Source organism: Acinetobacter sp. GXMZU3951 (genome assembly GCF_054457875.1).
Map to the genome: position 1 here is coordinate 344,332 of NZ_JBTLFO010000003.1, position 57,671 is coordinate 402,002.

Sequence of the window (57,671 nt, forward strand, 5' to 3'; positions counted from 1 at the left end):
GTTTTACCCGCAACACTAATACGGTCGATCCATGCTTTTAAGGTCGACGCCAAACCAAAGTTATACATGGCTGCACCGACAACCACCACATCGGCATCTAAGTACTGCTGAATGATCTGTTCACCTAATGCACTTTGTTCAGCATTCTGCCCCATCAAAATTTCCGCTGTTAAGTGCGGAATCGGCTGTGCTGCCAAATCCAGATATTGCACCTCAACATCGGCATGTTTTGTTTGTAACTGCTCAACGATGGCTTGACTCAACTGGCGTGAAACAGAGGCAGTACCTAAAATGCTGGAATCGATATGTAAAACTTTCATGTTGTAACCTGAATACTTGATCTTGTGGAATAGGCTCAGTTTAGGTCATCAATGAAAATAGAATAATTATCTATGCTAATACACTATGTTTCATTTTTAGAACAAATGAATTCAGAATAAAAAGGTAAATGTCCAGCAATCGAAAGATTGTTTAAATTTTATGCTATTGTGGGCAAAAAATTAGATCAGTCTTAAAACCAAGGGAATGGCTATGTCGAGGGGAATAAACAGCAATGACCATCCAATCATCTCGCCCCGCAGTTGCGTCATTTCAGCAGAAAATTAAAAAAATCTTACTCGAAGATGGCGTGATCATGAATTGGAATACGCTGAATAAATGCATTCTGATCTTAATTTTAGGCTGTATCACCCATCTCATTTGGATGGCATGGAAATTTTTTGTTTTATTGAATCCCAGCTTATGGGCCATGGTCAATTTAGAACTGATTAAACAGCAAATTCTGTGGAACCTGCTATTTATGGCGGGTCTTGGTGGCCTAATTTACCCCTGTGTTTACTGGCAACAGTACACTTGGGTTAAACGTTTTATCCCTTATATGACTGTATGGGGCTTTATTATTTCATTATGTCGGGATGCTTTTCTGATTGGTGTACTGAGCCCTGCGACCTTAAGCGCCTACGTCAGTTTATGCAGTGTCGGCTTAGTGTTATTACCACGCGCCATTGTCTACAGCGCCTTGATTCCTGCGACTGCCTATTTACTGCTTTGTGGCTATCTCAGCCTGCACGGCCTCATTCCTTATGCACCCGTGTTTAATTTACCCGGTAATACTTATGCCAATCCGTTTTGGGTTAATAGCATGCTGTACTTTATTGCACCCATTGTCATTATCTGTCTCATTTTATTTGAAATTTTACTAAGTCAGTGGCGCCATCGCGAACAATTAATTCAACAGCTGAGCAAAATTGACCCACTGACCAACACCTATAATCGGCGTAGTCTCAATCAGTTTTTAGAGCGAATGGACCGTAAGCACAATACGGATTATGCCTTGGTGCTGCTCGATTTAGATCACTTTAAAGTGATTAATGACCAGTATGGACACCACAAAGGCGATGAAGCCCTTATTCAGGTTGGACAACTGCTGAATCAATTGTTACGGGGGAGTGACATTGTGGGGCGTTTTGGCGGTGAAGAGTTTCTATTGGTGTTATCGCACAGCACACTTGAACAAGCCCAAGCAACGGCGGAACGCTGTCGGGTGGCGATTGAACATCTTGAATTACACGATGATGACGGTGCCCACATAGCCTTAACCGCAAGCTTTGGCATTTCCATCGCTCAATCGCCACTCAGCCCTTTCCAATTACTAACTCAGGCGGATAAAGCCCTATATGCCGCTAAAGCATCCGGACGTAATCAGGTACAGATCTTCCCAACGGTGAACGGTCTGATCACCCCTCAGCTGGAGTAGATGCAGGTTCTGTTTGGTAATCTTCCAGATAATTGACCCAACGCCCCTCCACCATTGCCGCTGCTACCCAAGCCTGTAAAGCAGGATGTTGCAACATCAATTGCATATAACGCTCACTCGAAGCACTGATAGGTAATCCATAACTTTTAAAACGCATCACAACTGGGGCATAAAAGGCATCGGCAATACTAAAATCACCACATAAAAAACCATCTAGCTCTGGACGTTCTGCCCAAATCTGTTCAATTCGAGCGACATCCTGACGCAAGGCTGCGTGCTCAGCCCAAAGTTGCTGCCCCACCTCTGCCAATTCTGCCCGAATATTCATCCCACAAAGGGTTCTTAAGGCAGTAAAACTACTATGCATTTCCGCACTAATACTTCTGGCTCGGGCGCGTTGGGCTTGACCCTTTGGCCATAATCCATGGGCAGGATATTGTTCGGCCAAGTATTCACAAATGGCCAAAGAGTCCCAAACTTTAAGCCCTTGATCCAATAAAAGCGGGACTTTGGCATTGGCTGACAGTGCTAAAAGCTGCTGTTTGAACTGACCGATTGAACGTTCACGGTCAAAATAAATCATATGTTCCTGAAAAGGCAGATCAAAGGCCTTGAGCACCAGCCATGGACGCATAGACCAACTGGAATAGTTTTTATTGGCAATATAAAGTTCTAGCATGTTTAGTGCCCTAAATTTTGTTGGAATTGTTGTAGTTGCTGCAATAGCTCCGCTTCACTAAATGCACCAGTCAAACGTAAGCCACGCATTTCTTGCTGTTGAGGGGTCAAAAATAAATAGGTCGGCGGACCTAAAATGTCCCATTGATTGAGCAACTGCTGATGGCTAGCATCGTAATGGCTTAAATCCAGTTTAATCAGCGTATACGGACTTAATGCTTGTTGTACCGCAGCTGACTTTAAAATGCGATGCTCAATCGGTTGGCAGGCCACGCACCAGTCGGCATAGACATCGATGACAATGCCGCGCTCTTGCGGGGCTTGCGCCAATAATTGCTGGAATTCTGCGGCAGTTCGCGCCACTTGCCATGTGGCTTGCTGCTGACTTTGCTGAATAAAGAAACGTTGACTCTGCTGATACTGGCTATAGATCAAGTAAGGCACCGTCACCAGTAAAATCAGCAAATAGACTGGACGTAATGCGGACTTCTGCCACAGCGCACGATACAGCACATAACTGATAAAACTTATCCCGAGCACGAGACTCAAGCCCTGCATCCAGCCTTCCGACAACAGCGGACGAATAAAATACAGCGCCAATGCCAACATAATGAAGGCAAACAGGACTTTAATTTGATTCATCCACAAACCAGCTTTCGGCAAGGCTTTTGCGCCCAGAATACTGGCTAACAATAGCGGCAAGCCCATACCAAAACCGAGCGTAAACAAGAGTAAAGCCCCCTGCCACTGGTTTTGAGTTTGTGAAATAAATAGCAAGGCTCCTGCCAAGGGTGCCGTCATACAGGGTCCAACCAACATGGCTGAAATCATCCCCATAATGGAGGCACCAATCAAACTTCCGCCTTTTTGCATCGACTGCCAATGATCTAAACGATGCACCAGCGCATGGGGGAGCCGTAATTCAAACAGCCCAAATAAATTTAAGGCAAACAGCACAAACAACAGGCTAAATGCAATCAAGGTTGAAGGTTGTTGCAGCCAGCGCTGAAAATTCAGACCTGCAGAGGACGCAACCAAACCCAATAGCGCATAGACCATTGCCATGCTGCACACGAAGACCAAAGCAATCATCCATGCCTTAACTCCACGGCGATCACGCACAATCAGTGAACTGAGAATCGGGATCATCGGCAGCGAGCAAGGGGTAAATGCCAACAGAATCCCCAAACCTAAAAACAATAACAGACCATAAATAGGCGAACGTTGTGCCAATTGTGCAGACCAGTGCTGATCTTGTGCGGTTTGCTGCACTGGTACGGAAGCAGCCTGATCCAGCTGTGGAGTGCTCGTGACTAAATTGGCAGGATTTGCGGTTAAATCCAACAGTCGTTTTGAGCTTGCATTGCTGTTCTGCAGGGCCACTAAACCATCAGCATCGGTTTTAAATTCAATGGTTTGCGGTGGATAACAAATACGGTCTTTGGCACAACCTTGCCAAGTCACTTGATAGATTTTTGAAGCTTGGGTTGATACCTTAAACTGCACTTGCTGATAATAAACTTGGGTTTGCCCATAGTTGTCATCATACAATTCCTGTGCTTTAGGTAAGGTCAAAGGCAACGACTGCTGCCCTTCGTGCACAGCAAACTTGTGTTGATAGAGATAATAATGTTCTGGAATGCGCCATTGTAACTGGACTTCTTGCGCAGAAACGGACTCTATCTGAACTGGAAAAGCCTCATCGGCAGATAACAAAGTGTCCTGAGCATGTGCCAAGCTTGCACAGAAGGCCAATAACGTTGCACACAGCCAGATGAAACCCGCACTCAAAGATACTGAAATCCGTACAGACTTTTCCATAAGCAAAAGAGAGCCCGCCTTAGAATAAATAAGAGAAACCTAAACCAGATTGATAGCTTTTATCTGCACCGCTTAAGACCACGCCTACACTGGCATCCAGTTGAGTACGATCATTCAGGGCATAAATCACCCCCGAACCTAGACTATATTCATAATCCTGACTTTCCGCTTTACGATAAACCAGTTCAGAAAAACCTGACCACTTATCTGATAGCTTATAGCCAATGGTTGGAATTGCGGTGACTGCCCAATCCCCATTCTGAACTTCATAACGCATGGTCAAAGAGGTATCGACCAGATCACTTTGCTGATAAGCAACCACAGAAGAAAGGGCATAAATATCGTCATGTGCGGTAAAGCCATCATTACCCGTGGCTAACACAGCTTCTAACAGAACGGCCATGCTTAGATCTTCATCATTCAGATCAATCGCACTTTTTAAACCAATACTGACATCGCCTAAACCATCTTCATCGACGCTTTGACCTGCACGCTTGACCTGTGTCCAAGCAGGACCTTGCCAGCCCAATTGCAACTCTAAATTATGGGCAAGCCCTGTGCGCAGCAACATATCCGCATTCAGGCTGGTGGTTTTTTGCTGTACCCCATCGACAGTACTTTCAACATAGCTAGCACTCGGTAGGCCTTGTTCCCAAGCCAGTTGCCCAATGGGAGTAATCCCTGTCCCAATTCCCGAACCCGGACGATCAAAAGAAAAATCAGCTGCAAAAACTGGACATGCAACGCCAAGGGTCAGCGCCAATAAACTGAACTGTTTTAATTTTTTCATCATTTGCCTCAGTGTTTATTTCTCTGGTTATGCCATTTCTTTTGACATTTTAGCGCCCTGACTGCGCAATAATTCTAAAGTTTGACGTTCTTCAGGTAAGGCTTCAGCCCAGTTAATCTCATCAAAATCACAATCAAAAAATAAATCACTGATTGAAGATAAAATCGTCAGCCCCTGTTCATCACGCGTATTGGGATCCACTTGGAGCTCAAGTAAACGCTGTACCGCAGGGGCACAGGCTGAACTCGCCGCATCCCACAGTGGACCATATAATTCTTCTGCATCCCATAAATGGAAATTGGCTTTGGCTTGAATTAGTGCTTCCAGAATTTCCAAATGAACGGCTAAATCTTGTTGCTTTTGTTCTTCACTCAGCCCCTGCCCAGCTTCATAAGCTTCGCAGACTTTTTCCCACCATTGGAACAAACCATCAGACCAGACCGAAACAGCAGGACCTTTTTCAGCAGCAATAAAGTTTGGATCTAAACCTTCCGCTAAAAGACGCTGAACTTGTGGCAGGTCTAATTCTTCAATCGCCTGCACAAAGACTTGTTGTTGTGCTGTTAACATGGGGCATACTCTTTCATCAGTTTGGGAATATTATGCCGAATTCTCGGTCTTTTGTTTTATGTAAATGTATATCTAAGGTTTTTTAATTCATAGAAAAAAAGCCCCGAAGGGCTTTTTGGCATTTTAAACTCAATTTAGTCGAGCTCAATCTTCATCATCAAGATCATCTTTGCCTGCATCAGCATCGGCAAATTCTAATTGTCCGCCTCGGGGATTTTCTCGTTTTTCAAACACATGCTCAAGACTACGTTTCAAACGATCCATCGCACCGTGAAAGGCTGTATCGACATTATGACCTTTATGACTCACCACTACAGGTTTTAATCCTGCAGGACGCGCTTCAATCATACATTTAATGTCATCGTCGCCGCCTTTGTCCCCATTTTCATCACTTAAATGTACGGAGAAATGGGTAATACGTTCACTATGACGTTGGAATTCTTGGTTCAGTTCTGCACGCACATAACTAATTAAACGATCATTATTTTGAATGTTTTTATCTGTACGGATTTCAATGTTCATAATCTCATCCTCTTTATCAATCTGAATCTTTTTTGTGCAAAACTTTTCTTATCTTGGCACGCTTGTAACTTGCTGTTTACACAGCATTCGAACATCTTTTATCAATTTTGGAACTAGCCTCCTCATTGAAATGATGAACACTTTTGAGTCTGCAGAATCGTGTCCTTGTCCTTTGAATATCGGGCTTAACTCAAAAATATGCAAGGGGTATTTTAAAAAAAATATCAAAAGGATAACCAAACGTGACAACTCCTGACTTGTATGGTTAAGAACTCACCAATACACCTTACAGCATGCACGATTGCGGTCATTTCATGGGGAATCAAAGTTACTTTTTCTCTTTTATTTGACCTATGCAGCATGCCATTGAAATGAAAGCCGTCTTCATTTTGACTGCGGAAAAACAGAGCCAACATCTGTTGGCTCTTTCGGAACAATGGTTCTGACTGGGATGCAACACCTCGTTATTCTAAGCCACTCTTTTAGCGTAACCTTTTGCTAGGTGATTCAGCATGACTGCATATCCTTTCATCAGCACACATATAAAGCTAGACCAGATCCAACTCTTTTATCGGTTGTTGAAATGCATCACCTCAAGCAGCATTCCGCCTCATTCATCCAGTCTTTGATGATCACCAAAGACTGCATAAAAATCTGCCATTCATAAGTTATATTACGCAATCACGATTAAGCACTCCCCACTGTCCCAGTGTATTTCCTTTCTGTTGACCGCAATATCCATCGGCTTTTTATTCAGACCATCAATGATGTTCACCCACTCCCTACTATTGACCATTTGATCAACAAAAAAATTCCACTTTGGTGCAAGCAACTGTCTCATATAGCTTTTATCTTGGACAATTTAACACCAAGACATTTCACAATATTATTTATTGAATTAAATCTCATTAGAATTTATACCAAATGGTAAAATATTCAATGATTTCAAATAGATTAATTAAACCAAAAATCTCAATTTTGCATTGGTCGCATTTTTAAATTATTGGTCAAAATTGGCTTTATTTTTGCTAAAGAATCTGTATCCTTTATACGCTTTCTCGGGGGAGATATTTTTTAATGAAACTGACTCAAATTGCGGCGACATGTGCATTGGCAACTGCAGCGACTTTTACGCAAGCAGCGCCTATCTGGCAAGATTTTAGTATCACGGGTTTATACGGTGAAGACTACCAACTGATTACACGTGAAGACGAGCAAACTACGGTAACTTTTGAATATACCGCAAAGTTAAAATATGGTGATTTTTTCGCTTTTGCTGACCGTACCAACAATGATGTTGATGGTAATCAAACTTATTTTGAAGCTTCACCGCGTTTGAGCCTTGGTGCAATCTCTGGTCAAAAACTAGAGTTGGGCCCAGTTAAAGATGTATTGGTTGCAACCACTTGGGAAGGTGGTGAAGGTTTTAACAACTACCTGTATGGTATTGGTGTTGATCTCGCGATCCCATATTTCCAATATGCACAAGTGAATTTGTACAAAGCTGACAATGAAGCTCAAGATGATGACTACCAAATGACGTTAGTCTACGGCGTACCATTTAAAGTGGGTACTGAAGACTTTCTGGTAGATGGCTTCTTGGACTGGTCTACAGCTGAAGATGATCATGCGAGCGAAATGAACTGGACCTCACAATGGAAATGGAATGCAGGTAAACACATTTCTCCAGACACGCGTTTATACCTCGGTGTGGAATGGTCGGTATGGAACAACAAATACGGTACAAATAGTGACGAAAATAACGTCAGTGCTTTAATTAAATACCATTTCTAAGGGTTTAATTGGACTAAGAAAAAGCAAGACGTCCGTCTTGCTTTTTTTATGTGGATGGATTTCATCCATCCCACTCAAATGAAGTGCTTCGGTCGAATATTTTCAGCAATTAAACTCACCACCGCATGATTGTTCTTCATCGCATTATGATAAAAACTTTTTAATTGGCTCAATAGCAAAGTCAGTTCTGCCTCATCCAATTGAGCACGCTGATCACCCAATAGGGCTTCCAGTTCCGAGGTCGCTAGATGTTTTTGACAATAATGATGCAAATCTTCCGAACTAATCTGTTCCAGTACTTGGCTCAGTTCAATCACATGTATAGCAGGGTTGTAACGTGCCACCGATTTCAATTTGGGATGTTCTGAGATGGGGTATTCAGCATATACCACATCATGCAAATTGAGCTGGGCAGGGCTATGTTGAGTCAGTGCCTGATCAAGCAAGCGCCAAAGCTCACCTAAATCGATATGTGGGTGTTGCTGTGTGGCCTGTTCGATATCCCTCAGACTATAAGCATCCAGCATTAAATTTTCTAATTCATTTGGCGCAATACTGAAAAGAAAAGCATCCATGATCTATTCCTTTTTATACTTATTGCCACTAGCTTAGCGCGATTCACAGCACGAAACACAATAACAAATGTGTCGATTCCATTGCAGTTTGTAACCTGCACATTTTAATGCTCACATCCTCTCCTCTGCGCAGTCGAGGCCGTGATAATGATTGATACTTTTTTATTGCAGATAAATTGCCTAGACTAGCTACATCATTTTTTTTAATACTTAATAACAATGCATAATTTTAAAATTTTTCCTATTTTGGCATTCACCAGCGTTGCCTGTGTTTTACCGCATAGTGCTTTAGCGGAATGGAACTATCAGCAAGAATTGCAACAAGGCTGCGCCAAACTGAAACAATATGCCAAACTCGGCAAGCAGTATTACGACCAAAAGCAATATACTCAAGCCTTAACCCAGTTTAAGGATCAAGCCGCTTGGTCGCATTTTTGTCAAATCAATGCGGATGAGAGTGGCGTGAAGGTGTCCGATCGCGAGATTGAAATTGCCAACAATAATGTCGGACTGACTTATGCCAAACTGGGCAAGCCGCTTTGGGCACGTGCATGGTTCCTAAGGAATCCCGATTCAAAAATGAGTCAGTTTAATTTAAGCCAACTCCCGCCAATCAAAACCAGTTCGGCACTCACAGGCACTTATGTCAGCCCAAATGGGTTTGGACAATGGGACACCATCACGGTAAAGCAACAGAAAAATACTTATCAAATTGAATTTGAAGGTTATTATTTTGGGTTGCGCGGACTAATTTATGGACCAAATTTGGGCAGCTTTGAGACGCAAATGCCGCTCCAACAGAAAAAAGCAGTTTATCGTTATGAAGACTGCCAAATTGATTTAGCCTTTAAAACAGATTCGAAACTGGGGCAGCAAATTGTGGTGGATGAACAACAGAATACTTCAGGCTGTGGTTTTGGACACAATGTTTCTGCCAATGGCAGCTATATGAAAGTCGAAACTGAATAATAAAAAAGCCTCTTTCGAGGCTTTTTTTAAATCGCAACTAAATCCTTAATCCCCTTTTCAGGCATTTCTTCGCCTCGTCCCTGCGCAACCACCTGCCCACGCGCCATCACGGTATAGCCATCTGCCAGCTCTTCGGCAAAGTCATAAAACTGCTCCACCAAAATGATGGCCATGTCACCGCCATCTGCCAATTTACGAATGACGCGCCCAATATCTTTAATAATCGAGGGTTGAATGCCTTCTGTTGGCTCATCCAAAATCAGTACTTTCGGTTCAGAAGCCAGCGCCCGCGCAATTGCCAATTGCTGCTGCTGCCCTCCCGATAAATCCCCTCCACGGCGATGTTTCATTTCATCCAATACCGGGAAAATCTCATAGAGATGTTCAGGGACTTTTTTGGTTTTGGCCCTTGAAAATTTCGCCATACCAATCAAAATATTTTCTTCTACCGTTAAGGTCGAAAAAATATCACGCCCCTGCGGGACATAAGCCAAACCTGCACGCACCCGCTGCTCAGGACTCAGTTTAGAAATGTCTTTGCCATCTAATAAAATCTGTCCAGACTTGATCGGCAAAATACCCATCAGACATTTGAGCAGCGTAGTTTTACCCACACCATTACGCCCCAAAACCACCGAACATTCGCCAATTGGTGCCTGAAACGACACATCACGTAAGATGTGGCTGCCCCCATAATATTGGTTTACCGCCTTAACTTCTAACATGTGCTGCTCCTTAACGCCCCAAGTATTTTTCAATTACGTCTTCATTGGCTTGAACTTCTGCCAGCGTGCCCTCAGCCAGAATCGCACCTTGTGCCAAGACCGTAACTTTTTCACTGATGGTGTCGATAAAGCTCATGTCATGTTCAACCACCAGCAAGGTGTGCTCTTTTTTTAATTCCAGACACAGTTCCGCAGTCCGCTCGGTTTCCGCATCGGTCATGCCGGCCACAGGTTCATCCAGTAAAATTAGCTTAGGGCGCTGCATCAGTAACATACCGATTTCTAACCATTGTTTCTGACCATGCGACAACAAGCCCGCCGGTTTCTGCACCAGTTCTTTTAAACGAATTTGCTCTAAGGTCTGATCCAAGGCGACCTGAACCTCAGGGTCTAATTTACTAAAAAAACTTTTTTTTACTCGTTTGTCTTTGGGTGCCGCCAACAGTAAATTTTCCAGCACCGTAAAATTTTCAAATACGGTTGGCTTCTGGAATTTACGCCCGATCCCGGCTTCAGCAATTTGTTCGGTGCTCATTTTGGCCAAATCATAGGTTTGCCCAAAAAAGGCGGAACCTTCTGTCGGACGGGTTTTACCCGTAATCACATCCATCAGTGTGGTTTTACCCGCACCATTCGGTCCAATAATGCAGCGCAATTCCCCTTCTTCAATATAGAGGGATAAATCATTCAGGGCACGGAATGAATCAAACCATACGCTGACTTTTTCCAAATACAGGGCAATGCCATGACTAAAATCAGCACCGTGTTCTTTGGGGCGTCCATAACCTTCAGAAGCATGCCCCCCATGTGGCTGGATAATTTCGCTCATGCATCATGCTCCTTTTTAAAACGATCAAATAAACCAATCACCCCTTTCGGTAAGAACAAGGTCACCACAATAAACAAGCCCCCCAAGATCAACAGCCACGCTTCGGGATATGCCACGGTAAAATAGGTTTTCACCGCATTAATTAAACCTGCTCCTAAGATAGGACCAATTAAAGTGCCTCGTCCCCCTGCTGCCACCCACACCGCCATTTCAATCGAGTTGACCGGGTTCATTTCACTCGGGTTAATAATCCCTGCCTGCGGCACATAGAGCGCCCCTGCAATACCTGCAATGACCGCAGACAAAACCCATGCCGACAGCTTGTACCATAGGGTACGATAGCCCAAATATTGCAGACGGTTTTCACTGTCACGAATCGCCCCGAGCACACGACCATAAGGTTGATTCATCAGGTGACGTAAGCCCAAATAACACAGCAACAACACCAGTGCGGTTAAAAAGCACAGCGTTGCCCGCATGGAAGCCGAAGTAATGTCCATCCCCAAAATGGTTTTAAACCCGGTAAAACCGTTATTGCCACCAAAGCCTGTTTCATTGCGGAAAAACAGTAATGCAGCTGCAAAAGTCATGGCTTGGGTAATGATGGAAAAATACACGCCTTTAATTTTGGAACGAAATGCAAAGAAGCCAAAAATGAAGGCAATGAGTCCTGGGACGAACACCACCAACACCAAAGCCCACAAGAAATGTTCTGTGCCAACCCAGTACCACGGCAATTCCGTCCAGCTTAAAAAGCGCATGAAATCCGGCAATTCTGATCCTGCCGATTCCCGCATCAAATACATGCCAAAGGCATAACCGCCCAAGGCAAAATATAAGCCATGCCCTAGACTTAAAATGCCGGCATAACCCCAGACCAAATCCAAGGCCAGTGCCACAAGCGCCAAACACATGATTTTGCCAATCAAGGTGACCCAATAAGCAGAAAGATGTAAAGCCGATTCGGCAGGTAACAAATGTAACCACGGTAGCAACAGCATCACCGTAAAACAGGCGGCAATGGCCAGTGCGCTATAGGGTTTATCGGCAAATAAAGTTGTTATTTTCATCATGTTTACTCCACAAAACGCCCTTTAATCGCGAACAAACCTTGTGGACGTTTCTGAATAAACAGAATCACAAGCACCAACAGGATAATTTTGGCCAGTACAGCACCTAAACCAATTTCCAGTACCGTACCGCTGATGCCGAGACCTAAGGCGGCCAGTACTGCCCCCCAGACTTGTCCAACACCACCTACCACAACCACCAAGAAGGCATCAATAATGTAGTTTTGACCTAAATCTGGACCGACATTACCCACTTGCGCCAAAGCACAACCTGCCAGCCCTGCCAGCCCCGAACCCAAGCCAAACGCCAACATATCGATACGTGCCGAGCGAATGCCGACCGCACGAGCCATCTGACGGTTTTGCGTTACGGCACGCACAAACAGACCAAAGCGGGTTTTATTGAGGAGATAGACCAGCAGCAGTAACACAGCAACGGTAAAGACAATAATTGCGATACGGTTATACGGCAGCATTAAACTCGGGGTTAAAGAAATACCGCCCGAAAGCCATGAAATATTCGACACTTCAACATTCTGTGCGCCAAAAATCATCCGCACCAGTTGCATCAGAATCAGGCTGACCCCGAAGGTTGCCAACAAGGTTTCCAGTTGTCGGCCATATAAGGGACGAATTACGGTGCGTTCAATCAGCATGCCAATCAAGGCACTGACCAGAAATGCCGCGGGTATCGCCACCAACAAATACCAATCTACATACGCCCCTAAATGACTTTTAAACAGGCTTTGCACCACATAGGTGGTATAGGCACCAATCATGATCAGCTCACCATGCGCCATATTAATGACACCAAGCAAGCCATAGGTAATCGCGAGACCCAAAGCCGCCAACAGCAAAATACTGGCGGTACTGAAGCCTGAAAACACATGCCCCGCCCATTCACTGGCTTGCAGGCGCGTTTTAATACTGCTTTTGGCACTTTGCAAAGCCGCTGCCAGCTCAGGATTCACATTGGCTTGGCTCAGTTCTTGTTCAATCACCGCCAAAACATCTGGACGATCCGATGCAGACAAGGTATTCACCGCCTGTAACTTGACCAGCGCATCGGCACTACTTAAATCCAGACGCGCTTTTAACTGTGCCAAACGTGCTTTGACTTTATTGTTTTGTTCTTGCAGATATAACTGGCGAATCCAGACTGGATCAAGTTCATCTAAATTATTTTCTAAAATATCAATTGCAGCTAAACGCTGCGACGCTTCATTCGACTTTAATTTGACTTTGGCTTGCCCAAAACTTAAGGCTTTACGCAAGGTATTCACCAGCGTGACCTGAGATAAATCGGCTGGCCAAGTGCTCAGTTCTTGCAAAGACGGATAGCGATACAACTGCTCTTCATTTTTTAAGATATAGGTTTGACCCGCACCATCTCGATACAGTTCATTTTGATCAATATAGGCCACCAGTTGATCTAAACTTTCAATACTGGCAGGCCATTGGTTTAACATGGTGCGACGTTCAGCAAAATCTGCTTGGACAAAGCGCTGAATCGGATCGGCCTGTGCTGAGACTTGCTGCTGTGCCTCGGATACAGATGTTTCGGCCCATGCAGGATTGAGAAATAATTGCAGGCACAGGCAGAGCAAGGCCACACAATAGCTTTTTATCGACATGAAAGACTCCCCCATAACAAGTCAAATGGTCTGTCTTCGGGATGAATGAAAGGAAATGACCTACTGCCGCAGCAGTAGGTGAGGGGGAATTATTTTGGAATGTACGGGCTCCAAGGCTCCGCTTTAATGGTATTGGCAGTTTTATACACCACATCAAATTGACCATCAGCACGAATCTCGCCAATCATGACGGGCTTATGTAAGTGGTGATTGCTCTCATCCATTTTTAGGGTATAGCCCGATGGCGCGGCGAAAGTCTGACCCGCCATGGCCTCACGGACTTTATCTACGTCTGTGCTCCCTGCTTTTTCAACTGCTTGCTTCCACATGTTGATGCCGACATAAGTCGCTTCCATTGGGTCATTGGTCACCAACTTATCCGCATTTGGCAGTTTGTATTGCACTGCGTACTGCTTCATCTTGTTCACAAATTCAGTGTTTTTCGGGTTTTTCACCGACATGAAGTAGTTCCATGCCGCCAAATGCCCCAGCAACGGTTTGGTGTCAATGCCACGTAATTCTTCTTCACCCACCGAGAACGCCATGACTGGAATATCAGATGCTTTAATGCCCTGATTGCCCAATTCACGGTAGAACGGTACATTCGAATCACCATTAATGGTAGAAATTACCGCGGTTTTTTTACCTGCAGAAAATTTCTTAATATTGCCCACGATGGTTTGATAGTTGCTATGACCAAATGGGGTGTACTCTTCCATAATGTCGGCATCGGCAATGCCTTTCGATTTTAAGAAAGCACGGAGAATTTTATTGGTGGTCCGTGGATAAACATAATCCGTCCCCAGCAGCACAAAGCGCTCGGCTTTGCCGCCTTCTTCACTCATTAAATATTCAACCGCTGGAATCGCTTGCTGATTTGGTGCAGCACCAGTATAGAAAATATTCTTGGACTGTTCCTGTCCTTCATATTGCACAGGATAGAACAACAGCCCATTTAACTCTTCCACTACAGGCAGTACCGATTTACGCGACACCGATGTCCAGCAACCAAAAATCACTGCCACTTTGTCCTGAGTTATCAGTTGACGGGCTTTCTCGGCAAATAATGGCCAGTCTGATGCAGGATCAACCACCACAGGTTCCAATTTTTTGCCCAACACGCCACCATTGGCATTAATTTCATTAATGGTCATTAATGCCGTGTCTTTTAATGACGTTTCTGAAATCGCCATGGTTCCGGATAATGAATGTAAAATGCCAACTTTGATGGTGTCGCCACTGGCTGCTGGCGCTGCGGTTTCTGATGCCGCTGTTTCTGTTTTTTCTACAGGTTTTGAACAGCCTGTTAATGCCATGCTCCCCGCCATGGCTGCCACAAGTAGAGTTTTGCTGAATAATTTTTGTTGGAACATTCTGAAGTTCTCCAAGCATTTTCTGTTTTTGGTTATCTCTGCTCAGAGTATTCAATTTTCATGCCAATAATTTAAGTTATTGTTTTTTTAAATATTTTCATTATTTCATCATAAAATCTTGTATACATCATTGCATACGCAGCCAGAATTCTGGGGTTCAGAATGGTGCATTATTCAGCAGTGTAGAGCCCTCAGCACATACCTGTTTGCACAATAAGGTGCAGCGCATAAAAAATTTCTGCACTAAAAAAGTCACCTGCTGCACATGCAATAGGTGACTTCAAAATAGTGTTGGACTGGGATTAAACCGGAATATCCGCCAGATTGCCTTTTTGCTCTAACCAGTGCTTACGGTCACCCGAGCGCTTCTTGGCCAATAACTTATCTAGCAATGCCGCGGTCAAATGACTATCATCCAGATCTAACTGCACCAGACGACGGGTATTCGGATCCATCGTGGTTTCACGCAACTGGCTGGCGTTCATTTCACCCAAACCTTTAAAGCGGGTAATTTGCGGATTCTTGGTTTTGGCTTTCTTTAAAATCGACTCAAGTTCATCTTCATCCAGCGCATAATGCACGTCTTTACCATCATCAATCCGGAACAGTGGTGGCATTGCCACATAAAGATGCCCCTCTTCCACCAAGGTCGGGAAATGTTTGACAAATAGCGCGCACAATAAAGTCGCAATATGTAAACCATCCGAGTCGGCATCCGCCAAAATACAAATTTTACCGTAGCGCAGTTCTGACAAATCATCACTGCCCGGGTCGACGCCAATGGCAATCGCAATATCGTGGACTTCCTGCGAAGCCAGTACTTCATCCGAAGAGACTTCCCACGTATTTAAAATCTTGCCGCGAATCGGCATGATGGCTTGGAAATTTTTATCACGCGCCTGTTTGGCTGAACCGCCCGCAGAATCCCCTTCGACAATAAACAATTCCGAGTCTTCACGGGTTTGTCCAACACAGTCCGCCAGTTTTCCCGGTAAGGCAGGTCCAGAAACAATCTTTTTACGTTCAACTTTTTTGGAAGCTTTTAAACGACGACCTGCTTTAGAAATCGCCATTTCTGCCAGTTGCATAGCAATTTCAGAATGATGATTTAGCCACAGTGCAAACGCATCTTTGGCAATATTCTGCACAATACCTGCGGCTTCACGACTGGAAAGACGTTCTTTGGTTTGCCCAGAAAATTGCGGCTCTTGGAATTTCAGCGACAGAATATAGTTCACCCCATCCCAGACATCTTCCGCAGAGAGTTTCAAATTACGTGGTAATAAATTACGCAGTTCACAGAACTCGCGTAAGGCATCCGTAACCCCGGAACGTAAACCATTGACATGGGTCCCGCCCTGCGCTGTTGGAATCAGGTTGACATAGCTTTCCTGAATTTGCTCCCCGCCTTCGGCATTCCAGCAAATGGCAAATTCTGCACTGGCGCGTTCAGCATCGCCTGTCGCAACAAAAGCTGTTGCGGGCACAATTTCACGGTCTTCTAGCTCATCCATCAAATAGTCGACTAGCCCATTTTCAAATTGCCACTCGATTTTTTCATCATTGATTTCATCAATGTAGATAATTTGCAGACCCGCTGCCAAAACCGCTTTGGCTTTTAAATTATGTTTTAACGCTTTTAAGGCAAATTTCGGTGAATCAAAATATTTGGCTTCAGGCCAGAAGCGCACTACAGTACCGGTCGCACGTTTGGCAACTTTTCCTTCCAACACGGCTAGGGGGGCTACAGGTTCTCCCTGCTCAAAGGCCATTTGATACAGATTGCCCTGACGCTGCACTTCAACTTCAACTCGCGTTGACAAGGCATTCACAACGGAAATCCCGACGCCATGCAAGCCCCCAGAAAACTGGTAATTATCGGTACTGAATTTTCCGCCCGCATGCAGTTTGGTCAGAATAATTTCAATCCCGCTTTGCCCGTATTCAGGATGAATATCGACTGGCATGCCTCGCCCATTATCCGCCACAGCCAATGAGCCATCTTTATACACCGTCACCGTGATTTTGTTGGCATGACCTGCCAATGCTTCATCGACCGCATTATCAATAACTTCCTGCGCCAAATGGTTTGGACGCGAGGTATCGGTATACATGCCAGGACGTCGACGGACTGGATCTAAACCAGATAAAACTTCAAGTGATTGAGCCGTATATTGAGACACGTTGTACGATTTCCTTATAATCTGGCATACGAAAAAAATTCTAGAATCATGGGGATTTTGGCAGCAAAATCATCCATGGCGTGGTTCCCCTTGGCTTCGCTCATGACCAGCGCACGGGGTTGCTGCAACGCATAAAACTGTTCTGCTTCACGATAATCTAAAACATCATCGCCTTGTTGCAATAACACCAACACTTTGTCTGCTTGCTGAACATTTGACACGGCAATTTGCTCTAAATAATCCAATTGCGACTCATCCAAGGTCCAAGTCGCACTCACCTGATAAGGAAGCTGTTGCTGTCCAAACAAGTCGCGGAACAATTGCCATGGTCGCATAGCAGGATTAATCAAAACAGCCGGCATGCCGTGTGTTGCGACTAATTGTGTCGCATAAAAGCCCCCCAGACTACTGCCAATCAACACTGCGTCAGGATACTGTGCCACCAAATCATGCAGTCGAGCTAAAGCCTGCTCAGGAGGCAGATTTAAATCTGGCACATGAAGGCAAAGAGATGCATCATTCGCACAATACTGTTGTAACTGCTGTGCCTTAATCGAGAGTGGGCTACTCTGAAAGCCGTGGATATAAATAATATTCATACAATTTGCTGAATGCACAACTTCAATTTATTCATTTTTCATCATTCTGACTCAGGATTATTTTAAATTCGTCGAAACGCTCTAATTGTTAGACAAAATAAGGCATTTTTCGTGATATTCATCGGTATTTTTAAATGATTCGAGCCATACTCGATATGATGAAAACTGAAAAAAGTTATACCTCTATCTTAATCAAAATGAAAGCGTTGAGATGAGCCAAACAAAGCATCAAGGATAACAATAAATGCCGAGTTTAACACCGCTGCATGAAACTTACTGTAAATGGGATCGAACTCCACCCAGTCAAGCAGACTTACTGGAAGGTTTGGCTCAATTACTCAGCACACCACTTAATAATGTGGTGCAGGATTTTATGCGTACCATTCAGCGGGAAATCTTTTCCAGTATTTTTGGGGTGGACGAACAAGAATTCAAATATCTACAAAATCTACCGCAAATCGTCAAATTTAACCGCATCACCATGAACATGCTGGAAAATTATGGGCATTATCTTTTGGCGCCTGGTTTACGGCAAATTATTGAAAAATATCCGAAACTACATGAAAAACCGCTCACTCCCAGCCTGCATTTTTTAGTCGGTGCCATAAATGGGGTGATTGGTGATTACTTACTGAAATACCATAATCCGATGGCCCTGCCGATGGTGCTATATGATCACTATGGTGAAATTCAACGAGGTGATTTATCGGGACGCGTGGTGATTTTTGTGCATGGCCTGTGTATGAATCATTTGGATTGGACCAATCGCAACAACGGCGGCTTTGGGGAAAAGTTACTGGCACAACGCGACCACAACACCATGTTGTACTTGAACTACAATACTGGACGTCGAATATCCGCCAATGGACGCAGCCTTGCCAATACCCTTGAAGACCTGATTCAGCGTAACCCGCGCATTACCAGCCTGGATATTATTGGGCACAGCATGGGCGGACTGGTGGCACGCAGTGCCTTGTTTTATGGCAAACAAAATATGCATCAGTGGCTGCATATGGTGGAAAATCTGGTCTGTTTAGGCTCCCCGCATCATGGTGCAGTACTGGAACGTTTTGGTTTTGCCGTACAAGAAAAACTGGGGCGTTTTCCCATTGTGAAATTGGTCGGGCATCTGGTCAATATTCGCAGCAATGGCATTCTAGATTTACGCTACGGCAGCGTCCGGGATGATGATTGGGAGCATAATGAGGCACGCATCGGCTTCTTTGATGACAATCGTAAACCTGCACCGCTGCCTTCGCATATCAATACGTATTTGGTGGCCGGCACGCTTGAGTTTGAACACCGGAAAAACAAAACCTTGAAGGTGATCGGGGATTATTTGGTCAGCGTGAAAAGTGCCTTGGGCGAACATCCTAATCCACGGTTTCAGTTAAAGCTGCCTGAATCGCATAAGGCCATTTTCTATGGATTGAACCATTTAGAAATTCAATATCATGCCAGTGTCGCAGAACAAATCGTGCATTGGTTTTACCCTGAAAAAGCACAGCATCATCAATTGCATGCCCATGAGCATATTATTGATTTACATGACTTTGAAGGCATTGCTATGACCTAAACAAAAAAAGCCAACATCTGTTGGCTTTTTTAAAATTGCTTTTGAGCTGTCAGTACATTACTTCGCTTGACCCTGAGTTGGATAACGGCGCACTAACTGCCAAAGACTGACCACCGCAAGCACCACAAAAAATAGCAGCGACCACACCGGTAAAGACTGTCCCAAGAAAGTCCAGTCAATCACCGCACACTCCCCTGAACCGGTCAGCACTTGCTGCAACACACTTTTCAGCGGTAAAGCATCAATCAAATAATTCAGACCAGGACCACAGCTCGGCACTTGATCAGGTGGTAAGTTTTGCAACCAGACATGACGGGCGGCAACACCAGCCGACCATAAAATCGAGAGGCTACCCAACAAGGCATACAGTCGTTTGCCCCAAGTCGCCTTCGGATTGTGAATCCATGCCACCAGAGAAATGAAGCCGAGCCCCATTAATCCAATGCGCTGGAACACACATAGCGGACATGGCGATAAACCTTGGACGTGTTCCAGATATAACGCAAACGCCATACCCACGATACTGGCGATGACTAAAAACCCGCTCACGAAGCGAAAACTCCATTGCATGGTCAAACCTCTTAATTTTTATCGATAATGTGCAAGATACTCGTCAAAACTGATGGCGTTATCTTGTTCAAGTTGTTGTTGCTGTTGTAGCGATGTCTGTACCAAGTCATCAAAATATGCCTGTGTTGCAGGGTCTAATTGATGCTGTTCATACACTGCCGCATGTTGTTGAGCCATCACGCTACCAAAATTCCATGTCCCGCCATAGGTCAGGGTATCCGCAATTACCTGTGCTGACAGGGTATGATCGACCTCATCAATACGTTGCTGCATCACCTGTAAAGCTTGCGTATACAACTGGGTTGCGTTGGCCTGATCCAGCAGTTCCGCTAATGGATGCATGGCATCCAAATGTTTCTGGCACCAAGCCTCAATCTCGTAATGCTGTCCCGCCTCAACAATCTGTGCATTCGGTGCGCGCCCGCGATTCACCACTTCGGCTTGATTTTTTTCAATCTGCTCTTGCTCGGCATCTAATAACGCAGGGCTGTCGAGTAATAAACAATACAGTGCCAGCACTTCAAGAAAACCTGCGCTGTTTTCATCAATCCCGATCGGACTATACGGGTTGACATCCACGGCACGCAGTTCGACATAACCCACACCGCGATTGGCTAAAGCTTCTGAAGGTGTTTCGCCTGCTTGCGGCACTTGCTTTGGTCGCACCAGACTGTAGTACTCATTTTCAATTTGCAGCACATGGTCATTAATTTGGATCGGCTCACCTTGCGCATCATTTAACCCTAAACGGCTAAAATCTGCATACGGAGTTTTGACCGCTTTTTGTAACTCAGCTAAATAACCCTGCATATCGTTATAGTGAATGCCCAACTGCTTCTGCGCGGAGTTTTGATAACCAAACCGCCCCATGCGTAAAGCGGTCGCATACGGTAAATATAAGGTGCCTTTTAACAACGGCAGCAAATGATGTTCACGCCCGGTCATAAAACACTTACATACCGAAGGACTGGCCCCAAGTAAAAACATCACCAGTGGTGTTAAACGAATAAAATTACGAATCAGCGCAAAATAACGATGGCTGCGATAATCTTGCGCCGAGAGTTGACGTAAATCTGCATCACTTTCTTGTTGTTGTAGTGCTGCAAATAAGTGGTCTGGGAAGGATAAATTATAATGTACCCCAGAAATGGTCTGCATACGGCGACCATAGCGTACGCCTAAACCATGACGATACAAGGTCTTGAAGCGGCCAATATTGGAACTGCCATATTGAGCCAAACGAATATTGTCTTCTTCATTGTCCAACATACACGGCATGGACAAGGGCCAAAGTTTTTCTTCATGCTCTAAATGCTGATGAACCACGGCATGAATATCTTTTAAATAAGACAAAGCTTTGGCAATCGTGTCTTGCGGCGGAGTAATAAACTCCATCAAAGCTTCAGAATAATCGGTGGTAATATGCGGATGGGTCAATGCCGATCCCAAGGCTTTGGGATGATCTGCTTGCGATAAAAAACCATTGCTTTGCATACGCAAACTTTCACGTTCTATACCACGTAACATCCCTTGTAATAGCGAAGAATCCACCCAAGTCGGAAACACAGCTTGAGAGGTCGATTCGGGTTGACTCATTATCATCTCGCTTATTGGAAGAACTACTAAAATAAAATCATCAGTTTATATCAGTATACTGTGATTTGATGCCACCACATGACATGCTGTCTATTTTTCCAGCAGATTGACCACATTTATGGCGTCTATTGAAAAGATTCAGTAAATCAGATAACTAGCATTAATAAGGGTTAGATTGCTCTGCTTCAACAGGTGAATGTAAAAAAATCTGAAAAAGACACCCTATAGCGGCAATTTTTTATCACAAAGTTACTCTATAAGACACCGAAAAAATATGATTTTATGAAAGAATAAGTGCTAAGGATCTGTAATAAAAATGAATTATCAGGATATTTTGGACTTTTGGTATGCGCCCGAAACCCAACCCCACTGGTTTGCCCAAAGCAGCGAATTTGATCAAACTTTAACAGAAAAGTTTGCTCAGATACATCAACAAGCAGCCTTGGGGGAACTTTGGACATGGCGACAACAGCCTGAAGGTCGTCTTGCAGAAGTCATTATTCTGGATCAATTCTCCCGCAATATATTCCGTGATCAAGCCACTGCTTTTGCTCAAGATGCGCTGGCTCTTGGACTGGCGCAAGAGGCAATCTTGGGGCAACATCATTTGCAACTGAATCCAGAACAGCGCTATTTTTTATACATGCCGTTTATGCATAGTGAGTCTAAACGGGTGCATGAATTTGGGTTAAGATTATTTGAACAATTAGCTCATCCGATTGCCTTAGAATTTGAACGAAAACACAAAGCGATTATTGACCAATTTGGTCGTTATCCACATCGCAATCAAGTTTTAGGGCGGACTTCCACGGTTGAAGAATTAGCATTCTTGGCTCAACCGAATAGCCATTTTTAATGAAGGATTGCTCTTTACTCTCCCATCCATGAGCAATCAGCGGAGAATAACCATGAAAACCAAGTTTCTGGCCGCCACCCTGTTAAGCCTTGCGCTGGTGGGTTGTGCTTCTACCCCTTCTAAACCGCGCACGTTTGATCAGCTGGGACGGTTTAACACCTACCCGATGAATGCTCAAACCTACCGTATTAGTTTTGAAGCGGATCCGAATATGAACTACGGCATGGCCGAGGAAATTACACTGGTCAAAGCTGCACAAACCACCCTTAAAAATGGCTTCCGTTATTTTAAAGTGCTGGATGACCCCAGTAATGTGACTCAGAAACCACCGCGTCAGGCTGTGGTCTATCATTCCCCTTCATTTTACCCTTATGGGTATTACCCTCGTGGTTATTATCGCCGCTACCCAGGTTATTGGCCTGACCCGTTCTACGATACCCCGCAAGTGGTGAATCTTGACCCGGTGCAAGTGTCCTATACCATTGAATGTTATAAAGACAATCAGAAAGCCCCGAGTGATGCCTTTGATGCCAGCCTGATTTTACAATCACTCGGACAAAAATATGGCGTTAGTCCGAACGGAGACGTGATTCAACCGCAACCGACCCCACCTGCCTCTTCATCATCTTAGGAATCAACTATGCATGTTGCCACCAGTTCAGAGAGCCTAAAACGCAGTAAACGCTTCGCCAATATTGCGTTGTTGCTGGCAGTATTCACTTGGCTCATGCTGATGGTCTGCGCCAAACTCTGGCCTGAATATGTCTGGTTAATTCACATCTTTATGCTTTCTGCCGAAGCGGGTGTGGTTGGCGGTTTGGCAGATTGGTATGCGATTACCGTGCTGTTTCGTAATCCTTTTGGCAAAATTCCGATTCCGAGTTTTTTGCGGGATCACACCGAAATTATTCCACGCAATAAAGCCCGGATTGCCGAATCCATGGGGCGCTTCGTACAGGAAAATTTCCTGTCGCCACAGGTGGTGGAACGCAGTCTAAAAAATATCGACCTGAGTTTGGCCGTGGGGCAATGGTTAGCCAATCCACACAACAACACCCAAGTCACGCAAGTGATTCAGCAAACCGTACCGAAGATTTTTGACTTTGTCGGGCAAGAACAGATTGGCCGATTTATACAAAACAACAGTGTGCAATGGGTGCGCAATACCGACATCAATATGCTGGCCAGTGAAATGCTGCGTGCCGTGATTGAAAATGATTTCCATCAGGATGTGCTGCAACGTGGACTGGATCTTATTCATGACTGGATGATGAACCACCCCGATGAAACCCGTGAACTGACACAAAAATTATTTAAAGAACTCGGGGTATCTAAACTGGCCAAAGGCGCCAGTTGGATTGGGATTGATGTGCAACAGCGCACCATAGATTCACTCATTGAACGGGTGGAATCGATGCTGGCCAATCCCGAGCACCCTTGGCGGCAGCAAATCGAGACCACAGCACAAGAGCTGATGCAGCAGCTTACCGATCGCAACAGTCTTGCCAGTCAACGTCTCAATCAGGGAAAAAATGCCTTGTTGGACAGCCCGCAAGTACTGAATTTTATTCGCGGCGCGGTGGTGATTTTATGTGATGCGATTAAAGCCGATTTAATGCAATCCAATTCAGGAATTGCTGCCAACCTGCGCGTGGCAATTCAGCAGGTCGGTGAAAACATCATGACCAATCAAGCGGTACGCCAGTTATTGAATGATCGGATGAGTGGTCTGGCGGTAAATTTAAGCGATCAATACAGTGAAAAAGTGATCCGCTTTATCAGCGAACGCATCCATGAATGGGACTCGCGTGAAATGATTGGCAAAATTGAAAATGAGGTCGGTGGCGATCTGCACATGATTCGTGTCAATGGCGTTGTGGTCGGGGCATTTATTGGACTGGCTCTGGGAATTATTCGCGCTGCGGTGGACTATCTACTCTAGTCGGTGATACTGGCTAGAAATGCTACTTGTACTGCGGTTGCAACATGTTAAATTAAAACTGTTTATTCTGCGACAGGTCTACGGTCATGCTCAAAATTCACTCTAAACTTCCGGCACAAGGGGTCACGATTTTTAGCCAAATGACCGCTATGGCACAGCGTTTAAATGCCCTGAATCTTTCACAAGGCTTTCCCGACTTTGCCCCGCCACAAGCGTTAGTCGAAGCTTTAAGCCATGCCACTCTATACGGTTCCAACCAGTATGCACCTGGCGATGGCTTACTGGCCTTACGTGAGCAAGTGGCACAGCAATTTCTACAGCGCGATCAACTACAACTCGATCCCATCACTGAAATTACCATTACCCCTGGCGCCACCATCGCAATATTTAGTGCAATTCAAGCTCTGGTTCATGCGGGCGATGAAGTGATCGTGTTTGATCCGAGCTATGACAGTTATGCGCCTAGCATTGCTTTAGTCGGTGCGAAAGCCGTGCATATTCCTCTGGTTGCTCCGCACTTCCACGTCGACTGGAATCGGGTTGCAGCAGCAATCAACGACAAGACCCGTATGGTGATTGTGAATACCCCACACAATCCGACTGGCGCGATCTGGTCACAACAAGATTGGCAGCAACTGATTCAACTGATTCAGACTCGTAATATCGTGGTGCTTTCCGATGAGGTCTATGAACACTTGGTATATGACGGGCAGCCGCATTACTCGGCATTATCTTTCCCTGAACTTCGCGAACGTAGTCTAGTGGTGGGTTCCTTTGGAAAAACCTTTCATGTCACAGGCTGGAAAACTGGGTATTGTGTGGCGGCACCTGAATTGATGCGGGTTTTTCGTCAGGTCTATCAATTTGCCTGTTTCTGTGGTGTGACTCCAGTACAAACTGCCTTGGCCAACTATATGCGGCAACACCCTGAGCACATTCAGCAGCTCGCTGATTTTTATCAGCAAAAGCGCGATTTATTTATCTCAGGATTGGCAGGCTCGCGTTTTCAACTGACCCCTTCTCAGGGAACCTATTTCCAAAATCTAGATTACCGTGCTATTCGTCCCGATCTGAATGATATTGAAATGTGCCATTTTCTGGCAGAACAGCATGGCATTGTTGCCATTCCCATCTCGGTATTTTATCAGCAGGCACCGACGGATTTACGTTTAATTCGCTTCTGCTTTGCCAAAACCGAGTCAACTTTAGAACAGGCGCTCGACATTCTGAAGGGTTGCTAGTGATTTTTCAGGCTTTCCCCACAGTGAAAATTCAACAGATCTGCTGCTTTTTTTCCTTGTGGCTTATGTTATGTTGCAAAGGACACAATAAAAAAATGATGGATGATCAATCACCAATATGGCTGCCGACCCTCATGCTCCATTAATCCATGCCAATACCTTTTGGAAAGCTTTTCTTTGGTTTCTGCTGCCCTTAATCGCGACCAATATTCTGCAAAATCTTTCAGGAACCATTAATACGGTATTTGTCGGACAAATGCTTGGGGTCGAAGCGATTGCTGCGGTTTCGGTCTATTTCCCCATTCTGTTTTGCTTACTGGCTTTTATCATTGGTTTATCGGCTGGTTCAACCGTACTGATTGGACAGGCTTGGGGAGCGCAAAATCTAGAAAAAGTCCGCAGTGTGGTCGGATCCACCCTGTTTATGACCTTGATTGGTGGCAGTGTCATTGCCTTGTTGGGTGTGATCTTTGCCAAGCAGATTTTATTATTATTGGGAATCGACCCTCAAATCATGCATCTCTCTTTGCCTTATGTGCAATGGATGATGGCGGGCAGCCCACTCCTGTTTGTCTATATTATTTATACCTCCATTTTACGTGGGGTCGGCGACAGTATTACCCCGCTGATCGCACTGGGCATGACCAGTCTGATTGGTCTGGTGATTACCCCTGTTTTAATTGCGGGTTATTGGGGTTTCCCCAAACTTGGCATCATCGGACCTGCAATTGCCACCATTATTGGCTATGCCGCAGTGCTGCTGTTTTTAGTGGTTTATCTCAATAAAAAACACCACCCACTTCGTCCTGACCGAGAATTACTGCGTCATATCAAATATCAACCTGAATTGACCCGCATTATTCTGCGCTTAGGCATTCCAACAGGCATTCAAATGGTCACGACCTCTGTCGCAGGCTTAGTGATTGTCGGAATGGTGAATCGCTATGGCTCTGAGGCGACTGCGGCCTATGGTGCGGTCAATCAGGTACTGAACTACATTCAGTTTCCAGCCCTTTCCATTTCCATTGCTGCCTCGATTTTTGCGGCACAAGCGATTGGTGCGGGCAAAGCCGATTTACTCACCAAAGTTACCCGTACCGCCCTGCGTATGAATATCATCATTACCGGCATTTTGGTGATCTTGGCCTATCTATTCTCAAAATATCTAATGGCCTTGTTTATTATCGACCCTGAAGTCGTGGCATTGGGGCAACAACTGCTGTTTATTGTACTGTGGTCCATTTTATTTTTTGGTGCCAGTGCGATTTTTGCTTCGATTATGCGTGCCAGTGGCACCGTCAATGTTCCAATGCTGATTAACATTGCCGCTATCGTACTGATTGAAGTGCCGTGCGCCTATTTGTTTAGTCAATGGTTTGGCTTAAAAGGCATCTGGTATGGCTATGCTTTGGCATTTGTCAGCCTCTGCATCATGCAAGGCCTGTATTATCAGTTAATCTGGAAAAAGAAAACGGTTGAAACTTTAATTTAATCGTTCATCCGCAGAAAAACGTGCTGAATCCAGACTCAGCACGTATCATGTTTATTTAAACCGTTTGCTGAGCGAAGTCGCCATGGCGGTCACCTTTTGATAGCCCGTAGGCAAAAGGCGTTGAATCAGATCTAGGGACTTGGCATCGTTCCCAATCAACACGCGGCGTTTGTCTTTCTGCACCGCGTTTAGAATTTGACGTGCAGCTTCTTCTGGCGGAATCCGCAACAGCTTATTAAAAGCTCGTGCCGATTTCTCAGGGTTCATGCCCAGACTGCGCAAGCTGTCGTTCATGCGCGCATCATTGGCAATATTGGTTCGAATGCCACCGGGATGGACACAAAGCGCACTTACGCCACAGTTTTCAATATCCAGTTCTTGGCGTAAAGATTCGGTAAAACCACGTACCGCAAACTTAGTGGCATTGTAAGCCGATTGGGTCGGTTGTGCTGTTAAACCAAACAAACTGGAAATATTAATAATATGCCCCTCACCTGTTTGCTTAATCAAAGGCAAGAACTCTTTGGTGCCGTACACCACCCCCCAAAAATTAATCCCGACAATCCATTCCAACTCATCATAACTTGCGCCTTCAACCGTCGAACCCAATGCCACCCCAGCATTGTTGAAAATCATATTGACGGAACCATGATCTTGCACAGTTTCTGCAGCCCAAGCCCGCACAGCATCACGATCGGCCACATCCAGTTTTTTAGTGGTCACTCGCACCTGACTGTCTTTCAATAGTTCTACGGTTTTTGCCAAACCTTGCTCATTAATATCACTAAGCGAAAGATGACACCCCTGTTGCGCTAACAGCAGTGCCAGTTGTTGACCAATTCCTGAACCCGCACCCGTGACGGCTGCCACTTTATTGTTAAAATTTTTCATTTTGTTTCCTTATGGGTTGCATAGACGCTAACAATGCCATCACTGTTTTTTGATGGTCTATGCGTTTGACTGAATCAATATAAATTTGACAATAACCATTGTCAATAATGATCAGATAAATGTGGTTTGCAATTTTCAGCCTGCTTAAATTTAGGTATTTGTGGCAATTGTTGTTAAACTATACACCGTCTTTGCTACGTTTTGCCTCTATGACTCACTCCAATACCAACGATGCAGAAAAAAACGAGAATCCACTGAAAAATAAAGAACGTCAGTTTAAAGGGCTGTCTCTGAGTGAGCGCAAACTTGCACGTCGTGAAAAATTAATCGAAGCTGGTATTGAGGTGTATGGCACCCACGGTTTTTTTGCCGTAACCGTGAAAGATATCTGTAATGAAGCCAAACTGACTGAACGTTATTTTTACGAATCGTTTAAGAAAAGTGATCAGTTATTCCAAACCATTTTTGTAAAACTGATTGATGAACTTCAGCACAACGTGATGCAGGCGATTATGCAAGCCTCTGGCAATCACGAAAAAATGGTAGATGCGGGACTCACGGCCTTGTTGAGTACACTCAGAGATAATCCCCGCATGGCACGCATTATTTATATTGATGCCATGCTGGTACAAGAGCTACATAATCAAGCCACCCTGCACGAAACCATGTTGCGCTTTGACCGCATGATTCATGCTTTTGTCATGTTAATGATGCCGAACCTGCCACACTCAGAACGTGAAATTTCATGGGTTTCAACCGGCTTAAATGGCTATGTCACGCAAATTGCGATTCGCTGGGTCATCAGTGGCTTTAAACAGTCTCTGGAAGATGTACTGGCCTCTTGCCGCGTGGTGTTTATTGCACTGTTATCTTCATTTTCGCCTAAAAAAAATTAAATTACAGCAATTTAATTTTTACGATAATTTAAATTTGATTTGCATCCAGCAAAGGAGATTGTCTAAAATTGTTCATGTTTTCGACTAAAAATTGTCACAAAACTTTGCGAAAATCGGCATTCTCCCCTATTCTGCAATGATACTGTCATAATTAATCTTTGTAATAAGCCTGTCATAAATAAAAAACGGCCTACCGTTATCATCAATAGGATATTGCGTTGTGAAAGATGACTACATACTAATCGTCGATGACGAACTTCCCATTCGAGAGATGATTCATACCTCTTTGGATATGGCAGGCTTTCAATGCTTACAGGCAGAAGATGCAAAACAGGCGCATCAAATGATTGTCGATCAACGCCCAGCGTTAATTCTGCTCGACTGGATGATGCCGGGTGGTGTCAGCGGTGTCGATCTCTGTCGTCGCCTGAAACGCGATGAAAATTTATCTGAAATTCCTGTGATTATGCTCACTGCGCGCGGAGAAGAAGACCATAAAGTCCAAGGTCTCGATGCAGGTGCAGATGACTACATGACTAAACCGTTTTCGACACGTGAATTGGTATCGCGCATTAAAGCCGTATTGCGTCGTGCCAATGCTCTGAGTGGCGAAAAAACCATTGATGCCAATGGTTTATTGCTTGACCCAGTCAGCCAACGCGTGAGTTTTGGCAATAACATTCTAGAAATGGGCCCAACGGAATATCGTTTGTTGGCCTTCTTCATGACCCACCCTGAACGTGCCTATACTCGTGCGCAGTTGCTTGATCAAGTCTGGGGGGGCAATGTTTATATTGAAGACCGTACCATTGATGTGCATATTCGTCGCTTACGCAAAGTCTTAGAGCCCTATGGCGCAGACCGTTTTGTTCAAACCGTACGTGGTACGGGATACCGTTTCTCTACCCGTGCAGATGTAGCCCTAGGTTAATTTTAAATTTATGTATGAACCCTATCCTGTCCCCGAGCTGGCTCGTGAACATCAAAAATTCCGTTATAGCAGTTTATGGATTTTTGCCAAGCAAGACTTACGCTTACTGGCATTCCTGCTGCTAATTGCGGGCTTTATCGGACTCGGTATAGGGTATTTCTGGATCTGCATTTTTGCTGCCTTCACCATTTTCTTTGCCTTCCAACTGCGTTCCTTGTATCTGGTCAATGAATGGATTTCCAATCGTCCCTATGATGTTCCCCCCAATCTAAATGGAATTTGGGGCGCTTTGCTGTTTAATGTTTATCGTGCCCAACGCCAAGAGCGGATTGTACAAGCCGAAATGGTCGGTTTGATTGATCGCGCTCAGTCTTCGCTGGTGGCTCTGGCTGAAGCCGTGGTGCTGATTGATGAACTGCATCAGATTGAATGGTGGAACCCTGCGGCTGAAAAGCTGCTCGGGATTCAGGCGATGGATCGGGGGCGTAATATCATGACCATTTTACGCCAGCCAAGTTTTATCGAATACTTCAAGCAAAGTGATCAAAACCCGGATGGCATAAAAATGAAGTCCTCGGTATTTGAAGATCACTATGTGCAGATCAAAATGACCCGTTTCGGGGGTGAAAGTCGCTTACTGGTCGCCTATGACGTGACGCGTATGCATAATCTGGAACAAATGCGTAAAGACTTTGTCGATAATATTTCACACGAATTACGCACGCCATTAACGGTACTCAGTGGCTATATTGAAACCTTTACCGATCAGGAAGATTTAAATCCGCGCTGGAAACGTGCTTTCGAGCAAATGCAGGCGCAAACCAAACGCATGAATGCTCTGGTCAATGATTTACTGCTGCTGTCGCGCTTAGAAAACAATAAACAAATTGCCAAGAATCAAATCATTGAAATGCCAAGTTTAATGAATCAATTATTTGATGATGCGCAGGCCTACAATGTTGATTATGGACATACCTTAAATCTCGACATTGACAGCCATTGTGACTTGATTGGTTCAGATACCGAATTGGCCAGTGCCTTTAGCAATCTGATTACCAATGCCATCAAATACACCCCCAAAGGCGGCACCATTACCATGGGCTGGCATGATGATGGCGAACATGGTTATTTCACCGTGCAAGATACTGGTATTGGCATTGACCCGAAACATCTCCCGCGCTTAACCGAACGTTTCTATCGAGTCGATAGTGCACGTAGCCGTCAAACAGGCGGAACAGGGCTGGGACTGGCGATTGTGAAACACGTGCTGATGCAACATAACGCGCATTTAGAAATTGAATCCAAAGAAAATCAAGGCTCAACTTTTAAAGTGGTGTTCCCGAAAGAACGCCTGTATCACATGAGCTAACTGATTATTTTTATAGTATTTTGAATCTGATGATTGAGATGGCTATACAGCATAGCCATCTCAAGCCGTCTATTACACAGTATGACCGAGCGCCTGCCCCATCACCACCGTTGAATTGGCTTTGAACTGGGCATCCCACTGCATTTTATTTTGTTCAAACAACACAATCGCAGTTGAACCCAAATAGAAACGGCCTAACTCCGCGCCTTTTTCAAGGAATAAATTGTGCTGGTTTAACTCTAAACGACCTGTCGGTTTTACCTTGCCAGTCGCAACCGTTTCAATCCCAGCCACAATCATCGCCCCGACTAACACCACAGCCATACGCCCCAATTCGGTGTCAAACAAGCACACCATACGTTCATTGCGCGCAAACAAACCGGGAATATTTTCAGCCGTGGTTTGATTTACAGAGAACAATTCACCAGGAACATACAGCGTTTCCGTGAGTGTGCCTGCAAATGGCATATGCACACGGTGATAGTCTCGTGGTGACAAATACACGGTGGCAAATTCACCTTCTTTAAACGGTTCAGCCAACTGCGGATCGGCAATCAGTTTTTCAACCGAAAAACTTTGCCCTTTGGCTTGGAACACTTCACCAGCTTCGATATGACCCAATTGGGAAATAGCACCATCAGCTGGAGAGACAATACTGCTGGCATCCATATCAATTTCACGGACACCTTCTTGTAAGGCACGCGTAAAAAATTCATTGAAGGACTTATATTTCAACGCATTTTTCTGCTCTGCAATTGACATATCAATGCCATATTGCGCTTTAAATGCAGAAATCACCGTATTTTTAATTAACGGATGTTCACTGGCAGCAAGCTTACCGACCACACGGGATAATTGATGTTGCGGCACAACACGTTGTGCTTGAATAAAGAATTGTTTTGTTAAACGTGAGGTGAGGCTCAAGACGGTAACTCTCCAGTAACAATTGGACTATCGAGGCGATTGCCCCATTCACTCCACGCACCATCATAAGCTCGAATCTTCCAACCCAATACACGACCCAGAATATAAGCCAAACCTGAACGATGATGTGACTGACAGTACACCACCACAGGTTCTTGTAAATTGAAACCTTGTTGTTCTAAGCGTTGTTGCGTGCGTTCTAAAGCATACAATTTTAAATGATTTTCACGGTCAAGGGCAGTACTCCATTCAAAATGGCGTGCATTTGGAATATGACCGCCACGTCGAGCTGCCAATCTTAAACCCGTATATTCATCTTCGGTACGACAATCCCAAAGCTGAATTGCCTGTTGCTGGACTAAGGTAAGCAATTCTGCATATTCAATTCGGACCTGATCTTGGGCAGCCAGATTCAGCTCAACCAAAGGCTGCACAGGGGCGAATTGCTCCTGCTCCGAAGTTGTTGGCAAGCCTGCCGCCAACCATGCATGAATGCCGCCATTTAATAATGAGGTTTGATAAAAACCCAAACAGTGTAAATTCCAGATCAGTCGCCCGGCCCAAGCACCACCTTCATCATCATAGACCACCACATGATGTTCAGGACTAATATTCAGATAAGCAATTAATTGTTTTAAGCCTTCTGCATCAGGCAATAAACCTGTGGCATTTTCCTCTTGGCATAGCAATTGCGCGGGCTTCAGTGGAATGGCGTGCGGAATATGCAGCTGGGCATAGACTGAGCTTCGACTTAAATCCACGATACGTAATTTTTCATTGTCTAAATGTGGAAGTAAATCTTCCACATCAATTAATAAACCCAAATTTAGTGTCGATTCCGTCATGATGTTTTACACGTTTTGTCCTAGCAACTGCTTGATGTTAGCATACGCTGATGTCTACTGAAGGCTGATTTTCTGATTCTTTTTTGCAGAAAATCAGCAATATAAATCAAAGCTTACACTGGCTCACTGATTTGAAAAACCTGTCTTAAATACGCCAAGAAAGTATCGTTATCGGTCATGGTCTTGCCTGGGCTATCGGAAATTTTTGCCACCGACTGACCATTACATTCCACCAGTTTCAGCACGATATTCAGCGGGGTTTGCCCCATATCGTTGGTCAAGTTGGTTCCAATCCCGAAACTGACCTTAAAACGGTCTTTAAAGTACTGATGCAATGCCCAAGCTTTATGTAAATTCAAGCCATCACTAAAGGTCAGCATTTTGGTACGGCTGTCAATTTTTAAGGTCTGGTAATGAGCATAGGCTTTATCGCCCCAAACAAACGGATCACCACTGTCATGGCGTAAACCATCAAACAATTTGGCAAAATACAGATCAAAGTCGCGCAGGAAAGCATCCATCCCCACCACATCGGTTAAGGCAATGCCCAAATCACCGCGATATTCTTGCACCCACGTTTCCAATGCGGCCTTTTGAAAATCACGTAAGCGCACATCCAGCGCCTGAAAGGCCTGCAGGAATTCATGTGCCATGGTGCCAATTGGTGAAATGCCCAATTCTTTGGCCAGCAGCACATTGCTGGTTCCCCGAAACACATTCGGTACAGCTTGGTGAAAGGCCTGAATCACATGACGCTGCCAAGCCAAGCTATAGCGACGGCGGGTACCAAAATCGGAAACTAAAAATGGAGGATCCTCTGGACGCTGCTGTTGCTCACATTGCTGAATAAACTCAATTTTGGCTTGTAAGCGACGTTCACCTTCTGCCAAAACTTCAGGAGAACGCAGGCGTTGGAAATACAGTTCATTGACAATGGCCAAGACAAAAATTTCGAACATCATGGCTTGCACCATCGGGCCTTCTACCCAAATGTCCAAACGGCCTTCACTGTCTATGCCGGTATGAATAAAACGGCGTTTAAGCTGGAACAGCTCCAGATAATCCACGAAGTCACTTTTAATGAAACGCAGACCCCGTAAATATTGCAGTTCATCTTCCTGAAAACGCAGTTGACACAAATAATCTAACTGCTCATTCAAGTCTTCTAAAATGTCGACCAAAGGATAAACCGTTTCATCCAAATTACGGCAACGGAAATGATAGACACTATGCGTTTGCGGAAACTGGTGCAGCACCACTTGTAGCATGGTGAATTTATATAAGTCGGTATCGAGTAAAGAATGAATGATTGCAGACATAAAGGTTCAGTTTTTATCAACTTCTAGCATTAAAGCACACTTTCAGGGCGAAAAAAGCCATTGTTTGCATAAAACGACTCAAATCCGAAGCGACCTAAATCAGTGATGAGCGGATGTTTGCTACAATGCCCAGTCCATCCATACTGAGGAATACACGTGCGGGCCTTATTACAACGCGTACTCGAAGCCAAAGTCGTCGTCGACGGTCAAGTGACAGGTGAAATTCAACACGGACTGCTGGTCTTTTTAGGGCTAGGGAAAGAGGATCAACTCGACACAGGCAAAAAGTTGATTGATAAAATCTTGAAGTACCGCATTTTTGATGATGAACAAGGCAAAATGGGCTGGAATTTAAGTCAGGCTCAGGGCGGTTTGTTGTTGGTCTCGCAATTCACCTTAATGGCACACACCCAAAAAGGCTTACGCCCAGATTTTGGTCCTGCCATGCCGCCAGAAGCCGCCAAAGCCCTCTACGATCAATTGGTAGATTACTCTAAATCACAATACCCACAGGTGCAAACAGGTATCTTTGCCGCGGATATGAAAGTGCATTTGATTAATGATGGTCCAGTGACCTTTCAGCTTGAAGTTGAATAGCACATCACGACATAAAAAAGCCTACAACATGCTGTAGGCTTTTTTTATGGATGTTGCCATCTAACAGTCTTATCGACCCGTTTTTTCTTTTAAGAACTGACGTGCCAATTGAATTTTTTCTTTTACAGGCTTCGGCAATTTTGGTGGAATCAATTTTGCTGCTTTGTTAAACCAAACCAATAGACTGAAATCGCCTTCCATTTTAATGCTGCCATTTTGCATGCCCGTCATGAACGCGCTTGGGTCACCTTTCAATAAAGTTTTTACCCCTTGCTCGCTATCTGCAAATTGTAAAATAAAATCGGCTTTCTCAGCGTCGCCTGAAACCGTATCAATTTGTCCATTATTGATAATTATTTGACGTGCAACGCCTTGGTCGGTCCCAATTTGAATACGGAATTGGCGATCATGAATCAACTCAATAAATTTAGGACTAGTGCGTGCCAGTTGTTTCATGCGTAAGACTAAGCTTGCCACCAACAGGTCAAGTGGGTCGGTACTCACATCAACCAAAGGAAGCTTTACAACTGGAATTGAAGACAGTTTCATGACGTTTGAAGCCTATTGTAATTGTAGAAAAATTGACTGCTCCATCCTACCATAACTGTATTCTGATGGAAGCTAGGCTTTGTATAACAATACAGATCATGACGCAAAAGTCATGCGAAAATTTTTATCTTCATCACCCAAACCGATGATTTTTGTCGAGTGAAGAAAATCATCGTCCTGCGTTCAGCATGCTCACGATCACCCTAGATGGTGTCGGTAAAAGAAAATGCCAGGGGCGATTCATCTTAAGCTGAAACTCGGCTCCTTCCAATCTTGCATCAGAAGGAGGAGGAACATTAACGGCTACTGCATTGCTGCTGATCATCTTCATACACGGGGGTATGTTCAATATAGCGGCGTTTTGAGATGGCACGTTCAGCACGGCGATCTTCACGAAATAACAATAAGCTGAACAGGGTCATCGCGATGCTGACTGCAGCGAGATAGCTATATGCCATAGGTAATTCAAATACGACTTGAATGCTCAGCCGCATCATTTCTAACAAGCCCCAGAACATCATGCCTGCAAACATAAAGCTCAGCCAGCGACGATAAGGCGAGAAGAAAACTGCAATTAATGCAACAGCCACACAACTCAAGCCAATTATGGTTGCCAAATTTGCTGTGACCATAAAAACCTCCGTCTTCAAGGGGACTGATGTCTGGACGCTCGTCCGATCAGCAATCCTCACGACCTATATTAATTTTGTGGAATTTGTCTATCTGTGTCTCTATGCAAGCATTATGAGCAGTTTTAAACAGAAAAAAAGGCATGCTTTTTTATTGAGCGACATACCTTGTCGCAATATTATTTTGTCATTACATTTTTTGTAATTTCTAGTTTAAGGGAAGCGAGAGAAGCCACGTCTTGGCGTGTCATTACAAAAAAACAACCGGTTTTTTTAGCGGAAAAAACTTTTTTTCTTGGCTCAGATCGATATGCATGAGCTGCAATGCTGCAAGATTTTTTTCATACAAATCTGCTAAAAAAGGACACAAAAAACGCAATCCGAAGATTGCGTTTTTTGTCATTAAACCGTAACGATTACGAACAGTTAAGATCTTTATCATGCACGCCTAGCAGATATAAAACCCCATCTAAACCGACGCTAGAAATCGCCTGATTGGCATTCTTACGTACCAATGGTTTGGCTCGGAAAGCGACACCTAAGCCAGCAATCGACAGCATTGGCAAGTCATTGGCTCCATCACCCACAGCAATGGTCTGTTCTGGAGAAATCCCCATATTGTCTGCCAGCTCACGCAATAAAAAGGCCTTACGCGCGCCATCGACAATGTGCCCTTTAACTTCACCAGTTACCAAGCCATTTTCTACATCCAGGACATTGGCATGGATTTCATCAATCCCGAGTTTGGCTTGTAAATATTCAGCAAAATACTGGAAACCACCAGATAAAATAGCAGTTCTATAACCCAGTGATTTTAAAGTGGTAATAAGACGCTCTGCCCCTTCGGTGATGGTCAGACGTTCAGCAATTTTAGGTAAAACTGAGGCATCTAGACCTTTTAACAAAGCCACACGCGCACGGAAACTTTGCTGGAAATCCAACTTACCTTGCATCGCGCGTTCGGTAATTTCGGCGACTTGCGCACCGACACCTGCTTCTAACGCCAACTCATCAATCACTTCTTGCTCAATCAGGGTCGAGTCCATATCAAAACAGACTAAACGGCTGTTACGGCGGTACGCATTGTCTTCTTGTACCGCAACATCAATGCTGAGTTCAGCAGAGAGGCTGAGGCAGGCCGCACGCATGGCAGTGGCATCCAACATCTGCCCACTCAAACCAAACTGTACGCAAGAACGTTTTGGTCCTTCGGATGGGTTTTGCAACTGTGGACGGCCAGATAAACGGGTCACCGTTTCAATGTTGAAACCCTGATTGGACACAATATTAGTAACAGCTTGTAAATGCGCTGCGGTCAGTTCTGGTGCCAAAGCCGTGACAATATAGCGTGTCCGACCTCCCTCACTGACCCATTGATCATATTCTGTCGCAGAGATGGGTTTAAAGCGCACTGTTAAGCCGATATCATGTGCTAGAATCAGAATTTCCTTCATGGCTAATGCTGTTGCAGTCTGGTCATCTGACGAAACAACAATACCTAAAGTCAGTTGATTATGGATGACGGCTTGCCCAACATCTAGAATTTGTAAGGAATGAGTGGACAACACCTGCATTAATCGAGTGAATTGATTAGGCTGGTCGGGTCCCAAGAATGATATAAGAATGATTTCTCGCATGAATTGACTCGGATCTGAGCTACAACTATTGTGAGAATCATAATCGAATTTGAATAGAATTGCCTTGGAAGTTTACGTTGAATGCGCCTAGACAAGGGCTATTTGCTAGCCTACTGATAATAAGTTTTGCACTTCATACCTTTTTATTGGTGATTGCAACCACTCACCAACTGAATGAAAACCGTGCGAATCAAGGACAACTGATGACCAGTCAACTGGTCACCGACAGCTTGTCGGAACTTGAACCTGCCAATACCGTTTCACTGGCGCTATTGGTCAATCGTTATGCCACCAATCCAAGCGTGGCCTCTATTCGCATTCTAGATGGTGCAAATCAGGTCTTGGCAACTGGTGGTTTATCGAAAACCCGCGAAGGTGAAGTGTTTGTCCGTGATGCCCTTCAAAATGAGAAAAAAGTCGGCACCATTGAAATTACCCTGATTCAACCTAGCATTGGTGAAATTTTACGTACCCAATGGCTGGCGATTTTATTTTCCTTCTTTATTCATGGACTGTTATGGTTGGCCTATCGTGCGATTGCTCGCCCAAGCCGTTCTGAATACTTGGCCCGGATTAACAATGAATCCCGTTTAAAACACGAAATTCAGGCCCTTACCCAAGCGCTAGAACAAGAAAAGCATAATGCCGCTTTAACCATTGCACAGGCGCAGCAACAGTTCCAAAACAAAGCCAAACAGAAAGAAATTAAACCTGTGATTGTGGATGATTGTTCAGTTGCCTTGAATATTCAATTTTATGATCCGAAACAACTGCTCGACTCGGTCGATCAGACCGTTTCCGTACCATACTTTAACTTGTGCCAGATTTTCCTGAATAAAAGCATTGAGCTTGCTGTTCAGCACTACAAATTAAACCGTTCGGATATCACCACTGTGCAACAGTTTAATGCACAAGGGGCAACCATTACTTTGTCTGCAGAAACACCTGATGCGGTATCTTGCTTGGTGATGATTGGTAGCGTATTCCAACTGCTGTCCGAAGTGCTCTACAAGCGCTACCGCGAAGAAAAGCGTTTTGTATTACAAACCCGCAGTGCAGTATCTTGTGCCGTCGAGACCATGCAACTTTCAGCGGTACAAGCCGCAGAGCGTTTGGTACATCAGCTTTCTGCCAAAGAAAGTGCCGTTCATCTCAGCAATGAATTGTTAAAGCAGATCAGTGAGCATTATGATTTGGTGACTTTACCGAATCCAACCAACGTATTAACCCGTCATGCCTTTATGATTAATGGTATGGATAGTCATACAGCGGAACTCGCGCAAAGCCTCAGAACCGAGATTTTGAAAGGCAAACAATCCAAAGCCTCTTAAAATGCAAAAGCCTGACCATGTCAGGCTTTTTTCTGCTTAATCCATCTGCTTAAATTTTTTGCTGGCTCTTGCTCATAAGCAATTCCTGTGCGGAATGCGGGGCTTGTTCCAGACTAGGTTGGGCTTTTAACCATTCCCCCGAAGACTGTAATTCCCATGTGTTTTGTTGATCCGATAAATAGTTCAACAAACCATCTTGCAGAATGCGCTTTTTAATTTTGCCATCCAAAATTGGAAAACAGGTTTCTACCCGAGAAAATAAATTGCGTCCCATCCAGTCGGCACTGGCACAATACAGTTTCTTTTCACCGCCCTGTTCAAAGTAATAGACTCGGGTATGTTCTAAAAAGCGTCCCACGATTGAACGCACCCGAATATTTTCGGAAAGCCCTGCCAATTGGGGTACCAGACAGCAAATCGAACGAATGATTAAATCAATTTTTACCCCAGCCTGTGACGCACGATACAGAGCAGCAATTAATTGCGGTTCGGTTAAGGCATTCACCTTAACAATTATCCGCGCACTTTTGCCCGCTCGGGCACACTCTATTTCCTGCTCGATCAGTTTGAGCAATTCTGCATGTAAGGTAAAAGGGGCATGCAGCAAAGTTTTTAATTTTGCCATCTTGCCCATTCCTGTGAGCTCTTGAAACATCCGATGCACATCTTCACAGATATCAGGCTGTGTGGTCATCAAGCCATAATCGGTATACATCTTGGCATTGCCCGCATGATAGTTGCCCGTCCCCAAATGGACATAACGCAGCAATTGCTGTTCTTCACGACGTACTATCAGAATCATTTTGGCATGGGTTTTATAACCGACAATGCCATACACCACCACCGCCCCCGCCTCTTGCAGTAGATTGGCCACCGTGATGTTGGATTCTTCGTCAAAACGTGCCATCAGCTCAATCACTGCGGTCACTTCTTTGCCATTCCGCGCGGCTTCCGCCAATACTTGCACAATCTCAGAATCAGGCCCACTGCGATACAGGGTTTGTTTAATGGCCAGCACATTGGGATCTTTGGCTGCTTCACGCAATAAACTGATGATGGGCTGGAACGAGTCAAAAGGATGGTGCAGCAATACATCTTCTTTTTTCAAAATCTCGAAGATGGATTGCTGTTTGCGAAAAGGCTTGGGAATGACTGGATTAAACACGGGATATTTTAAATCTGGACGCTTAAAACTGGTGCTTAAACGTGACAAATTAATCGGCCCATGAATTAAATATAAGTGCTGCTGATCCAAATCGAATTGATCTAGCAAATAGTCGACAATTTCACGTGGACAATCATCTTCGATTTCTAAACGGACTGCACGCCCAAAACGGCGCGAAGAGAGTTCATCCTTTAAGGCGACGGCTAAATCATCCACATCTTCCGACAAAATTAAATCGGCATTGCGGGTGACCCGAAACGCATAGCAACCGGTGGCTTTCATTCCCGGAAATAAATCACTGATATGTTGCTGAATAATCGCAGTCAGGAAAATTTGCTCTTCCTGACCATCGGTACTTTCAGGCAGACTGATCAAGCGCGGCAAGGAACGCGGTGCAGGTACAATCGCCATTGCAATTTCCCGCCCAAAAGCATCTTTGCCCTCCAAACTGACAATAAAATTCAGACTTTTATTGACCAGACGCGGAAATGGATGTGAAGGATCCAGACTGATAGGCGTTAAAACGGGCTGCACCTGTTTGGCAAAATAAGCTGCAATCCAGGCCTTATGCTTTTCTAAAATGTCCTGATATTGAATGAAATGAATGCCCAAACCCTGCAATTGCGGCAAGATGGAATGGTTTAAAATCTCATACTGCTCTTGTACTGCCTGATGGACCCGCTGCGATAATTCCGCCAAGACCACATCTGTTGGAATGGCATCTGGCATGCGTGTCAGCGCATTTAAATCCTGCTGTTTCATCAATCCCGCAACCCGAATTTCAAAAAATTCATCTAAGTTGCGAGAAAAAATAATCAGAAAATTTAAACGCTCTAAAATCGGTAACTCAGTATTCTGCGCTTGTGCCAAAACCCGACGATGAAATTCCAGTAAAGCCAGCTCACGATTAAAATAAGTTTCTGATGAATGTTGAAAATTTTGCATTTTCTCTCAATATGGTTGATTTATAATCAACACTTTACCCTCTGTGCTTGGCATCTTAGGTGGGGTTTATGACGGTTTTGTTACATCACCCAAAAACCCTCGGCTTTGCCCCTTTTTTTATACTTTATATTCAAAATAGATGACTTTTAATCTCGTCCAGCTTCGTGTTGTGAAACCTCACGCTGTACGGGCATTTTTCTGGCCCAATAGGTTGCCAAAATAGGGCCTGAAATATTATGCCATAAACTGAAAATCGCACTCGGCAATGCGGTTAATGGCGCATGTGCAAAATGCACTGCTGCCAAAGCCACGCCTAAACCTGAGTTTTGCATCCCCACTTCAACTGCGACCGCTTTGCTGTCGGCATAACTCAACTGAAATAAACGGCTACAGTAAAAGCCCAAAAGATATCCCAAGCCATTATGCAAAGCCACCACCAAAAAAATCAGCAGTCCCGAATGCAAGATCTGCGCTTTACTGCCGCCAATAATGGCGGCCACAATCAGGACAATCCCCAACACGGAAATGAGCGGCATCAGGACCACATACTGCTGCACCTGCGACTTGAACAAGCTGCGCAGTACAACCCCCAAGACTATCGGCAATAACACAATTTTTAAAATTGAACTTAACATCGACCAGAGATTGATCTCAATCCACTGGCTGGCCAGCAGGTAAAAAATAAAAGGCGTCAGTATAGGCGCCAATAAAGTCGAGACAGCGGTACAGGCCACCGACAAAGCGGTATTGCCTTTGGCCATATAGGTAATCACATTGGATGCCGTTCCTCCTGGGCAGCAGCCAACCAAAATCACCCCAAGTGCAATTTCGGTAGGTAATTGGAACAGTACACACAAGCCATAAGCCAGTAGCGGCATCACCACAAATTGTGCCGCAACCCCAATGCCGACAGCCTTGGGGGTATGCAGAATCACCTTAAAATCTTGCAGTGTCATGGTCATGCCCATACCAAGCATAATCATTCCCAACACCCATGGAATATAGGCTTTAAGCCAAACAAACAGCTCAGGTTGGATTAAGGCAATGCCTGCAAACACCACCACCCACAGCGCAAAAGTTTTCTGAATAAAACGGCTGAATTGCAAAAATGCCGACATGCTGGGTACTCAAAATGGAGGAAAATCGGAAGGTTAAAGCATAACTTTACGACTCTCATGCTGCATTGACGATATCTTTCATATACATACGACGTACCCCAGCAGCCAACATATCTTGCCAGGCATGTTGTAAAGAACCATTTAAATCAATCGCCTTGGTGGCATCGGCTATCACATAGGTGGTAAATCCCAATCGACCGGCATCGATTGCAGTCCACGCCACACAAAAATCGGTTGCAATCCCGACAATATATACCGTATCAATCGCGCGTTCTTTTAAATAGCCCGCCAAACCAGTTGTAGTTTTCCGATCTGCTTCCATAAATGCCGAATAACTATCGATATCGACATGGGTGCCTTTTCGAATGATTAATTGTGCCTGAGGTAAATCTAATGCTGGATGGAAGTCCGCATCTGGACTGCCTTGCACACAATGGCTTGGCCATAACACCTGAGGACCATATGCCAATTTAATCTGCTCAAAAGGCTGTTTGCCTTCATGATTTTCAGCAAATGAAATATGCTGCGCAGGATGCCAATCTTGGGTCAGAATAATGTGCTCAAAATAGTCCCCCAATCGATTAATCTGAGGAATAATTTGGTCGGCATGTGCAACAGCCAGATTCCCGCCTGGGGTAAAACCATTTTGGACATCGACCACAATTAAAGCTTTGTTATTTTGCAGGTGTTTCACGTTGCAATGCTCGCTGTTATTTTTTATTGTCCGCTAGCATATAACAAAACAGAAAGGCTGTTGTGAGCTGAAGCGTCGAATCAGTACATTCGCCTATATTTAGTTCCTATCAAAAGTCCCAATAAAAATAGCCTGTCTAAGACAGGCCATTTCATAACTGAAAACGCTTTTAAGCTGGGATTCTTTGCAAACGCTGCACCAAAACCAGCATCAGTACGGCAGAAATCACGATACAAGGAATGGCCGCGGAGATCACCCCCGTTGCGGCAAAGCCTGCGGCCAAAAGCTGACCCGCAATAGTTGGACCCAGCATCGCACCGATACGTCCAACAGCCGATGCCATGCCGACCCCAGTACCCCGCAGTTCGGTTGGGTAAACAATACTGCCAAAGGCATAGAGCACGCCCTGACAGCCAATCACAAATGCACCGACCAAAGCAGAAGCCATATACATTTGCGTTAAAGAACTTGCCGCATTGAGTGCAAATAAGCCCGCAAGAATGCCCCCGTACATCAACACAATCACATACGCTTTTTTCCAGCGGTCCGTCAGTAGCCCTAAAATAACCGTTCCTACAGTAGCACTCAGCATAAAATAGAATTGTGCCGTACTGCCTTCCTTACGCGAGAATCCCAGTTCCATAAACAGTGAAGGCAACCAGCTCAGCATGATATAGACCACCATCAGCGTGAAGAAATAACTCACCCAAATCAGGCCTGTGCGCAGCATATTCTGACGACTAAACAAATCGCGGAACGAAGCCTGAACCGCGCTGTGCTGCTCTGTACGGTTTTGTGCTTTTAAGAATTCACGCGATTCCGGTAAAAACTTAATCATAATCGGTAAAACAACGAGAGGCAGTAAGCCACCCAAATAGAAAATATTCTTCCAGTTTGCGCCAAAGTCCTGACTGGCAATATAGGATAAAATTGCTGCACCTACTGGCATACCGCAATACATTAGCCCTACAGCTTGACCGCGCTTTTCAGGGCGAACCGCTTCCGATGCCAAGGTAATTAAGAGTGGCATCGCAGCCCCCAAACCAGCCCCCGCCAAGAAGCGAACCAACAACAGGCTATAAAAGCTATTGACCCACACCGTACACAAAGTAAAGACCGCAAACACGGCAACCGACCAGATCAGGACCGTTTTACGCCCAATGCGGTCGGCAAATCGTCCACCGATCAAGGCGCCAGGCAACAAACCTAAAATTCCCGCACTAAAAAACACCCCTAACTGCGTACTGTCCAGTGCAAAATGCTCACGAATCCCTGCTGCTGCAATCCCTGCTGCCTGAATATCCAGCCCTTCAATTACGGCTATTAAAAAACAAATGGCAACGGTAATTACCGAATGCCGATTTTCTGATGTTACATTCATCGCAAAATCCTTGTTCAAGCATCGTCCAAAATGAAGCCCATCATCCGTGAAGCTGAAAATGAAATTAACTCACCTTAAGTTGAAGATTTTTTTAGTTTTTTAATAAATTATGAGACAAGTCACATTTTTACTCCCACTACTAAATAGTCGTAAAAACAATTAATCTCCATAAATTTTGACTAATTTAGTCAACAATTAGACGTAACTTGAATGACTTAGCGGTTTTAAATGGGGAAATGGCTTGTTTCAGTTATCGCTTAAATCAATGACTGCGATATTTTTGACTGATGATACTCTTATATTTTTCAGGCTATAAATAGAGCTAAAAGCTCTGTATTTATTCATATAAGCTCTTAATCTTTCTTGGATTTATCCTGAAATTTGATTTTTTTCTAGTGTGATTGAGGGCTGGATCAAGCCAATTTTGTCATCCTTGTGCAATTTCTTTTTGCTTTTTTTAAAGTTTTGAGTTGCTTTGACTAAAGCATATTGTTCTTCATCGTTTGTTCAGTCATAATTTGCGTAAGCATTATTCAATTGGTCAAAATCTTCTTGAAATTGCTATAAATCAAAATACGCACCCATCCAACCTCATGTTTTTCACCTCACTGGATGGACAAATAGGATATTTTTTCAAAATGACTCAGCAAGCACAGATCATTCAAGGCTCAATAGTCGCAATCGTCACCCCAATGTTTGAAGATGGCAGCGTAGATTGGAAGGGTCTTGAGAAGCTCGTTGAGTGGCACATAGAACAGGGAACAAATAGTATTGTTGCAGTTGGAACAACTGGTGAAGCTTCTACATTAAGCATGGCTGAACATACACAAGTGATTAAAGAAGTCATTCGTGTAGCGAACAAACGTATTCCGATTATTGCTGGTACTGGTGCAAACTCAACACGCGAAGCGATCGAACTCACTAAAGAAGCCAAACAGCTCGGGGCTGATGCAGCCTTATTGGTCACACCGTATTATAATAAACCTACACAAGAAGGCTTATATCAGCATTATAAAGCTATTGCTGAAGCTGTTGATTTACCTCAAATTCTGTATAACGTCCCAGGTCGTACTGGCGTCGATTTAGCGAATGAAACTGTGATTCGCCTTGCCGATATTCCACAAATTATTGGCATTAAAGATGCAACAGGCGATGTACCGCGTGGTCAAGCCCTGATTGAAGGCTTACGTGGTAAAGACATGGTGGTGTACTCAGGTGATGATGCAACTGCCTACCAGTTAATCGAACTTGGTGCTAAGGGCAACATTTCGGTTACGGCAAACGTTGCGCCAAAACACATGAGTGAAGTGTGTGCCGTTGCAATTGCAGGTGATGCTGCGCGTGCAGAAGAACTCAATGCGCAAGTTGCAAATTTACACAATATTCTATTTTGTGAATCGAACCCAATTCCTGTGAAATGGGCACTACACGAAATGGGCTTAATTGGTACAGGCATTCGCTTACCATTAACACCTCTTGCAGAACAATACCGCGCACCGCTTCGTGAAGCGTTAGTTGCGGCAGGTATAATCAAATAAAGAGCACTATATTATGCAGTTACGTTTAGGTTTAACCCTTGCACTTTCAGTATTCAGTTTAGCGGGTTGTAGTTCACTGGCGGTTAGCAATAAGTCTCTGAACTATAAAGAAACAGTAACCCTAGAACCGCTACAATATCCTGAAGGGTCATTGGTTCGTCCAGCAACGCCACTGTATCCTGCGCCAACGGTTGAACCACTGGCGATTCAACATGCACCCAAGCTTGAAAATAGCAAGGGCAACCGTTTCGCGCTCCCTCGCCCAGATGTTGCTGCGCCGAACAGCACAGCAACCACGGCAACAGAACAAAGCTCTGCTGTTGGTCGTCCGCAATTGCTTACCGATGGAAATCAAAATCCACTGCTCAAAATTGATGGAAATTCTGATACAATTTGGCAGTATACACTTGCCACGCTCAGCAGCCTGAACCATACCATTGTGGGTCAAAGTAAAAACCGTTACGAAGTAACGCTTAAAATCGATCAGCAGATCTACGTACTCCGACTAACATCAGTAGGTTCAAGTCATAACTTGGCAGTGTTTAATGCCGATAACAGCTTTGCAGATAAAGAAAAAGCTGCAGAACTGTTAACCCAGATTTACCAAAACTGGCCGGCCTAGATCATACTAGGCATTTTTTTTTGCAAAAGGTTCCCCCATGTTAAAACAAACCTTGCTCTATACTGGTAAAGCGAAATCTGTGTATGAAACAGATAGTCAAGACCATCTGATTTTAGTATTTCGTGATGATGCCTCTGCGTTCAATGGCGAAAAAATCGAACAACTAGATCGTAAAGGCAAGGTGAACAACCGTTTTAACGCCTTTATCATGGAGCAACTGGCTGCTGCTGGCATTGAAACTCACTTTGAAAAATTACTTTCTCCAACTGAAGTGTTGGTCAAGAAATTAGACATGATTCCTGTGGAATGTGTGATTCGTAACTATGCGGCAGGTTCTTTGTGCCGTCGCTTAGGTGTTGAAGAAGGCAAAGAACTCACGCCTCCAACATTCGAATTATTCTTCAAAGATGATGCGCTTGGCGATCCAATGGTCAACGAATCTCAAGCGATTGCTTTAGGTTGGGCGACTGCTGCTCAATTGGAAAAAATGAAAGAACTCACTTACCAAGTGAATGACGTTCTTAAAGCCCTTTTCGACAAAGGCAACATGATTTTGGTCGACTTCAAACTTGAGTTTGGCGTATTCCATGACCGTATCGTGTTAGGTGACGAATTCTCTCCAGACGGTTGCCGTCTATGGGACAAAGACACCAAGAAAAAATTAGACAAAGACCGTTTCCGCCAAGGTTTAGGTGGTGTGGTTGAAGCTTATGAAGAAGTTGCTGCACGTATCGGCATCGATCTTTCAGACATCTAATCCTGTCTAAAGTTTCAAAATAAAAAAACCGAGTCTGCTGGCTCGGTTTTTTTATGCGCTGTATGACAGGCTTGATTGCCAATCCCCTGAATTGAATCTGATCAGGCGGATGAGTCGGTCTCGTCTTCACACTTGGACTCGTAAATCTTTGGTAGTGTCCATCACCAATAAACTGGTAATTGAAGAAATAGACGGAATCGTGCCCAAAACATCGGTATGAAATTTTTTATAAGATTTAATATCGGTTACTTCAACCCTGAGTAAATACTCCACCGCCCCGGTAATGGTATGACATTCTGTCACTTCGGGTGCATTATCAATCACCTCTTCAAAATGCTTTAAACTCGCCTTGGAATGACTAGACAAGCCAATGGTCACATAGACGATCAATCCAATACCTAACAAAGCGCGATCTATAATGGCTTTATAGCCCTTAATCACCCCTCTTTTTTCTAATTCCTGTACCCGTCTTAAACAGGCCGAAGCAGACAAACCGACACGTTCGGCAAGTTTGGCATTGGTTAAATGAGCATCGACTTCAAGCTCACACAATATTCTTCGGTCTAAGCGATCTAATTCAATCATTTATTGCAATAAATCTAAATTTTAAGCTCAATATACAATCAAATTGTGCCTGATGAACAATAAAATTTGTTTTTATTTATTCGTTAAAATCAGCATGAATAGCGCACTTTTTCTCTCTTATTTACTTTTTTGTTTGGTCATGACCAGTACACCTGGTCCCAATAATGCCTTGGTCATGCTTTCAGGCGCACGTTTTGGACTCAAGAAAACCTTTCCTCTCATTTTAGGCATTGCCTGCGGGGTCGCATTACAACTGATTGCAATTGGCCTCGGACTCAACCAAATTTTTCAATGGTTTCCTATACTTCAATTGCTCTTCAGTCTAATCGGAACAGCCTATATTTTATGGTTGGCCTGGAAAATTGCGACTAGCGGTCCCCTTCACATGCGTTTGGAAGAAAAACCATCACTGGGCTTTGTCCAAGGGGCAATGTTTCAATGGGTCAATCCCAAAGCATGGATCATGTCAATCAGCACCATTGCTACCTATTTTGCAGTCAACCATCAGTTCAGTGCCATTCTGTATGCTGCATTGATCTTACTCTTGATCTCGATTCCCTGTGTCGGCATTTGGGCGGTGGCAGGCAAACTTTTAAGACGCCTATTAATGCAGCCGAAGTTTGCCTTGATCTTCAATGTCACCATGGCGCTGGCGTTACTGCTCGCAGTCTTACCTGCTTGCTTACAATTCATAAAACTGCAAGCTTAAATCGCTGATTGGATATACGTTTGATCAAGATTGTTAAGTAAAACTGCATAAAATATCAGCAGTCTTGTACGCCATAGCGCACACAGCTTCAAGATTTTTCCCACTATGTGATGTGTTGGCTTTTAAATATGATGATGATCTGCAAATAGGATGTTGCAATACAAAATGAATTTAACCGGAGAAAATACCGAAATTTCCACTACTACAAAGGTGGAGCGCTGAATAAAGCACCAATAAAGGGAAATTTTGGTATATATGTTGCTTTTATTTCAAAGCAAAAGGTGAAGTAAGTTTTGTTTTCATCATATTTTTTTGAAATTTGATTTTTTACGGATGCTATATTAACGATGAAAAGCTGGCAAAAGAAAGTCCTTCTTTCAACTACATTAATGCTCTCAGCTCTTGGCAGCACGGTTCAAGCTAAAGAATGGAAAGTGATTCGATTCGGTACAGAATCAGCATATGCGCCTTTTGAATATAAAACACCAGATAACAAACTGGTTGGTTTTGATATCGATCTAGGTAATGCCATTTGTGCCAAATTAAAAGCTAAATGTGTTTGGGTTGAAAACTCATTCGATGGCATGATTCCAGCACTGAAAGCGAAAAAATTTGATGGTATTCTGTCCTCAATGACTGTCACAGAAGACCGTGCTAAACAAATTGCCTTCAGTAATAAAATTTACAACACCCCAACACGCATGGTCGCGAAGAAAGGTTCTCCATTACTACCAACCGCTGCTTCATTAAAAGGCAAACGTGTGGGTGTACAACAAGGTACGATCCAAGAAGGTTATGCCAAAGCCCATTGGGCACCTAAAGGTGTAAGTGTCGTGCCTTATCCAAACCAAGATGTGCTGTATCAAGACATGGTGTCTGGTCGTCTAGATGCAACCTTACAAGATGCCATTATGGTGGATGGTGGCTTCCTCAAATCACCTAAAGGTAAAGGCTTTGGTTTTGTCGGTGGCAATGTCGTGGATGTGAAAACATTGGGCGCTGGTGCTGCAATTGGTTTGCGTAAAGAAGATGTTGAACTGAAAAAGGATATCGACAAGGCTTTGGCTCAAATTATTGCCGATGGAACATACAAAAAACTCGAGAAGAAATATTTCTCCTTCAGTATTTATTGATGAGAAAAGTGTCGGGCTAGTACCGACACTTTTGTTTTTCACTTGATTCTCATCTAGAGCTGTTTTTTGTTTTTACTCGGAGAAGCTGTATGTTCTTGTCTGGATATGGTCCTGTACTTCTAAACGGTACTTGGTTGACCATACAGCTTGCATTGTTATCACTACTAATTTCCGTCATGATTGGATTGATTGGTGCAAGTTCCAAACTCTCAAATTTTAAAATCGCAAGAAGTATTGCGACTGTTTACACCACCCTCATTCGTAGTGTGCCTGATCTTGTGATCATGCTCCTCATTTACTATAGCCTTCAGCTCGGACTAAACTCAATCACAGAATCTCTAGGAATGGAGCAGATTGATATTAATCCATTTGTCGCTGGGGTGATTACCTTGGCATTTATTTATGGTGCCTATTTTACCGAAACTTTTCGTGGTGCATTCCAATCTGTCCCTAAGGGTCAAATTGAAGCGGCTTTTGCTTATGGTATGACACCGCTTCAGGTATTTCGCCGCGTTCTGTTTCCACAAATGATGCGTTTTGCCCTGCCTGGCATTGGCAATAACTGGCAAGTACTGATTAAAGCAACCGCCTTGGTTTCTATTATTGGACTAACCGATATCGTCAAAATTACGCAAGATGCTGGTCGTAGTACCATGGATGTGTTTTATTTCAGTGTCATTGCTGCAGCGATTTATCTTGCAATTACTACCGTATCAAATTTAATTTTGATGTGGCTTGAGCGTCGCTATTCAGCTGGTGTGAAAAAGGTACAAATATGATTGAAATCCTTCAACAATACTGGCCTCAATACCTTTGGACTGATGGGTTCCAAATGACAGGTGTTGCTATGACGGCGTGGCTCTTGGTGCTTTCACTTGTCATTGGTTTTGTACTCGCAGTACCTTTAGCTGTTGCTCGAGTCGCTGAAAGTCCATTTATCCGTGGCCCAGTCTGGTTATTCACCTATATCTTTCGCGGCACACCACTTTATGTGCAGTTATTAATCATCTATACCGGTATTTATAGCCTCCAATATGTGCAGTCAACTCCAGCTTTAGATGAAATTTTTAGAGACGGATTAAACTGTACCATTTTGGCATTTGGGCTTAATACGGCTGCATATACTACAGAAATTTTTGCTGGTGCGATTCGTTCGATTCCCCATGGCGAAATTGAAGCAGCCAGAGCTTATGGTATGTCTCCTTGGAAACGCTATACCCGAATCATTATTCCATCCATGTTACGTCGTGCATTACCATTTTACGGTAATGAAGTGATCTTGATGTTACATTCCACGACCATTGCCTTTACTGCCACAGTTCCGGATATTCTTAAAGTCGCACGTGATGTCAATGCGGCAACCTATGCAACTTTTGAGTCCTTCGGTATTGCAGCCATTTTATATGCATGTTTGGCGTTTATTTTGATTTGGTTATTCCGTAAATTTGAACAACGTTGGTTGGCATTTCAAAAGCCATCGAATCATTAGGAGAAACATAGATGGAAAACTCAGCAAAACTGGTGATTCGCGATCTACATAAAAAATTTGGTGATAATGAAGTCTTAAAAGGTGTATCACTTGATGCCAAAGCAGGCGATGTGATTAGTATTATTGGATCCTCTGGGTCTGGTAAAAGTACTTTTTTACGCTGTATTAACTTTCTGGAACAGCCGAGTCAGGGTTCAATTCAACTGAATGGCGAAAAATTAGATACGGTTTTTGATAAGTCTGGTAACTTAAAAGCGGCAAGACCAAAACAACTACAAAAAATGCGTACCCAGCTCATGATGGTGTTCCAGCATTTTAATTTATGGTCACATATGACTGTACTGGAAAACATTGTCGAAGGTCCAATTCATGTCTTAGGTTTAAAACGTGCCGAAGCCGAAGAACGTGCACGTAAATATTTAAGAAAAGTAGGTCTACCAGAAAGCGTAGAAAGTAAATACCCTTCATTTTTATCGGGTGGTCAACAACAACGTGTAGCGATTGCACGTGCTTTGGCTATGGAACCTGAAGTGATGTTATTTGATGAGCCAACCAGTGCTCTAGACCCTGAACTGGTCGGTGAAGTTTTAAAAGTCATGCAGAGTTTGGCCGAAGAAGGTCGTACCATGATTGTGGTGACCCATGAAATGGGCTTTGCGCGCCATGTTTCGAATCAAGTGATTTTCTTGCATCAGGGCAAAATTGAAGAACAAGGCGATCCGAAAATTGTTCTCACCCAGCCTAAAAGCGAGCGCTTAAAGCAATTCCTCGAAGGTAACTTTAAATAAAGTTGCGACGGAATTGATCCTTCCGTTCATATTCAACGTACTCAAAAATCCAAGTCTTCGGGCTTGGATTTTTTATTGCTGATGTTTGGCAGCATCAATCGAATAAATTTAAGCAGAACCGTTGTTCAAGCCATTCACATTTAAAGTTAAGTCGGTAGAATTTTATTTTGTACGCTTAGGCGCACACAAATTCAGGAAAATTGCCTCTAGGTTAGATGGCTGTTTTTGCTTAAGATGAAGCCATAGAGAACAGGAAGTTCCAAGCATAAAACAATAATCATAAGCCCCAACACAGGAAGTGAGGTACGACAGGAGTTATACCTAAGCAACCCATACGAAAAAGCCCGACAGGATGTCGGGCTTTTTTTATGCCAGTGTATTTTATCTTTACTGCTGCTGTTGTTCTTGCATCCAACGGCGCTGCTGTAAGCGCTCACCTTCTACTTCACGTTTATTACGTGCCGATTCGTACAGCTTGGTACCTTTGAGTTCAGGAGGTAAGTACTCTTGCAGCACAAAATGCTCAGGGTAATTATGCGGATAGAGATAGTCCACCCCATAACCCTGCTGTTTCATCAGTTTGGTCGGGGCATTGCGTAAATGTAAAGGCACAGGCAAATTGGCTGTTTTTTCAGCCAGATCAAGGGCTTTATTGATCGCCAAATAAGTACTGTTACTCTTGGCGCTGGTGGCCAAATAGACGGCACATTGCCCCAAAATAATTCGTGCTTCAGGCATACCCACGGCTTGAACCGAACGGAAGCATTCCCCTGCTAACAGCAAGGCATTCGGATTAGAATTGCCAATATCTTCTGAAGCAGCAATCAGCATGCGACGCGCAATAAACACCGGATCTTCGCCGCCTTTCAGCATCCGCGCCATCCAGTACAGTGCGGCATCAGGATCACTCCCGCGAATGGATTTAATAAAGGCTGAGACCAAGTCATAGTGCTGTTCGCCTGATTTGTCATAACGCGCAATATTTTGCTGGGCAACACGAACCACAATGGCATTGGTCAGAATATTTTCGATATCGACTTCAAAGGTACTGGCAATCAGATCCAATAAGTTGAGGGCCTTACGTGCATCCCCTGCGGCAAACTGAATCAGGGCATCAAATTCTTCAATCTGAATATGGCGTTGTTTTAAAAACGAGTCCTGCTGAATGGCCCGTAAAATCAGTTCTTGAATGGCCTCATTGCTGAGTGCGTTTAAGCTATAGACCTGACAACGGGATAATAAAGCACTGTTGACCTCAAACGACGGATTTTCAGTGGTTGCCCCTATTAAGGTGATTTTGCCTTTCTCGACCGCATTTAACAGCGCATCCTGCTGTGACTTATTAAAGCGATGAATCTCATCAATAAACACCACAGGGGTCAGTAAATCGCCACTTTCCGCAATAATTTCGCGTAGTTCCTTAACCCCTGTATTCAATGCTGACAGACTGACAAAAGGACGATCCACCGCTTGCGCCAACAATAGTGCAATGGTGGTCTTGCCAACACCGGGCGGTCCCCAGAAAATAATGGAAGGTAAATGCCCCTGATCAATCATCTGACGTAAAGGTGCCTGCTCACCCAAGAGATGTTCTTGCCCAATAATTTCAGACAAATCACGAGGACGAAGACGTTCTGGAAGCGGAATTTGGGTGTCTGACATACGATTATTTCAGCCAATGATGATAGGTCTAGTCTACACTGGAATAATGATGAGACTAAACACCTGAATCACAAACCCTAACTTAGAATAAAGAGCTATTTAGAATATCCAGCAACGAAGTCGCAAACATTTGTCCATGACTCTGATCGGGATATAGCCATAATCGCGTCTCTACACCTTGCTGTGCAAAGCGATGCATCACCAGACGATTGTCAGCAATGCTGTCGGCATTAAAATTCGGACTCTGACGATCACGATGCTCTGCGTTCACATCACCTTCCATCAGCCATAAGTGCAGGCCAGCAATTTGTTGCCCACTCTGTGTCTGAATTTTTTTAAGCATCCGTGCATCGGCCCAAGATAAAGAAGGGCTTGCCGCAAAATAATGGGAAAAATATTGCGGATGTAACAGACTATCCAGCACAAATAGCCCGCCATAGGAATGTCCCCACAAGGCTTGGCGCTTCGGATCTAATTGGACTTGCGATGCAACCCAAGGCTGAATTTGTTGCAACAGCACTGTACGGAACTGTGCACTACCACCACTTAAACGGGTTGTATGATGCGGATCTGGTGCAATTTTTCCAGTGTCATCCGCAGGCGTATAATCTAATGCACGTGCTGCGCTATCAAAAGGTAAAGCGGTGTCATAACCGATAGCCACCAATACGGGTGCTTGCTGCTTTGACAGCTTGTGTAATAGCTCATCAGTGAGATAAGACATAGCCGAATTACCATCCAGCATAAACAATGCTGGGGCTGGCTTGGCTTGAGACTGCACTGCACGAGGCAGTCCGAGCCACACCTTATAACGACGCTTCTGGTCTGCGGAGCTGAAATAACGAATTTGAAACTGATAAGAGGCTGAACCGGTGTCTGCAATATTGGGGCCTAAAGCGGTTAAATTTGGTTTTGCCTGTAGGCTTGTTGGCAAAGCAAAAATGCTTAAACTAGCCCAGCATGCCAATAGGACAGCATGTAAACGCACCATCGACATTTTAATCTCTCAGTGATCATCAGTGATGACCACATTAATGAGACTAAGAATTATTATCAACTAAAACCGCAGGATTAATTACCGCACCCACCGTACGATATATTCATCAATTTCATCTTCATTCACTTCAGTTTCTGAAATACAGCGTCCTGCAGCCGATTTTTTAGCTTTAATCACGCTCTGCCGAGAACCTGTATTTAAGTAGTGCCAAGACGGTAAATTCTTGCCTTCACTGAGACGTCGATAAGCACAGCTGGCAGGCAGCCAATGAATTTGAGTTAATTTTTCTGGTGTCAATTGAATACAGTCGGGTACAAACTGTAGCCGCTCAGCATAGTTACTACAACGTGCCGTACTGCAATCGAGGAGTTTACACGCGACCTTGGTATAGGCAACTTCATGCGTGTCTTCATCTTCAAGCTTGACCAAACAACACAAACCACAACCATCACATAGCGCTTCCCACTCTTGCGGGTTGAGAGCATCCAGAGGATATTTTTTCCAAAACTGTGGGCGTAATTCACTAGACATGGTCGGCAGAAACTAAAAATAACAAGAACATTATATCAATAATCTTCTGCAACAATGCAGTAATCTGTTTTACTTAAAATCATAGACTTACTTTATGATGTGAACATTTTTTAGACAAAAGATCAACATTGGCTATGCCCCTGTGCTCCTATACTAAAACTACGACAACAAAAACTTGGAGAATTATTATGTTCCGTTGGGCGATTATTTTTGCAGTGATTGCATTAATTGCAAGCTTACTCGGCTTTGGTGGTGTCGCAGGACTTTCTAAAGACTTTGCCGTGATTCTATTGGTTGTTGCCGTGATTTTAGCCATCATCGGCTTTATTTCTCGAGGTAAAGCGTAATCCCCCCTCATTGAGGCGATTGCTAAAAAAAGAAGGATTTTTCCTTCTTTTTTTATGCCATATGCTGTTTATTCTTCCGCTCAAGTCCACAAAAAAAGACCTTTTTTTGGCGGATATAAAGAATAAAAATACTTAAAATATTTTTTAATTTCATGAAATTAAATTTAAAAACTGGCAGTTGATGATGATTTCTTACACTTCTTTTCTGTTATGACGCATTTTTTTAAAAATCATTCATTATTTTTATGCTTTAATCGTAACACTCTCATGATCAACAAGACTAAGGACAGACGAATGAGCGTAGACATTCAAACCCGTGAAATTGAATATACCGCTGCAGATGGTACACGACTGGTCGGCTATTTTGCCGCACCCAATACCTCTTCGCCTGTCGCAGGTGTATTGGTGGCACCAGAGTGGTGGGGACGGAATGAATACACAGAACAACGTGCGCGCGAATTAGCTGAACATGGCTATGCCGCTTTAGCCATTGATATGTATGGTGAGAAAAAAGTCACCACGTCGGCGGCACAAGCCAATGAATGGATGATGCAAACCTTCCAGACGCCAGACACAATTGTGACTCGCGCGTCAGCCGGTTTAGCCGCTTTGGCTGCACAAAAAGAAGTAAATGCCGATAAACTGGCAGCAATTGGCTTTTGCTACGGTGGCAAAGTTATGCTGGATTTGGCGCGTTCAGGTGCAGCACTACAAGCTGTTGTGACCTTCCATGCAAACCTTTCTGCGCAAACCCCTGCTCAAGCAGGACAGGTTCAAGCCGAAATTTTAGTGTTGCATGGTGAGCTAGACAGTATGGTGAGCTTGGATGATGTGGCCCAATTCCGTGAGGAAATGTATGCAGCCCAAGTACCACATGAAGTGATTGTCTTTGAAGATGCTAAGCATGGCTTTAGTAACCCGCAAGCCGATGAACGTGCCAAAGCGAATGGTGTAGACTTGGGTTACAATGCCGAAGCCGAGCGACAAGGCCTTGAAGCCATGTACGAACTACTGCAGCGTCGTTTAGGTGAATAACTAATAAAAAATTTGTGCTGATACTGTAAGCCACAATTACTGTTTTTAATAATTTTTAAGAGGATAAGACAATGACTGAGAACAACTGCCCATACTGCAATTTTGATGAATATGACATCATCGATAAAAATGAGTTTGGCGTGATTCTGCCAGAGCCCAATGCACTGTCTAAAGGACATTCTGTCATTATCCCTCTACGCCATGTCAGCTCTTTTTTTGATATTACCGACAAAGAACGTAAAAGTTTAATGTCCTTATTAGAACTGGCACGTAATGAGTTGAAACTACGTCACCAACCTACTGGCTTTCACGTGGGTTTTAATGACGGCAATGTATTTGGTGTTAGCGCTGAGCATTTACATATTCATATTATTCCATGCTATGAAAAAATGCCGCTGAAACTTGATGCACGTTGGGGCATCTTGAGCGAAGCCTAAAACCCTACACGACAATCCAAAATGATGCTTCGGCATCATTTTTTTTGGGTTGAACATCTCCGTGTGCCGATCTGCTTGGTTATACTACAGCGCTACCCATCATCCTGAGTTCGCATGTCTCCGTTTTCCTTTTCCAACGCATTATTAGCATGGTATGACCTGCATGGTCGTCATGACCTTCCTTGGCAAGTGGCAGATAACCCTTATCAGGTCTGGGTGTCTGAAATTATGCTGCAACAAACTCAAGTGAAAACGGTACTGCAATATTTTGAACGTTTTATCCAGCGCTTCCCAACGGTTGAAGATTTAGGACGAGCATCGTGGGAGGACGTTGCCCCTTATTGGGCAGGTTTGGGCTATTACGCCCGCGCACGTAATTTACATAAAGCCGCTGCGATTGTCGCGCAGCAAGGACACTTCCCAACACAATTGGAAGAATGGATGGCATTACCAGGCATTGGCCGCTCTACAGCTGGAGCGTTGATGTCTTTAGGACTCCGCCAATATGGGGTAATTATGGATGGTAATGTAAAACGCGTTTTGGCGCGATTTTTTGCCATCGAAGATGATCTCAGCAAGCCAATGCATGAGCGTGCCATGTGGCAACTTGCAGAACAATTATGCCCTCAAGAACGCAATCATGATTACACCCAAGCCAT

Annotated in this window: 57 protein-coding genes (2 of these 57 only partly in view); 26 read left to right on the top strand and 31 right to left on the bottom strand. The window is 44.1% G+C overall.

The annotated features are described in order from the left end of the window. Positions 1 to 320, bottom strand: the 5' portion of a protein-coding gene (locus tag ACX17N_RS07425; protein ID WP_458891889.1) for an FMN-dependent NADH-azoreductase. 247 nt of this gene lie to the left of the window's left edge; only the first 320 of its 567 coding nucleotides appear in the window; it begins with the start codon at positions 318 to 320; its stop codon lies beyond the left edge, outside the window. A 233-nt stretch (positions 321 to 553) separates the two neighbouring features. Between ACX17N_RS07425 and ACX17N_RS07430 the strand changes: the two genes are divergently transcribed. Further along, positions 554 to 1,756: a GGDEF domain-containing protein gene (locus ACX17N_RS07430; RefSeq protein WP_458891890.1), complete on the top strand. Its 1,203-nt coding sequence runs from the start codon at positions 554 to 556 to the stop codon at positions 1,754 to 1,756. On the opposite strand, the gene ACX17N_RS07435 is transcribed toward ACX17N_RS07430, so the two are convergent. From ACX17N_RS07435 to ACX17N_RS07455, 5 genes are all read right to left on the bottom strand, one after another. After that, entirely contained in the window at positions 1,737 to 2,435 is a 699-nt protein-coding gene (locus ACX17N_RS07435; RefSeq protein ID WP_458891891.1) for a glutathione S-transferase family protein, read from the bottom strand. The two genes, ACX17N_RS07430 and ACX17N_RS07435, sit on opposite strands and share 20 nt — an antisense overlap. A gap of 2 nt (positions 2,436 to 2,437) precedes the next feature. After that, entirely contained in the window at positions 2,438 to 4,255 is a 1,818-nt protein-coding gene (gene dsbD / locus ACX17N_RS07440; protein ID WP_458891892.1) for a protein-disulfide reductase DsbD, read from the bottom strand. Positions 4,256 to 4,274: 19 nt separating this feature from the next. Beyond that, positions 4,275 to 5,045, bottom strand: coding sequence for a transporter (locus ACX17N_RS07445; RefSeq protein WP_458891975.1), 771 nt, complete (start codon positions 5,043 to 5,045; stop codon positions 4,275 to 4,277). A gap of 27 nt (positions 5,046 to 5,072) precedes the next feature. Then, entirely contained in the window at positions 5,073 to 5,615 is a 543-nt protein-coding gene (locus ACX17N_RS07450) for an ankyrin repeat domain-containing protein (protein ID WP_458891893.1), read from the bottom strand. A gap of 144 nt (positions 5,616 to 5,759) precedes the next feature. Beyond that, positions 5,760 to 6,137: an HPF/RaiA family ribosome-associated protein gene (locus ACX17N_RS07455; RefSeq protein ID WP_458891894.1), complete on the bottom strand. Its 378-nt coding sequence runs from the start codon at positions 6,135 to 6,137 to the stop codon at positions 5,760 to 5,762. Between the two features lie 1,077 nt (positions 6,138 to 7,214). Between ACX17N_RS07455 and ACX17N_RS07460 the strand changes: the two genes are divergently transcribed. Continuing rightward, a complete protein-coding gene (locus tag ACX17N_RS07460; RefSeq protein WP_458891895.1) occupies positions 7,215 to 7,931 on the top strand; it encodes an outer membrane protein OmpK in 717 nt (238 codons plus the stop codon). Positions 7,932 to 8,005: 74 nt separating this feature from the next. Here the strand turns inward: ACX17N_RS07460 and ACX17N_RS07465 are convergent, their stop codons facing one another. After that, entirely contained in the window at positions 8,006 to 8,506 is a 501-nt protein-coding gene (locus ACX17N_RS07465; protein ID WP_458891896.1) for a DUF1877 family protein, read from the bottom strand. A gap of 219 nt (positions 8,507 to 8,725) precedes the next feature. Here ACX17N_RS07465 and ACX17N_RS07470 point away from each other — a divergent pair, with 219 nt between their 5' ends. Then, positions 8,726 to 9,475, top strand: coding sequence for a hypothetical protein (locus tag ACX17N_RS07470; RefSeq protein WP_458891897.1), 750 nt, complete (start codon positions 8,726 to 8,728; stop codon positions 9,473 to 9,475). Positions 9,476 to 9,501: 26 nt separating this feature from the next. Here ACX17N_RS07470 and urtE read toward each other — a convergent pair whose 3' ends face one another. The 7 genes from urtE to ACX17N_RS07505 all read right to left on the bottom strand — a co-directional run bounded on the left by urtE (position 9,502) and on the right by ACX17N_RS07505 (position 17,888). Then, the gene (urtE, locus tag ACX17N_RS07475; RefSeq protein ID WP_458891898.1) at positions 9,502 to 10,200 is read right to left on the bottom strand and encodes an urea ABC transporter ATP-binding subunit UrtE; all 699 of its coding nucleotides are present in this window, start codon (positions 10,198 to 10,200) and stop codon (positions 9,502 to 9,504) included. Positions 10,201 to 10,210: 10 nt separating this feature from the next. Beyond that, entirely contained in the window at positions 10,211 to 11,029 is an 819-nt protein-coding gene (gene urtD, locus ACX17N_RS07480; protein WP_458891899.1) for an urea ABC transporter ATP-binding protein UrtD, read from the bottom strand. Then, positions 11,026 to 12,099 (bottom strand): urea ABC transporter permease subunit UrtC, encoded by a 1,074-nt coding sequence (urtC, locus tag ACX17N_RS07485; RefSeq protein WP_458891976.1) that lies wholly within the window; start codon positions 12,097 to 12,099, stop codon positions 11,026 to 11,028. The genes urtD and urtC overlap by 4 nt, the downstream gene beginning before the upstream one ends. Before the next feature lie 5 nt (positions 12,100 to 12,104). After that, positions 12,105 to 13,733, bottom strand: a complete 1,629-nt coding sequence (gene urtB / locus ACX17N_RS07490; RefSeq protein WP_458891900.1) for an urea ABC transporter permease subunit UrtB — start codon at positions 13,731 to 13,733, stop codon at positions 12,105 to 12,107. A gap of 89 nt (positions 13,734 to 13,822) precedes the next feature. Then, on the bottom strand, positions 13,823 to 15,106 hold the full coding sequence (gene urtA, locus ACX17N_RS07495) for an urea ABC transporter substrate-binding protein (RefSeq protein WP_458891901.1): 1,284 nt from the start codon (positions 15,104 to 15,106) through the stop codon (positions 13,823 to 13,825). A 302-nt stretch (positions 15,107 to 15,408) separates the two neighbouring features. Then, positions 15,409 to 17,289 (bottom strand): DNA topoisomerase IV subunit B, encoded by a 1,881-nt coding sequence (gene parE / locus ACX17N_RS07500; protein WP_458891902.1) that lies wholly within the window; start codon positions 17,287 to 17,289, stop codon positions 15,409 to 15,411. Between the two features lie 14 nt (positions 17,290 to 17,303). Then, positions 17,304 to 17,888, bottom strand: a complete 585-nt coding sequence (locus ACX17N_RS07505; protein WP_458891903.1) for a YqiA/YcfP family alpha/beta fold hydrolase — start codon at positions 17,886 to 17,888, stop codon at positions 17,304 to 17,306. Positions 17,889 to 18,132: 244 nt separating this feature from the next. On the opposite strand from ACX17N_RS07505, the gene ACX17N_RS07510 reads away from it, so the two are divergent. Further along, positions 18,133 to 19,464 carry a PGAP1-like alpha/beta domain-containing protein gene (locus ACX17N_RS07510; protein ID WP_458891904.1) on the top strand — a complete coding sequence of 444 codons (1,332 nt, stop codon included), beginning with the start codon at positions 18,133 to 18,135 and terminating at the stop codon, positions 19,462 to 19,464. Between the two features lie 57 nt (positions 19,465 to 19,521). Here ACX17N_RS07510 and ACX17N_RS07515 read toward each other — a convergent pair whose 3' ends face one another. Both ACX17N_RS07515 and gshA read right to left on the bottom strand, forming a co-directional pair. Beyond that, complete coding sequence (locus ACX17N_RS07515) at positions 19,522 to 20,034, bottom strand: disulfide bond formation protein B (protein WP_458891905.1); 513 nt, start codon at positions 20,032 to 20,034, stop codon at positions 19,522 to 19,524. Positions 20,035 to 20,052: 18 nt separating this feature from the next. Beyond that, positions 20,053 to 21,630 carry a glutamate--cysteine ligase gene (gene gshA / locus ACX17N_RS07520; RefSeq protein ID WP_458891906.1) on the bottom strand — a complete coding sequence of 526 codons (1,578 nt, stop codon included), beginning with the start codon at positions 21,628 to 21,630 and terminating at the stop codon, positions 20,053 to 20,055. A gap of 316 nt (positions 21,631 to 21,946) precedes the next feature. On the opposite strand from gshA, the gene ACX17N_RS07525 reads away from it, so the two are divergent. The 5 genes from ACX17N_RS07525 (at position 21,947) to ACX17N_RS07545 (ending at position 27,161) form a co-directional block, all read left to right on the top strand. Next, the gene (locus ACX17N_RS07525) at positions 21,947 to 22,486 is read left to right on the top strand and encodes a DUF924 family protein (RefSeq protein WP_458891907.1); all 540 of its coding nucleotides are present in this window, start codon (positions 21,947 to 21,949) and stop codon (positions 22,484 to 22,486) included. A 52-nt stretch (positions 22,487 to 22,538) separates the two neighbouring features. Then, positions 22,539 to 23,117: a CC0125/CC1285 family lipoprotein gene (locus ACX17N_RS07530; RefSeq protein WP_458891908.1), complete on the top strand. Its 579-nt coding sequence runs from the start codon at positions 22,539 to 22,541 to the stop codon at positions 23,115 to 23,117. Between the two features lie 9 nt (positions 23,118 to 23,126). Next, positions 23,127 to 24,428, top strand: coding sequence for a DUF445 domain-containing protein (locus ACX17N_RS07535; RefSeq protein WP_458891909.1), 1,302 nt, complete (start codon positions 23,127 to 23,129; stop codon positions 24,426 to 24,428). An 86-nt stretch (positions 24,429 to 24,514) separates the two neighbouring features. Next, entirely contained in the window at positions 24,515 to 25,669 is a 1,155-nt protein-coding gene (locus ACX17N_RS07540) for a methionine aminotransferase (protein WP_458891910.1), read from the top strand. A gap of 118 nt (positions 25,670 to 25,787) precedes the next feature. Then, positions 25,788 to 27,161 carry an MATE family efflux transporter gene (locus ACX17N_RS07545; protein ID WP_458891911.1) on the top strand — a complete coding sequence of 458 codons (1,374 nt, stop codon included), beginning with the start codon at positions 25,788 to 25,790 and terminating at the stop codon, positions 27,159 to 27,161. A gap of 51 nt (positions 27,162 to 27,212) precedes the next feature. Here ACX17N_RS07545 and ACX17N_RS07550 read toward each other — a convergent pair whose 3' ends face one another. Continuing rightward, entirely contained in the window at positions 27,213 to 28,052 is an 840-nt protein-coding gene (locus ACX17N_RS07550; RefSeq protein WP_458891912.1) for an SDR family NAD(P)-dependent oxidoreductase, read from the bottom strand. A gap of 209 nt (positions 28,053 to 28,261) precedes the next feature. On the opposite strand from ACX17N_RS07550, the gene ACX17N_RS07555 reads away from it, so the two are divergent. The 3 genes from ACX17N_RS07555 to phoR all read left to right on the top strand — a co-directional run bounded on the left by ACX17N_RS07555 (position 28,262) and on the right by phoR (position 31,248). Next, positions 28,262 to 28,948 (top strand): TetR/AcrR family transcriptional regulator, encoded by a 687-nt coding sequence (locus ACX17N_RS07555; RefSeq protein ID WP_458891977.1) that lies wholly within the window; start codon positions 28,262 to 28,264, stop codon positions 28,946 to 28,948. 220 nt (positions 28,949 to 29,168) lie between these two features. Beyond that, the gene (gene phoB / locus ACX17N_RS07560) at positions 29,169 to 29,879 is read left to right on the top strand and encodes a phosphate regulon transcriptional regulator PhoB (RefSeq protein ID WP_016168882.1); all 711 of its coding nucleotides are present in this window, start codon (positions 29,169 to 29,171) and stop codon (positions 29,877 to 29,879) included. 10 nt (positions 29,880 to 29,889) lie between these two features. Further along, the gene (gene phoR, locus ACX17N_RS07565) at positions 29,890 to 31,248 is read left to right on the top strand and encodes a phosphate regulon sensor histidine kinase PhoR (protein WP_458891913.1); all 1,359 of its coding nucleotides are present in this window, start codon (positions 29,890 to 29,892) and stop codon (positions 31,246 to 31,248) included. A gap of 72 nt (positions 31,249 to 31,320) precedes the next feature. Here phoR and asd read toward each other — a convergent pair whose 3' ends face one another. The 3 genes from asd to pncB form a co-directional block, all read right to left on the bottom strand. Further along, the gene (gene asd, locus ACX17N_RS07570; protein ID WP_458891914.1) at positions 31,321 to 32,172 is read right to left on the bottom strand and encodes an archaetidylserine decarboxylase; all 852 of its coding nucleotides are present in this window, start codon (positions 32,170 to 32,172) and stop codon (positions 31,321 to 31,323) included. Next, on the bottom strand, positions 32,169 to 33,017 hold the full coding sequence (locus tag ACX17N_RS07575) for a sulfurtransferase (protein ID WP_458891915.1): 849 nt from the start codon (positions 33,015 to 33,017) through the stop codon (positions 32,169 to 32,171). Before ACX17N_RS07575 ends, asd begins: the two co-directional genes overlap by 4 nt. A gap of 113 nt (positions 33,018 to 33,130) precedes the next feature. Continuing rightward, positions 33,131 to 34,336: a nicotinate phosphoribosyltransferase gene (gene pncB / locus ACX17N_RS07580; protein WP_458891916.1), complete on the bottom strand. Its 1,206-nt coding sequence runs from the start codon at positions 34,334 to 34,336 to the stop codon at positions 33,131 to 33,133. Positions 34,337 to 34,492: 156 nt separating this feature from the next. On the opposite strand from pncB, the gene dtd reads away from it, so the two are divergent. Further along, positions 34,493 to 34,933: a D-aminoacyl-tRNA deacylase gene (gene dtd / locus ACX17N_RS07585; protein WP_458891917.1), complete on the top strand. Its 441-nt coding sequence runs from the start codon at positions 34,493 to 34,495 to the stop codon at positions 34,931 to 34,933. A gap of 69 nt (positions 34,934 to 35,002) precedes the next feature. Here the strand turns inward: dtd and ACX17N_RS07590 are convergent, their stop codons facing one another. The 3 genes from ACX17N_RS07590 to serB all read right to left on the bottom strand — a co-directional run bounded on the left by ACX17N_RS07590 (position 35,003) and on the right by serB (position 37,748). Next, the gene (locus ACX17N_RS07590; protein WP_458891918.1) at positions 35,003 to 35,482 is read right to left on the bottom strand and encodes an SCP-2 sterol transfer family protein; all 480 of its coding nucleotides are present in this window, start codon (positions 35,480 to 35,482) and stop codon (positions 35,003 to 35,005) included. 296 nt (positions 35,483 to 35,778) lie between these two features. Further along, positions 35,779 to 36,114: a ciprofloxacin tolerance protein AciT gene (aciT, locus tag ACX17N_RS07595; RefSeq protein ID WP_458891919.1), complete on the bottom strand. Its 336-nt coding sequence runs from the start codon at positions 36,112 to 36,114 to the stop codon at positions 35,779 to 35,781. 413 nt (positions 36,115 to 36,527) lie between these two features. Continuing rightward, complete coding sequence (gene serB, locus ACX17N_RS07600; protein ID WP_458891920.1) at positions 36,528 to 37,748, bottom strand: phosphoserine phosphatase SerB; 1,221 nt, start codon at positions 37,746 to 37,748, stop codon at positions 36,528 to 36,530. Between the two features lie 77 nt (positions 37,749 to 37,825). On the opposite strand from serB, the gene ACX17N_RS07605 reads away from it, so the two are divergent. Beyond that, on the top strand, positions 37,826 to 39,079 hold the full coding sequence (locus ACX17N_RS07605) for a hypothetical protein (protein ID WP_458891921.1): 1,254 nt from the start codon (positions 37,826 to 37,828) through the stop codon (positions 39,077 to 39,079). A gap of 49 nt (positions 39,080 to 39,128) precedes the next feature. Here the strand turns inward: ACX17N_RS07605 and ppk1 are convergent, their stop codons facing one another. From ppk1 to mhpT, 4 genes are all read right to left on the bottom strand, one after another. Beyond that, a complete protein-coding gene (gene ppk1, locus ACX17N_RS07610) occupies positions 39,129 to 41,189 on the bottom strand; it encodes a polyphosphate kinase 1 (RefSeq protein WP_458891922.1) in 2,061 nt (686 codons plus the stop codon). 146 nt (positions 41,190 to 41,335) lie between these two features. Then, a complete protein-coding gene (locus ACX17N_RS07615) occupies positions 41,336 to 42,307 on the bottom strand; it encodes a bile acid:sodium symporter family protein (RefSeq protein ID WP_458891923.1) in 972 nt (323 codons plus the stop codon). A 55-nt stretch (positions 42,308 to 42,362) separates the two neighbouring features. Next, positions 42,363 to 42,992 carry a bifunctional nicotinamidase/pyrazinamidase gene (gene pncA / locus ACX17N_RS07620; protein WP_458891978.1) on the bottom strand — a complete coding sequence of 210 codons (630 nt, stop codon included), beginning with the start codon at positions 42,990 to 42,992 and terminating at the stop codon, positions 42,363 to 42,365. A 178-nt stretch (positions 42,993 to 43,170) separates the two neighbouring features. Beyond that, entirely contained in the window at positions 43,171 to 44,382 is a 1,212-nt protein-coding gene (gene mhpT / locus ACX17N_RS07625; RefSeq protein ID WP_458891924.1) for a 3-(3-hydroxy-phenyl)propionate transporter MhpT, read from the bottom strand. Positions 44,383 to 45,020: 638 nt separating this feature from the next. Here mhpT and dapA point away from each other — a divergent pair. Genes dapA through purC form a run of 3 tightly spaced genes read left to right on the top strand, consistent with a single transcriptional unit; the run spans position 45,021 to position 47,299 of the window. Further along, entirely contained in the window at positions 45,021 to 45,920 is a 900-nt protein-coding gene (dapA, locus tag ACX17N_RS07630) for a 4-hydroxy-tetrahydrodipicolinate synthase (protein WP_458891925.1), read from the top strand. A 13-nt stretch (positions 45,921 to 45,933) separates the two neighbouring features. Then, a complete protein-coding gene (locus ACX17N_RS07635; protein ID WP_458891926.1) occupies positions 45,934 to 46,542 on the top strand; it encodes a lipoprotein-34 precursor (NlpB) in 609 nt (202 codons plus the stop codon). Between the two features lie 37 nt (positions 46,543 to 46,579). Continuing rightward, the gene (purC, locus tag ACX17N_RS07640; protein WP_458891927.1) at positions 46,580 to 47,299 is read left to right on the top strand and encodes a phosphoribosylaminoimidazolesuccinocarboxamide synthase; all 720 of its coding nucleotides are present in this window, start codon (positions 46,580 to 46,582) and stop codon (positions 47,297 to 47,299) included. Positions 47,300 to 47,425: 126 nt separating this feature from the next. On the opposite strand, the gene ACX17N_RS07645 is transcribed toward purC, so the two are convergent. Beyond that, entirely contained in the window at positions 47,426 to 47,884 is a 459-nt protein-coding gene (locus ACX17N_RS07645) for an Lrp/AsnC family transcriptional regulator (RefSeq protein ID WP_458891928.1), read from the bottom strand. Between the two features lie 139 nt (positions 47,885 to 48,023). Between ACX17N_RS07645 and ACX17N_RS07650 the strand changes: the two genes are divergently transcribed. The 5 genes from ACX17N_RS07650 to ACX17N_RS07670 all read left to right on the top strand — a co-directional run bounded on the left by ACX17N_RS07650 (position 48,024) and on the right by ACX17N_RS07670 (position 52,003). Continuing rightward, the gene (locus tag ACX17N_RS07650) at positions 48,024 to 48,593 is read left to right on the top strand and encodes a LysE family translocator (RefSeq protein ID WP_458891929.1); all 570 of its coding nucleotides are present in this window, start codon (positions 48,024 to 48,026) and stop codon (positions 48,591 to 48,593) included. 347 nt (positions 48,594 to 48,940) lie between these two features. Beyond that, complete coding sequence (locus ACX17N_RS07655) at positions 48,941 to 49,726, top strand: ABC transporter substrate-binding protein (RefSeq protein ID WP_458891930.1); 786 nt, start codon at positions 48,941 to 48,943, stop codon at positions 49,724 to 49,726. Positions 49,727 to 49,815: 89 nt separating this feature from the next. After that, complete coding sequence (locus ACX17N_RS07660; protein ID WP_458891931.1) at positions 49,816 to 50,505, top strand: ABC transporter permease; 690 nt, start codon at positions 49,816 to 49,818, stop codon at positions 50,503 to 50,505. After that, on the top strand, positions 50,502 to 51,215 hold the full coding sequence (locus tag ACX17N_RS07665) for an ABC transporter permease (RefSeq protein ID WP_458891932.1): 714 nt from the start codon (positions 50,502 to 50,504) through the stop codon (positions 51,213 to 51,215). Before ACX17N_RS07660 ends, ACX17N_RS07665 begins: the two co-directional genes overlap by 4 nt. Before the next feature lie 11 nt (positions 51,216 to 51,226). After that, positions 51,227 to 52,003: an ABC transporter ATP-binding protein gene (locus ACX17N_RS07670; RefSeq protein ID WP_458891933.1), complete on the top strand. Its 777-nt coding sequence runs from the start codon at positions 51,227 to 51,229 to the stop codon at positions 52,001 to 52,003. A 387-nt stretch (positions 52,004 to 52,390) separates the two neighbouring features. Here ACX17N_RS07670 and ACX17N_RS07675 read toward each other — a convergent pair whose 3' ends face one another. From ACX17N_RS07675 to ACX17N_RS07685, 3 genes are all read right to left on the bottom strand, one after another. Next, positions 52,391 to 53,665: a replication-associated recombination protein A gene (locus ACX17N_RS07675; protein WP_458891934.1), complete on the bottom strand. Its 1,275-nt coding sequence runs from the start codon at positions 53,663 to 53,665 to the stop codon at positions 52,391 to 52,393. An 82-nt stretch (positions 53,666 to 53,747) separates the two neighbouring features. Continuing rightward, positions 53,748 to 54,662, bottom strand: coding sequence for an alpha/beta hydrolase (locus tag ACX17N_RS07680; RefSeq protein ID WP_458891935.1), 915 nt, complete (start codon positions 54,660 to 54,662; stop codon positions 53,748 to 53,750). A 78-nt stretch (positions 54,663 to 54,740) separates the two neighbouring features. Beyond that, the gene (locus tag ACX17N_RS07685; protein ID WP_458891936.1) at positions 54,741 to 55,193 is read right to left on the bottom strand and encodes a YcgN family cysteine cluster protein; all 453 of its coding nucleotides are present in this window, start codon (positions 55,191 to 55,193) and stop codon (positions 54,741 to 54,743) included. Between the two features lie 188 nt (positions 55,194 to 55,381). Here ACX17N_RS07685 and ACX17N_RS07690 point away from each other — a divergent pair, with 188 nt between their 5' ends. From ACX17N_RS07690 to mutY, 4 genes are all read left to right on the top strand, one after another. Next, on the top strand, positions 55,382 to 55,540 hold the full coding sequence (locus tag ACX17N_RS07690; RefSeq protein ID WP_016168908.1) for a DUF1328 domain-containing protein: 159 nt from the start codon (positions 55,382 to 55,384) through the stop codon (positions 55,538 to 55,540). A gap of 294 nt (positions 55,541 to 55,834) precedes the next feature. Further along, positions 55,835 to 56,575: a dienelactone hydrolase family protein gene (locus ACX17N_RS07695; RefSeq protein ID WP_458891937.1), complete on the top strand. Its 741-nt coding sequence runs from the start codon at positions 55,835 to 55,837 to the stop codon at positions 56,573 to 56,575. A gap of 71 nt (positions 56,576 to 56,646) precedes the next feature. Further along, entirely contained in the window at positions 56,647 to 57,012 is a 366-nt protein-coding gene (locus ACX17N_RS07700) for an HIT family protein (RefSeq protein WP_458891938.1), read from the top strand. Between the two features lie 114 nt (positions 57,013 to 57,126). Continuing rightward, positions 57,127 to 57,671: the 5' portion of an A/G-specific adenine glycosylase gene (gene mutY, locus ACX17N_RS07705; RefSeq protein WP_458891939.1), read on the top strand. Its footprint extends 490 nt past the window's final position; 545 of the gene's 1,035 nt are visible here — the first part of the coding sequence; its start codon is at positions 57,127 to 57,129; its stop codon lies beyond the right edge, outside the window.

Bases quoted from the DNA above. Each gene is read 5' to 3' on its own strand.
- ACX17N_RS07430 (WP_458891890.1), top strand. From the start codon at position 554: ATGACCATCCAATCATCTCGCCCCGCAGTTGCGTCATTTCAGCAGAAA.
- ACX17N_RS07435 (WP_458891891.1), bottom strand. From the start codon at position 2,435: ATGCTAGAACTTTATATTGCCAATAAAAACTATTCCAGTTGGTCTATG.
- dsbD (WP_458891892.1), bottom strand. From the start codon at position 4,255: ATGGAAAAGTCTGTACGGATTTCAGTATCTTTGAGTGCGGGTTTCATC.
- ACX17N_RS07445 (WP_458891975.1), bottom strand. From the start codon at position 5,045: ATGAAAAAATTAAAACAGTTCAGTTTATTGGCGCTGACCCTTGGCGTT.
- ACX17N_RS07450 (WP_458891893.1), bottom strand. From the start codon at position 5,615: ATGTTAACAGCACAACAACAAGTCTTTGTGCAGGCGATTGAAGAATTA.
- ACX17N_RS07455 (WP_458891894.1), bottom strand. From the start codon at position 6,137: ATGAACATTGAAATCCGTACAGATAAAAACATTCAAAATAATGATCGT.
- ACX17N_RS07460 (WP_458891895.1), top strand. From the start codon at position 7,215: ATGAAACTGACTCAAATTGCGGCGACATGTGCATTGGCAACTGCAGCG.
- ACX17N_RS07465 (WP_458891896.1), bottom strand. From the start codon at position 8,506: ATGGATGCTTTTCTTTTCAGTATTGCGCCAAATGAATTAGAAAATTTA.
- ACX17N_RS07470 (WP_458891897.1), top strand. From the start codon at position 8,726: ATGCATAATTTTAAAATTTTTCCTATTTTGGCATTCACCAGCGTTGCC.
- urtE (WP_458891898.1), bottom strand. From the start codon at position 10,200: ATGTTAGAAGTTAAGGCGGTAAACCAATATTATGGGGGCAGCCACATC.
- urtD (WP_458891899.1), bottom strand. From the start codon at position 11,029: ATGAGCGAAATTATCCAGCCACATGGGGGGCATGCTTCTGAAGGTTAT.
- urtC (WP_458891976.1), bottom strand. From the start codon at position 12,099: ATGAAAATAACAACTTTATTTGCCGATAAACCCTATAGCGCACTGGCC.
- urtB (WP_458891900.1), bottom strand. From the start codon at position 13,733: ATGTCGATAAAAAGCTATTGTGTGGCCTTGCTCTGCCTGTGCCTGCAA.
- urtA (WP_458891901.1), bottom strand. From the start codon at position 15,106: ATGTTCCAACAAAAATTATTCAGCAAAACTCTACTTGTGGCAGCCATG.
- ACX17N_RS07505 (WP_458891903.1), bottom strand. From the start codon at position 17,888: ATGAATATTATTTATATCCACGGCTTTCAGAGTAGCCCACTCTCGATT.
- ACX17N_RS07510 (WP_458891904.1), top strand. From the start codon at position 18,133: ATGCCGAGTTTAACACCGCTGCATGAAACTTACTGTAAATGGGATCGA.
- ACX17N_RS07515 (WP_458891905.1), bottom strand. From the start codon at position 20,034: ATGCAATGGAGTTTTCGCTTCGTGAGCGGGTTTTTAGTCATCGCCAGT.
- gshA (WP_458891906.1), bottom strand. From the start codon at position 21,630: ATGAGTCAACCCGAATCGACCTCTCAAGCTGTGTTTCCGACTTGGGTG.
- ACX17N_RS07525 (WP_458891907.1), top strand. From the start codon at position 21,947: ATGAATTATCAGGATATTTTGGACTTTTGGTATGCGCCCGAAACCCAA.
- ACX17N_RS07530 (WP_458891908.1), top strand. From the start codon at position 22,539: ATGAAAACCAAGTTTCTGGCCGCCACCCTGTTAAGCCTTGCGCTGGTG.
- ACX17N_RS07535 (WP_458891909.1), top strand. From the start codon at position 23,127: ATGCATGTTGCCACCAGTTCAGAGAGCCTAAAACGCAGTAAACGCTTC.
- ACX17N_RS07540 (WP_458891910.1), top strand. From the start codon at position 24,515: ATGCTCAAAATTCACTCTAAACTTCCGGCACAAGGGGTCACGATTTTT.
- ACX17N_RS07545 (WP_458891911.1), top strand. From the start codon at position 25,788: ATGGCTGCCGACCCTCATGCTCCATTAATCCATGCCAATACCTTTTGG.
- ACX17N_RS07550 (WP_458891912.1), bottom strand. From the start codon at position 28,052: ATGAAAAATTTTAACAATAAAGTGGCAGCCGTCACGGGTGCGGGTTCA.
- ACX17N_RS07555 (WP_458891977.1), top strand. From the start codon at position 28,262: ATGACTCACTCCAATACCAACGATGCAGAAAAAAACGAGAATCCACTG.
- phoR (WP_458891913.1), top strand. From the start codon at position 29,890: ATGTATGAACCCTATCCTGTCCCCGAGCTGGCTCGTGAACATCAAAAA.
- ACX17N_RS07575 (WP_458891915.1), bottom strand. From the start codon at position 33,017: ATGACGGAATCGACACTAAATTTGGGTTTATTAATTGATGTGGAAGAT.
- pncB (WP_458891916.1), bottom strand. From the start codon at position 34,336: ATGTCTGCAATCATTCATTCTTTACTCGATACCGACTTATATAAATTC.
- ACX17N_RS07590 (WP_458891918.1), bottom strand. From the start codon at position 35,482: ATGAAACTGTCTTCAATTCCAGTTGTAAAGCTTCCTTTGGTTGATGTG.
- aciT (WP_458891919.1), bottom strand. From the start codon at position 36,114: ATGGTCACAGCAAATTTGGCAACCATAATTGGCTTGAGTTGTGTGGCT.
- serB (WP_458891920.1), bottom strand. From the start codon at position 37,748: ATGCGAGAAATCATTCTTATATCATTCTTGGGACCCGACCAGCCTAAT.
- ppk1 (WP_458891922.1), bottom strand. From the start codon at position 41,189: ATGCAAAATTTTCAACATTCATCAGAAACTTATTTTAATCGTGAGCTG.
- ACX17N_RS07615 (WP_458891923.1), bottom strand. From the start codon at position 42,307: ATGTCGGCATTTTTGCAATTCAGCCGTTTTATTCAGAAAACTTTTGCG.
- mhpT (WP_458891924.1), bottom strand. From the start codon at position 44,382: ATGAATGTAACATCAGAAAATCGGCATTCGGTAATTACCGTTGCCATT.
- dapA (WP_458891925.1), top strand. From the start codon at position 45,021: ATGACTCAGCAAGCACAGATCATTCAAGGCTCAATAGTCGCAATCGTC.
- ACX17N_RS07635 (WP_458891926.1), top strand. From the start codon at position 45,934: ATGCAGTTACGTTTAGGTTTAACCCTTGCACTTTCAGTATTCAGTTTA.
- purC (WP_458891927.1), top strand. From the start codon at position 46,580: ATGTTAAAACAAACCTTGCTCTATACTGGTAAAGCGAAATCTGTGTAT.
- ACX17N_RS07645 (WP_458891928.1), bottom strand. From the start codon at position 47,884: ATGATTGAATTAGATCGCTTAGACCGAAGAATATTGTGTGAGCTTGAA.
- ACX17N_RS07650 (WP_458891929.1), top strand. From the start codon at position 48,024: ATGACCAGTACACCTGGTCCCAATAATGCCTTGGTCATGCTTTCAGGC.
- ACX17N_RS07655 (WP_458891930.1), top strand. From the start codon at position 48,941: ATGAAAAGCTGGCAAAAGAAAGTCCTTCTTTCAACTACATTAATGCTC.
- ACX17N_RS07660 (WP_458891931.1), top strand. From the start codon at position 49,816: ATGTTCTTGTCTGGATATGGTCCTGTACTTCTAAACGGTACTTGGTTG.
- ACX17N_RS07665 (WP_458891932.1), top strand. From the start codon at position 50,502: ATGATTGAAATCCTTCAACAATACTGGCCTCAATACCTTTGGACTGAT.
- ACX17N_RS07670 (WP_458891933.1), top strand. From the start codon at position 51,227: ATGGAAAACTCAGCAAAACTGGTGATTCGCGATCTACATAAAAAATTT.
- ACX17N_RS07675 (WP_458891934.1), bottom strand. From the start codon at position 53,665: ATGTCAGACACCCAAATTCCGCTTCCAGAACGTCTTCGTCCTCGTGAT.
- ACX17N_RS07680 (WP_458891935.1), bottom strand. From the start codon at position 54,662: ATGTCGATGGTGCGTTTACATGCTGTCCTATTGGCATGCTGGGCTAGT.
- ACX17N_RS07685 (WP_458891936.1), bottom strand. From the start codon at position 55,193: ATGTCTAGTGAATTACGCCCACAGTTTTGGAAAAAATATCCTCTGGAT.
- ACX17N_RS07690 (WP_016168908.1), top strand. From the start codon at position 55,382: ATGTTCCGTTGGGCGATTATTTTTGCAGTGATTGCATTAATTGCAAGC.
- ACX17N_RS07695 (WP_458891937.1), top strand. From the start codon at position 55,835: ATGAGCGTAGACATTCAAACCCGTGAAATTGAATATACCGCTGCAGAT.
- ACX17N_RS07700 (WP_458891938.1), top strand. From the start codon at position 56,647: ATGACTGAGAACAACTGCCCATACTGCAATTTTGATGAATATGACATC.